This window comes from Planctellipticum variicoloris (genome assembly GCF_030622045.1).
Taxonomy (GTDB): Bacteria; Planctomycetota; Planctomycetia; order Planctomycetales; family Planctomycetaceae; genus Planctellipticum; species Planctellipticum variicoloris.
The window spans coordinates 3,344,948-3,402,618 of record NZ_CP130886.1 but is presented as its reverse complement, the minus strand read 5'-3'; the positions used below and the strand labels follow the sequence as shown (position 1 = coordinate 3,402,618).

General features: G+C 63.3%; 34 protein-coding genes and 1 tRNA gene (2 of these 35 running past the window's edge). 18 read left to right on the top strand and 17 right to left on the bottom strand.

Annotated features, from left to right (window positions below; genetic code table 11):
• Positions 1-6,295, bottom strand: the 5' portion of a protein-coding gene (locus SH412_RS13075; protein WP_336523963.1) for a hypothetical protein. It extends 116 nt beyond the left edge of the window; only the first 6,295 of its 6,411 coding nucleotides appear in the window; its start codon is at positions 6,293-6,295; its stop codon lies beyond the left edge, outside the window.
• Positions 6,296-6,569: 274 nt separating this feature from the next.
• Here SH412_RS13075 and SH412_RS13070 point away from each other — a divergent pair, with 274 nt between their 5' ends.
• Both SH412_RS13070 and SH412_RS13065 read left to right on the top strand, forming a co-directional pair.
• Positions 6,570-7,850 carry a PQQ-binding-like beta-propeller repeat protein gene (locus SH412_RS13070; RefSeq protein ID WP_336523962.1) on the top strand — a complete coding sequence of 427 codons (1,281 nt, stop codon included), beginning with the start codon at positions 6,570-6,572 and terminating at the stop codon, positions 7,848-7,850.
• A 133-nt stretch (positions 7,851-7,983) separates the two neighbouring features.
• A complete protein-coding gene (locus tag SH412_RS13065) occupies positions 7,984-9,750 on the top strand; it encodes a DUF885 domain-containing protein (RefSeq protein WP_336523961.1) in 1,767 nt (588 codons plus the stop codon).
• A 718-nt stretch (positions 9,751-10,468) separates the two neighbouring features.
• Here SH412_RS13065 and SH412_RS13060 read toward each other — a convergent pair.
• The 3 genes from SH412_RS13060 to SH412_RS13050 form a co-directional block, all read right to left on the bottom strand.
• Complete coding sequence (locus SH412_RS13060; RefSeq protein ID WP_336523960.1) at positions 10,469-11,251, bottom strand: SDR family NAD(P)-dependent oxidoreductase; 783 nt, start codon at positions 11,249-11,251, stop codon at positions 10,469-10,471.
• A 257-nt stretch (positions 11,252-11,508) separates the two neighbouring features.
• Positions 11,509-12,003: an ankyrin repeat domain-containing protein gene (locus tag SH412_RS13055; protein ID WP_336523959.1), complete on the bottom strand. Its 495-nt coding sequence runs from the start codon at positions 12,001-12,003 to the stop codon at positions 11,509-11,511.
• Between the two features lie 182 nt (positions 12,004-12,185).
• Entirely contained in the window at positions 12,186-15,686 is a 3,501-nt protein-coding gene (locus tag SH412_RS13050; RefSeq protein ID WP_336523958.1) for a PVC-type heme-binding CxxCH protein, read from the bottom strand.
• Between the two features lie 207 nt (positions 15,687-15,893).
• Between SH412_RS13050 and SH412_RS13045 the strand changes: the two genes are divergently transcribed.
• Together SH412_RS13045 and SH412_RS13040 are read left to right on the top strand one after the other, a co-directional pair.
• Positions 15,894-17,183 (top strand): C45 family autoproteolytic acyltransferase/hydolase, encoded by a 1,290-nt coding sequence (locus tag SH412_RS13045; protein ID WP_336523957.1) that lies wholly within the window; start codon positions 15,894-15,896, stop codon positions 17,181-17,183.
• Positions 17,184-17,420: 237 nt separating this feature from the next.
• A complete protein-coding gene (locus SH412_RS13040) occupies positions 17,421-18,794 on the top strand; it encodes a carbohydrate porin (RefSeq protein WP_336523956.1) in 1,374 nt (457 codons plus the stop codon).
• 26 nt (positions 18,795-18,820) lie between these two features.
• Here SH412_RS13040 and SH412_RS13035 read toward each other — a convergent pair whose 3' ends face one another.
• Positions 18,821-21,058, bottom strand: coding sequence for a serine/threonine protein kinase (locus SH412_RS13035; protein ID WP_336523955.1), 2,238 nt, complete (start codon positions 21,056-21,058; stop codon positions 18,821-18,823).
• Positions 21,059-21,369: 311 nt separating this feature from the next.
• Here SH412_RS13035 and SH412_RS13030 point away from each other — a divergent pair, with 311 nt between their 5' ends.
• Positions 21,370-24,888, top strand: a complete 3,519-nt coding sequence (locus SH412_RS13030) for a UvrD-helicase domain-containing protein (protein WP_336523954.1) — start codon at positions 21,370-21,372, stop codon at positions 24,886-24,888.
• A 210-nt stretch (positions 24,889-25,098) separates the two neighbouring features.
• On the opposite strand, the gene SH412_RS13025 is transcribed toward SH412_RS13030, so the two are convergent.
• The gene (locus SH412_RS13025; RefSeq protein WP_336523953.1) at positions 25,099-25,833 is read right to left on the bottom strand and encodes an energy-coupling factor ABC transporter ATP-binding protein; all 735 of its coding nucleotides are present in this window, start codon (positions 25,831-25,833) and stop codon (positions 25,099-25,101) included.
• A 174-nt stretch (positions 25,834-26,007) separates the two neighbouring features.
• Positions 26,008-27,246 carry a DnaJ domain-containing protein gene (locus tag SH412_RS13020; protein ID WP_336523952.1) on the bottom strand — a complete coding sequence of 413 codons (1,239 nt, stop codon included), beginning with the start codon at positions 27,244-27,246 and terminating at the stop codon, positions 26,008-26,010.
• 274 nt (positions 27,247-27,520) lie between these two features.
• On the opposite strand from SH412_RS13020, the gene SH412_RS13015 reads away from it, so the two are divergent.
• The 3 genes from SH412_RS13015 to SH412_RS13005 all read left to right on the top strand — a co-directional run bounded on the left by SH412_RS13015 (position 27,521) and on the right by SH412_RS13005 (position 30,404).
• The gene (locus SH412_RS13015; protein ID WP_336523951.1) at positions 27,521-27,982 is read left to right on the top strand and encodes a universal stress protein; all 462 of its coding nucleotides are present in this window, start codon (positions 27,521-27,523) and stop codon (positions 27,980-27,982) included.
• Positions 27,983-28,038: 56 nt separating this feature from the next.
• Positions 28,039-29,349 carry a 3-keto-disaccharide hydrolase gene (locus SH412_RS13010; protein WP_336523950.1) on the top strand — a complete coding sequence of 437 codons (1,311 nt, stop codon included), beginning with the start codon at positions 28,039-28,041 and terminating at the stop codon, positions 29,347-29,349.
• 74 nt (positions 29,350-29,423) lie between these two features.
• On the top strand, positions 29,424-30,404 hold the full coding sequence (locus tag SH412_RS13005; protein ID WP_336523949.1) for a threonine ammonia-lyase: 981 nt from the start codon (positions 29,424-29,426) through the stop codon (positions 30,402-30,404).
• A 45-nt stretch (positions 30,405-30,449) separates the two neighbouring features.
• Here SH412_RS13005 and SH412_RS28610 read toward each other — a convergent pair whose 3' ends face one another.
• Positions 30,450-30,692, bottom strand: coding sequence for a DUF2442 domain-containing protein (locus SH412_RS28610; RefSeq protein ID WP_419555783.1), 243 nt, complete (start codon positions 30,690-30,692; stop codon positions 30,450-30,452).
• 96 nt (positions 30,693-30,788) lie between these two features.
• Entirely contained in the window at positions 30,789-31,475 is a 687-nt protein-coding gene (locus SH412_RS13000) for a YiiX/YebB-like N1pC/P60 family cysteine hydrolase (RefSeq protein WP_336523948.1), read from the bottom strand.
• A gap of 386 nt (positions 31,476-31,861) precedes the next feature.
• Here SH412_RS13000 and ppdK point away from each other — a divergent pair, with 386 nt between their 5' ends.
• The 8 genes from ppdK to lysA all read left to right on the top strand — a co-directional run bounded on the left by ppdK (position 31,862) and on the right by lysA (position 45,095).
• Positions 31,862-34,588 carry a pyruvate, phosphate dikinase gene (gene ppdK / locus SH412_RS12995; protein ID WP_336523947.1) on the top strand — a complete coding sequence of 909 codons (2,727 nt, stop codon included), beginning with the start codon at positions 31,862-31,864 and terminating at the stop codon, positions 34,586-34,588.
• A 578-nt stretch (positions 34,589-35,166) separates the two neighbouring features.
• On the top strand, positions 35,167-37,305 hold the full coding sequence (gene fusA, locus SH412_RS12990; protein WP_336523946.1) for an elongation factor G: 2,139 nt from the start codon (positions 35,167-35,169) through the stop codon (positions 37,303-37,305).
• Between the two features lie 132 nt (positions 37,306-37,437).
• Positions 37,438-38,418, top strand: a complete 981-nt coding sequence (locus SH412_RS12985) for a zinc-dependent alcohol dehydrogenase (RefSeq protein WP_336523945.1) — start codon at positions 37,438-37,440, stop codon at positions 38,416-38,418.
• 56 nt (positions 38,419-38,474) lie between these two features.
• Positions 38,475-39,368, top strand: coding sequence for a triphosphoribosyl-dephospho-CoA synthase (locus SH412_RS12980; RefSeq protein ID WP_336523944.1), 894 nt, complete (start codon positions 38,475-38,477; stop codon positions 39,366-39,368).
• A gap of 233 nt (positions 39,369-39,601) precedes the next feature.
• Complete coding sequence (locus tag SH412_RS12975) at positions 39,602-41,443, top strand: SpoIIE family protein phosphatase (protein ID WP_336523943.1); 1,842 nt, start codon at positions 39,602-39,604, stop codon at positions 41,441-41,443.
• A gap of 516 nt (positions 41,444-41,959) precedes the next feature.
• Positions 41,960-42,628 carry a YkgJ family cysteine cluster protein gene (locus tag SH412_RS12970; protein WP_336523942.1) on the top strand — a complete coding sequence of 223 codons (669 nt, stop codon included), beginning with the start codon at positions 41,960-41,962 and terminating at the stop codon, positions 42,626-42,628.
• A 125-nt stretch (positions 42,629-42,753) separates the two neighbouring features.
• The gene (locus tag SH412_RS12965; protein ID WP_336523941.1) at positions 42,754-43,761 is read left to right on the top strand and encodes an aspartate-semialdehyde dehydrogenase; all 1,008 of its coding nucleotides are present in this window, start codon (positions 42,754-42,756) and stop codon (positions 43,759-43,761) included.
• A gap of 59 nt (positions 43,762-43,820) precedes the next feature.
• Positions 43,821-45,095: a diaminopimelate decarboxylase gene (gene lysA, locus SH412_RS12960; RefSeq protein ID WP_336523940.1), complete on the top strand. Its 1,275-nt coding sequence runs from the start codon at positions 43,821-43,823 to the stop codon at positions 45,093-45,095.
• Between the two features lie 48 nt (positions 45,096-45,143).
• On the opposite strand, the gene SH412_RS12955 is transcribed toward lysA, so the two are convergent.
• From SH412_RS12955 to SH412_RS12940, 4 genes are all read right to left on the bottom strand, one after another.
• Positions 45,144-46,391, bottom strand: coding sequence for an EAL and HDOD domain-containing protein (locus SH412_RS12955; RefSeq protein WP_336523939.1), 1,248 nt, complete (start codon positions 46,389-46,391; stop codon positions 45,144-45,146).
• Positions 46,392-46,686: 295 nt separating this feature from the next.
• Entirely contained in the window at positions 46,687-47,055 is a 369-nt protein-coding gene (locus SH412_RS12950; RefSeq protein WP_336523938.1) for an STAS domain-containing protein, read from the bottom strand.
• Between the two features lie 33 nt (positions 47,056-47,088).
• Positions 47,089-48,249 (bottom strand): S1C family serine protease, encoded by a 1,161-nt coding sequence (locus SH412_RS12945; RefSeq protein ID WP_336523937.1) that lies wholly within the window; start codon positions 48,247-48,249, stop codon positions 47,089-47,091.
• 73 nt (positions 48,250-48,322) lie between these two features.
• Entirely contained in the window at positions 48,323-49,120 is a 798-nt protein-coding gene (locus tag SH412_RS12940) for a hypothetical protein (RefSeq protein ID WP_336523936.1), read from the bottom strand.
• A gap of 432 nt (positions 49,121-49,552) precedes the next feature.
• On the opposite strand from SH412_RS12940, the gene SH412_RS12935 reads away from it, so the two are divergent.
• Positions 49,553-49,624 (top strand) — tRNA-Cys (locus SH412_RS12935).
• 107 nt (positions 49,625-49,731) lie between these two features.
• On the opposite strand, the gene SH412_RS12930 is transcribed toward SH412_RS12935, so the two are convergent.
• The 4 genes from SH412_RS12930 to SH412_RS12915 all read right to left on the bottom strand — a co-directional run bounded on the left by SH412_RS12930 (position 49,732) and on the right by SH412_RS12915 (position 57,612).
• Complete coding sequence (locus tag SH412_RS12930) at positions 49,732-54,909, bottom strand: tetratricopeptide repeat protein (RefSeq protein WP_336523935.1); 5,178 nt, start codon at positions 54,907-54,909, stop codon at positions 49,732-49,734.
• Positions 54,910-55,464: 555 nt separating this feature from the next.
• On the bottom strand, positions 55,465-56,358 hold the full coding sequence (locus SH412_RS12925; RefSeq protein WP_336523934.1) for a PEP-CTERM sorting domain-containing protein: 894 nt from the start codon (positions 56,356-56,358) through the stop codon (positions 55,465-55,467).
• Between the two features lie 230 nt (positions 56,359-56,588).
• Positions 56,589-57,050, bottom strand: coding sequence for a hypothetical protein (locus tag SH412_RS12920; protein WP_336523933.1), 462 nt, complete (start codon positions 57,048-57,050; stop codon positions 56,589-56,591).
• Between the two features lie 262 nt (positions 57,051-57,312).
• Positions 57,313-57,612: a hypothetical protein gene (locus SH412_RS12915; protein ID WP_336523932.1), complete on the bottom strand. Its 300-nt coding sequence runs from the start codon at positions 57,610-57,612 to the stop codon at positions 57,313-57,315.
• On the opposite strand from SH412_RS12915, the gene SH412_RS12910 reads away from it, so the two are divergent.
• Positions 57,611-57,671: the 5' portion of a hypothetical protein gene (locus SH412_RS12910; RefSeq protein WP_336518717.1), read on the top strand. Its footprint extends 194 nt past the window's final position; 61 of the gene's 255 nt are visible here — the first part of the coding sequence; it begins with the start codon at positions 57,611-57,613; its stop codon lies beyond the right edge, outside the window. The two genes, SH412_RS12915 and SH412_RS12910, sit on opposite strands and share 2 nt — an antisense overlap.

Below are 57,671 nucleotides of genomic sequence, written 5' to 3'. Positions count from 1 at the left end.
ACCGGCCGCGGAGGTCGGTGTAGCCGTCCTTGTAGAACTTCACCTCACCCCCCGCCGTCTGGGCGTAGACCTTGACGTAGGCCTTCGAGGCCGGTTTGTGGGTCTCGGCGTGCGTTACGCGGACCTGGCCGTAGTTTTCGATGACCTGCACGGTCAGCGAGTTCGAGAAATATGGCTTCGTACGGGTCTGCCCTGCCCCGACGATCTCCACCAGGACGTTGCTGTTCCGCAGGGTTTCCGGCAGATCGATCGCCAGTTTGGCTCCGTCCTTCGGCAGCGCGACGTCGAGCGTCAGGTTCGGCTTGATCGAAGCGACGCCGCTGCCGAACTGCTGCACGAACGGGTTCCGGCTGAAGAGGAGCTCGACGTCCATCTGATAGAAGTGGATCTTCACCGCCGGCAGGTTCTGGTAGCCGAGCTGAATCTTGCGGGCTTCGACGGTGAAGTCGAAACTGGGCTCGGTCGCCGCCAGTCGGGCCTGCTGCTGGTCGCGGTCTTCCGGATCGATCACGCCCGAGGCCTGCCCCGCCGCCTCGTCGAGCTGGGCGACGATCGTCGCGAACGAATTCCGCCAGCGGTCGACCGGATGGGCGGCGTACTTCGCCGCGATGGCCCGGGCCTGTTCGGGATCGTCGCTGAAGAACTTCAGATAGGCGTCGCAGTAGTCGTACTGAAGCTGCTCGGCGATGTTGGCCCGGTTGATGCGGGCAAACGTCGCCAGCGATTCTTCGATCCGGTCCTGTAGCAGCAGGTAATACGTCACCGCCAGCAGTTCCTCGTCGCTGGAGGTCCGGTCGTAGGCCAGTTCCTTGAGGAACCGGTGATACTGTTCGTTGAAGCGGTCGTTGACGATCTGTCGGCGGTCTCCCAGGGCGTGCGTTCGGGCGTTGACGAGGGGCTTGTACTCCAGGAACTCGTAGGTCCGCCGGGCGACCGGATCGATCGTCAGCAGCGTGCTCCGCAATCGGCCGCCGCAGTCATTGACGATGTTGCCCGCATGCTGCAGGAACTCGCGGGCTGCTGCGGGAGCGTTGTGGAGCAGAGCGTACGACCACAGGGTCTGGCTGTAAACGTGTCGCAGCGTCAGCTTCGGCAGGACGGCTTCGAACGCCGCTTTGTCGTGCATCCGCCAGGCGATTCGGTCGAGGTTCAGCTCGTTGATATTATGCTTGTCCAGGAACGTCAGCACGTCATCCAGCGAACCGTACTGCGAGACGTAGTCCCAGGATTCGGTGTCCAGCTTCGTCGGCCGGTTGACCACGTGGAACGTGAACGGAGCGGCAGCGGCGATGAGCTGTTCGTTCTTCGCGACGTGGACCGGGAAGTGGGCGAAGTCGCCCGCGGCCGGGAAGTAGAAGTTGTACTCAAGCGTCTGCGTGTGGAACGGTTCCAGGTTGACGTGGACGGTCTTCGTGGCCTGGCCATTGAGGACCGGCATGGAACCCCGCGGGATCTGCACCAGCACGTTCAGTTTTTGCCGGGCCGATGTCGGATTGGTGATCACCACCTGGCAGCCGTAAACCGTGTGGATCACGAATTCTTCGGTGACGAACTTGTCGACGGTTTCCCCGTTCTCGACCCGCTGGCGGTCGCCGTGCTTGTAGAAGTTCTGGCTGACGAGGACCTTGGTTCCGGCCGCGGGGGCTTCCGCGGGCAGAATCTCTTCGTGGAAGACGACCATCGGTCCGCCCGGCGTGAGCGTCATCTGCGCGCCGTCGAACTTGGTTTCGTGCTGCGGCGCTTCAAACGGCAGATCGAGGACGGCCAGGGCCAGCAGGATTTCCGGGAAGTTCCGGCTGGCTTCGGCCAGGTTCCGCGACAGGAATGGCGCTGCCGGATCGTGTGCCGCGAATTCCTTCCAGAATGCATTGACCGTGACCAGGTCGGCATTCTGCCGGTCGATCGTCAAGTGATGGTAGTTGTTCTCGGCCCATTCGCGGGTCTTGGCCATCTTGCGATAGAGCTGCCGGAGAGCCGGCAGGTCCTTAACGTCGCCAGAATCAAAGAACAAGTGAGTCGCGGCGTTGCCATGGCTATCGACGTCGACGCCATTGACCGCTCCGGAGTACTTTTGAGCGATGCCGGCCCGGCGGCGATCCGACATTCCGTCGCGCGACATGACGCTGAGCTTGGATTTGTCCATTTCCACGCCGAAGCGAGCTACCGACTCGGGGCGGTTGGAACGGCCGCCACCCATGCCGCCCATTACTCCGGAGGATGTCCCGGCAGGCGCAGGCGCCGCGGGAGCCTTCTCGGCACTGTCGGACATCTCGACCAACGCGCCGGCCAGAACCTTGCGTTCCAGTCCTTCGAGTTCGCCCAGCCGCTCCTTCAATCCCAAGGCGTCGTCCAGCTCCAGGGAACTCTGTCCCACGGCGGTCTCGAACAACGAGATGAACCGGTCGGGATTCGGCGGCAGCAGGGCATACAGATCGGCGATGTGCCGGGCGGTCCGAGCCCGGTCGTCGGCGATCCGCCGGGCCAGCAGAATCCGCTCGACGATGTTGAGCTGAGCGTGATTCCACGGCTGGAGATCGGCCGACAGGTCTTCCTCCAGCAGGAACCGGTCCATGAAGGTCTTGTCGCGCTTGTTCGCCAGGTACGGCAGAACGACGGTCTTGAAGAACTCGGGATCTTTCTTGAACAGGAAGAAGCTCAACTCGTGACTGGCGTACTTCGAGTACAGCTCCTGCTTCTCTTCCGGCTTCAGCTTCGGCCAGTTCAGAATGAAGGCAAACTCCGCGAGTTGCGGGTCTTTGCTGAGCGTTGCATAGAGGCCGTAGACCCGCGGCAGACTGTCGAACGACTCGAACTTCGCCGTCGAAAGATCCTTCAGCGTGAAGGGCTGCCCGGCGGTGAGGATCGAAATCTGTTTCTGCCGCGTGAAGTGTCCCTGGGGATCGAGACCGTTGGCCAGACGCAGGTCGAGAAACTCCGGCTCGATTTCCGGCAGCGCCAGCGTGCGGACCGTCGTGTTCAGCGGATCGACGGCGACGAATGTCAGATGCTGGCGATCGCCGAGCGCCGCCCGGGGAATCTCGATCACTCCCGCGTCGTTGGGAATCAGATTGACCAGCACCGCGGATGTGGTCGACAGGAAGTCCAGATCCGCGAAGTGGTCCGCCTGACGGGACTCCTGGGCTTTCTCGGAGGGGTCACGACCGGCCTCCTGCTTCGGCATCGCTCCCCGCGCGCCGAACTCGCCTCCTTCGGCGGCGACCTGCTGACCGGTTTCCGTGTCTCGCACAGCCCACGGATTCAGCAGCAGCGACGGTCGGTCGAGCAGGTTGCCGGGATACTTGGTCGCGTACTTCCGGTCGATAATGTACCGGTATTCGTCGCCGATGTTCCGGCCGGTCAGATAGACTGACTCGGCCGGAATGTTGAGGAACTGATACGGCTCCGCTCCGCGGACCCGGCTCAGATGGCCATAGGCATCATACTCGGGGACGAACCGCACGCCGAAGACGTGCACGCGAGCGAACTTCGACGCATTCGCCAGCTTGAGGGTGACCTTGTCCTTGTCCGGCGTGATCGAGGCGATCTGCAGTGGTTTCAGCCGAGGCGTTTCCAGTTGACGCAGACCGCCGACCGCAAATTCGCCGAGCTGCTCGCCGGCGGTGATCCTGAGTGCAATACGGTTTCCCGTCGACTTCAACAGCAGGTCGTAATCGCCTGCGGGAAGCTTGTCGATCACCAGAAGGCCGTCGCGAAGGGACAAATGGCTGAACCGGTCGACGGCAAATCCGCCGCCGGTGACTTCGAGGAGTGACAACTCGGAACGGACCGGCTCGGCCGCCTTGCCGAGATACGGCAACGTGAGCGGTTCGCCGACCCTGCCGTTGACCGTCTGAGAGTACGTATGCCGGTCGCCGAGCAGCGCCCAGGTGTGGCTGGTCCCTTCCGGACCGTTCACCGTGAAGGACTCAATCCCCTCCAGCAGACCCAGAGCAACCCGCCCGGCGGGATCGGTCTTCAAGACGGTCCCGACCTGGTCTTTGAAGTCGCGATGCTTGAAGCTGAAGACCGCTGGCCGCGAAGTGCGGGCTTCGCCGGTCCGGCCGCGCAGTTCGAGGATGTACTTCCCGTCCGATTTCAGCAGGTGCAGGTCTTCGATCTTTTCCGTCCGGTCGATGCCGTTCAGGGAAAAACTGTCGGCGGCGGCAACGTCGGTCTTCGTGCCGGTGGTGAGCTGCTTGATCTTCGCCGTCAGCGTGAAACTGAGCGACGCCAGCCGCTGCGGCACCTGGAACTCGTGGATTGAGTCCCGATCCTCGAACAACTGGAAGTCGGGGACTTCCGTGGACGACGGCGTGCCGTCGAGGTCGACCGACTGAATCGTCAGTTTCAGCTCTTCCAGTCGCTTCAGGGAGATCGGAGTGCCATTGAGCGACAGACCGGGTCGGACCAGCAGCTTCGCCGTCTTGCGGGTCAGCAGAGACTCGCGGTCGACGTAAAACCCGGCGACGAACTGATAGCTCTCGGGTTCGTGGTTGAAGTGGGCCAGGGCGGAATACGTCGCCCCCTCGGCGCCCGGCACCGGGGCCGTGATGACGATCGGCTGCCGCCCCGGACTGGTGCTGAAGGGGACCGGGATCGAGCCGTCCTCCTGGGCCGGATACTCGTGACCCGCCAGCCAGATCGATGCGTTCTTGATCGGCGCGCCGCTCCCGTCCAGGATCGTAAACGACTGCCCGACGGGTGTCGTGCGGACCAGGTGTTTCAGGCTTCCCTTGCGGATCAGCGCCCGGCTGCTCCGGCCGTTACCGATGAAGTCCACAATGTAAACGCCCGGCTTCGAAAGCTGCGGGAACTCGAACCGCCGCTTGATCCGGCGCAGGGGGGCGTCATTGTACTGATGCGTCTGCTCGACGTTCGCCACCAGTCCGTCGAGATTGATGTCGGTGTCGATCTCCCTGCCGCTGCGGTAGAACGTCTGCGTGTTGATTTCGAAGACCTTCACGATCAGCGTCGAGACGTTCTTGACGTGCAGATCGAGGCTGACGGCGTCGGTCGGGCCGAACTGTGTCTTGTTCGCAAAGTCGAAGTCGAGGTCGATCCGCTCGCGGAGCTGCTTGAACAGTTCGGGAGGCAACTGCGACGCCCACTGCTCGGGATCGCCCAACCCGTAGACGGCCTTCGTCTCGGCGAACATCCGCTTCAGATAGACGTCGTTGACGTAGGTCTCAAACTCGCCAGTCCCGCCGGCTTCGACGAAGAAGTGACTGAGAAAACTGCGAACGAGAGGTTCGTCATTCCCGACCGCGGGCAGCAGCGTCGCGCCGTCGTAGCTGGCGTTCAGATCGCAGCCGAATCGCTTGAACGGCTCAGACTCTTTCATGGCCTTCGAGACATATCCCACGTGTCGGGGGAGCTTCAGATAGGCCAGAAACCGGGATTTGTCGTAGACGCCCCGGCTGCGGTCGAGAACCAGCCGGTGATAGAGAACATGGGCCTTGAGCGAATTGTGCGCGGGCGCCAGCCGGTCGGCGAAGGTCTGCAGGCGGTTGAGAAACCGCTCGACCTGTTGCGGATCGTGCCGCCAGTCGACGTCCGGGTTGGGATGGAGCCGCCGCAGGTACGTCAGGACGTACTGCTGGTGATTGAGCACGTCCGCCTTGAGCGTGGCCAGCTCGTCGAGCTGGGCCTTGAGGAGCTGGTTATGAATTCCCAGCGAGCCGAAGCCGCCGGAGTCCTTGTGATTGAGGTCCGCGACGACCAGTTTCACCAGATTGGGATAGTCTGGCCGGTCCAGCCGGGCGAGGAGCTGTCGCCGCTGATCGGGATTCAGTTCGGTGGCGATCAGCCAGTCGAGCGCGGCCTGTTCGAAACCATTGAGGCTGCCGCCGTGCTGGGCGAAGGCCCGCTCGACGAAATGCTTCCGCGCGATCAGCCCCGGATCGAGCGTCGTCGGCAGATTCGGTTCGGCGTTGAGATCTTCTTTCTGATGCGGGAAATGAATGCCGAACCGGTTCCGCAGATAGGTCAGCGACTCGGCGGGGTTTCGGTCGTAGGTCAGGAGGGCCTTGCGGGTCCGGATCTCCCAGACGCGGGGCGTCTCGTTGTGTCGTTTGACCCAGGGAGTCAGCAGTTCGTCGACTTTGTCGAATTGCTCGGTCTGCAGCAGATGCAGGGAATGCCAGTAGTAGTAATCCTCGGTTCCGGGAATGAGCTGCTTCAGAGCCGCTTCTCGATCCTTCGCGAGGGCGAAGTCCTCGACAAAACCGATTTCACCGGCGCGGAGGGGCGCGACTTCCGCGACGAACAGCATGCTCAACAACAGTAGACGGTTCATAGAGAAGCTCCGGAGGGAGTCGAGCTCGCGAGGTTTGGCGCGGAGAGTGATGGGAAATCATGCCGCATGGCCTGCGTTCAATACGCAGTCAAATGATGAAAAGTTCCCGGAAGGGGGGAGAAAACTCCGAGATCGCTTGATTCCGGATTCATGCGTCGTCGACGCGTGTGTACCATCGCTCCCTCCTGTCTGGTTCTGGTCGCCGCGCTGGCGGTCCGTTACAGTATCCCAGCAGAGTTCGTTGATCCGTTTCAACTCTTCGGCGAGATTCCCGATGCGTGCGTTTGCCTGGGCACTGGCGGCCTGTTTCTGCTCCCTGTCGGCGGCCGGGGCCGATGACAACTGGAACCAGTTCCGCGGTCCCCGCGGCGATGGCACGTCGACCGTGAAGGGGCTGCCGGTCGAATTCTCCGAAGGCTCGAAGGAGATTGTCTGGAAGACGCCCCTTCCCGGCCGCGCCTGGTCCTCGCCCGTCGTCTGGGGGAACCAGATCTGGGTCACCAACGCCCCGGAGTTGCATAACCTGGCCGAGGGGGAAACGAAGCTGGACAAGCCGCTGGAGCTCTCGGCGGTCTGCTTCGACGTCGAAACCGGCAAGATTCTGCACGACATCGTGCTGTTCAAGGTCGATAAGCCGCAGTTCACGCATCTCACCAACAGCTACGGGTCGCCCACTCCCTACATCGAAGAGGGACGCGTCTACATCCACTTCGGCGCGTATGGGACCGCCTGTCTCGATCCGAAAACGGGTCGTCCGCTCTGGGAGCGAACCGATCTGGAGTGCGATCACTTTCGCGGCCCCGGGTCTTCGCCGGTGGTTTACGGCAACCTGCTCTATCTGACGTTCGACGGGTTCGATCAGCAGTACATCATCGCGCTCAACAAAGCGACCGGCGAAACTGTCTGGCGGCGCGATCGCGACGTCGACTTCGGCACGACCGACGGCGATGCCAAGAAAGCCTACTCGACCCCGCTGCTGATCCACGTAGGGGGCCGCGAGCTGCTGATCAGCCCGTTCGCCTCCCACACCATCGCCTACAACCCTCAGACGGGGGAACCCATCTGGACCGTCAAGCATGGCGGAATGAACGCGGCGGGCCGGCCGTTGTATGGCCACGGGCTGGTCTACATCAACACGGCGGACGGACCAAATCCTCTCGTCGCGGTCGCGGCCGATGGGACGGGAGATATCACGGACAAAATCGCCTGGCGCTCGACGAAGTCCGTTCCGAAACGACCATCGTCGCTCCTCCTGGGAGACCTGCTCTTCATGATGAATGACGGCGGCGTGGCGTCGTGCCTCGAAGCCAAGACTGGCAAGGAGCTCTGGACGAAGCGTCTGCCAGGCGAGTACTGGGCTTCGCCGTTGTACGCAGACGGCCTGATTTACTGCTGCTCGCAGAAGGGCGAGATTCCCGTGTTCAAAGCGGCCCGCGAATTCGAGCTGGTCGCCGAGAACAAGCTCGACGACGGTTTCCTGGCTTCACCCGCGGTGGCGGGGAAAGCGCTGATCCTCCGTTCGAAGACCCATCTGTATCGCATCGAGAAGCCGTAGGGCAGGCTCCCGCCTGCCGATCAGCAAGTCGCCATCTGCCAGGTTGTTCCATGCAACGCGGAACGAGCCTGAAGGCCGATCTGGCTGTCGGAACGCCGCGATATCAATGACACTGCGACCCATCGGAACTGAGATGCGCCACTTTGGACTGGGATTGCTCTTTGTCTGTTGCCAGGCCGCACTGCTGCTTGGAGAGGACTCTGCCGTGCTCGATCGCTGGTCCAAGTTGGCCGCCCGCTACATCGACGAGTCCCCTTCCCTTTCGCCGGTCGGCGCCACCGGACTGGGGGATCATCGCTTTGACAGCGAACTGGATGACGTCTCGGCGGTCGGCCGCGAGCGGCAGCGCGAGTTCAGCCAGCGATATCTCGCCGAACTGAAAGCGATCGACAGAAGCCAGCTTTCGCGCGAATCGCAAGTCGATTATCAGATGCTGAAGGATTCGCTGGAAAGTGATCTTTGGCGACTGGACCGGCTGCAGGAATGGGCCTGGAATCCGATCGGCTATACGCAGCTCACAGGCGGTTCCATCTACTCCCTGATGGCTCGCGACTTTGCGCCGGTGGAGCGCCGGCTGGTTTCGGTCGCCGACCGGCTGGAGAAGCTGCCGACGCTGTTTAATCAGATTCGCGGGGCGCTGGTTCCCGCCCGGGTCCCGAAAGTGCATGCGGAGACGGCCAGCAAGCAGAATCGCGGTCTCCTGAGCATTCTCGACAACATGGTCCGCCCGGAACTGGGGAAGCTGGCCGCCGCGGAGCGCGGCCGACTGGAAGCGGCGATGAAGCTGGCGACCGACGAAGTCGAAAAGCACCAGACGTGGCTGGAGCAGGAACTGATTCCGCACGCGGGGGGCGAGTTCCGGCTGGGCCTGCAGCTCTACGAGGAAAAACTGGCGCATGTCCTCGGGGCGGCGCTGACGCGGCAGCAGGTCCGCGAGCGGGCGGAGTTTGAACTGAAACGCGTCCGTGCGGAAATGTATGCCATTGCCCGCAAGGTACAGCGCAAGGCCGATCCCGCTGCGGATCTGCCCCTGGAACCGACGGAAGAGCAGCAGCAGACCGTGATCGTGGCAGCGCTGGAGCGGGCTGCTGCGGCGGTTCCGCCGCGGGACGGCGTGGTCGAGGCCGCGCAGAAGTCCCTGGCGCTGACGACCGACTTCGTCCGCCGGAAGGACCTGGTGACGATTCCCGACGATCCGCTGGAGATCATCGTGATGCCGGAGTTTCAGCGCGGCGTCTCGGTCGCCTATTGCGATTCGCCGGGACCGCTGGAAGTCGGGCAGAAGACGTTCTACGCCGTCGCGCCATTGCCGGCCGACTGGACCGACGAGCAATGCACCTCGTTCCTGCGGGAATACAACTTGCGGTCGATCCACAATCTGACCGTGCATGAAGCGATGCCGGGGCACTTCCTGCAGCTTGCCCATGCCAATCGCAATCCGAGCCGGCTGCGGGCGCTGCTGGGCTCGGGAGTGTTCATCGAAGGCTGGGCCTGTTACACGGAGCAGATGGTTTCGGAAGAGGGATTTCTGGCGGACGATCCGCTGATGCGGCTGGTCACGCTGAAGTGGTACCTGCGGACGATCGCCAACGCCCTGCTGGACCAGGGAGTCCACGTGGACGGGATGAAACGGGAGGCAGCGATGCACCTGATGACGCACGACACGTTTCAGGAAGAGCGCGAGGCGGCGGGGAAATGGACCCGGTCCCAGCTCACCAGCGCCCAACTTGCGACGTATTTCGTGGGCTTTCAGGAGCACCGCGATCTGCGGGACGCAGCGAAAGCGAAGTGGGGAGCTGAGTTTTCGTTGAAGCGGTACCACGACCGCGTGATCGATGCGGGGTCGCCGTCGGTGAAGTTTGTGAAGGCGCTGCTGCTGGGAGAGATGGTGCCGGAGTGAGCGACCGGGGAAATGCATTGCAAATTGAAAAACGCAAAATGCAAAGTGCAAAATGGGCGGAGTAGAGGGCGCGCACGGTGACGTTGTGCGCGGCTCGTTGAGTTCGCTCTGGCATTGAAATCGGATTAGCCGAGTCCAATCGGGATGGGGCCGGTTGTCGAAGTCGGCCCCATCCCTCCTGAACTGGTGTGATCAGGAACGGGCTTTCGCCCGCGCAAACGTATTGGAGACTCGACGTCGAGGTTGTGCGCACGTGAGGTGCGCTCCCCAGTCTCGCCTTGCGGCGGGACCGTCAAGCGGGCCCTGATCAGGCCCGGGTCGAGGGTTCGGCTCTCAGAGCGCCGGCGGCCATGCGCCGACGTGGTACCATTTGCACCGAACCGCCCGACCAGGGGACACGCTCACACTGGTACGGGAGTTGTGCAAGAGCAGATTCGGGGAAATTCAAAAAAATTGTGGAAGATTTCTCGCAGAGGGAACACGAGGGAATAGCGAGTAGGGAATAGCGAATAGCCAGCCAAGCAGAGTCGCGCCCAGGGCTTACGCCGCTGGACGATATTGTTCTGCCCCTGTCGGGGCTCCCGAGGCCCGGGGTGGCGCGGTCTTCCTCTGGCTACTCGCTCTTCCATTCCTCCAGAAATGTCGAAAATCAGTCGAGAGCCAGAACTAAATCATCGCTTTCCAACAACTGACCACTGGCCACGGACAACTGACCATCTCACACAATCCTCGCCTGAAATCCGGCGATCAGCATGCCGGCGTCGATGGCCAGCGTCTGCCCCGTGACGAGATCGCTGCCGGTCAGCAGGCTCAGGATGCCCTCGGCGATGTCCTCCGGATCGCAGACCCGGCCCAGGGGGAGTGAGCCGGCGAATGCGTCGCGGGTTCGTTCGTAATTGGCCCCGAGGCCCCCTTCCAGCCAGCGGCCGGTGATGAAGCCGGGGGCGACGCCGTTGACGCGGATCTGCGGGGCGAAGGTGCGGGCCAGCGAGACGGTGAGGCTGTCGAGGGCGGCTTTCGAGCAGCAGTAGGGGATGGAGCTCCCCTGCCCCAGTTGAGCGGCGACGCTGGAGACGTTGACGATTGCACCGCCGCCGGCCGCCAGCATCGATTCGCGGACGGCCCGGGCGCAGTGAAACGCGCCGACGACATTGACCTGGAACAGCCGCTGCCAGACGTCGTCGGTGACCTTGTCGAGATGGGGGAACGGAATGAATTCCGTCGTCCCGGCGCAGTTCACGAGGACGTCGATCCGGCCGAACGCGGCGGCGACAGTCGAGACCATCTGGCGGACGGCCGCGTCATCGGCGACGTCGGCCTGGAGGGCGATCGCCTTCACGCCGAGCAGCGTGACTTCGCGGGCGGTCTCTTCGGCTTCGGCTTTCGAGCGGGAATAGACGATGGCGACGTGACAGCCGAGGCGGCCGAGGGCGAGCGCGGTGGCCCGGCCGACGCCGGTTCCTCCGCCGGTGATGATGGCGGTTTTGTGCTGGAGTTGCATGGGGCGTCCGATGGCTGGTGGAAGGTAAGCGTCTTCAGTGTGCCACGGCCGTGTCGGCCGTGCGAGTGGTCGGTGGGATGGCCCCTTTGAGAATCCGTCCTGATGTTCGGATGGCGGGGTTGCACGGGTTGCACGTCTTCGTGCTGCCGGTGTAGCGACGCCGCGAGCGGTGAAGGCCAAAGCGTGACGTCAACAGCCTCCCGTCGCTTTACGACCCGGGCCAGTATCAGAATGCGAACCCCGCATTATTGGCAACGCTACGTACGATGTCCTGCAGCGGCCTCCAAGAATGCGGCCATCTCATCCTCACCCTTCTCGCATGCAATGTCCAAGGCAGTTCCGCCTCTCTTGTCTTTGAGAGTGATGTCCGCACCATGTTCCAACAGAACTCGGGCCACATCGATCTGCCCGAGCGCTGCAGCACACATGAGCGGAGTTGATCCCCAAACCGTCGTTGCATCAACTGTCGCACCGTTACCGAGTAAAGCGAGAGCCACTTGAACGTGTCCATTCGTTGCTGCTTCGTGGAGAGCTGTTAGTCCGTATTCCCCGGCTGCGTTAACCGATGCACCACTCCCCAGTAACGATCGCACAATTTCAACAAAGCCTTCACTTGCTGCCGTCGACAGAGGACTACGCCCGTTTGATCCGACAGTATCCAGATCAATTCCGATATTCAGCAAGTCGGCAACGACCGAACTGTCGCCAGCAATAATGCGTGCAATAAATCCGTCGATCGCTTTACTTGTCATCTCGGAAACTCACTGAAGAGAATGAGAGTTGTGTGCCGGAAGTGCATCAAGGTGACCGGTTTGCGGATTTGTGCATCTGTCCGTGTGCCACGGCTGTGTCAGCCGTGCGAGTGGTCAGGCTGTGTGCCAGCGAACACACGGCCGGCACGGCCGTGGCACACGGCGGCGTTGTGACATTGGGGTTATGGCTTCTGCAGCAGCTCAATCTGATCGAACAACGCGGGGCCGTCCATTGTGGTGGGGGCGATGCCCGTGAGCGTGCAGTCGCCGAAGTCCTGCCAGAGGTCGCGGGTGACGACGGTCCAGGTGGTCGGGGCCTCGTCGGCGACGCGGGTGGCCTGCCAGCCGGTCGTGTTGGCGCCGGCGACGTAGCGGAACCTGGGCGAGCCGGCGTCGGGCCATTGGCCGTTGTTGGCGAGTTCGATCAGGACGCCGCGGCTGCCGAGGGATTTCCAGGCGAAGCGGAGGTAGCGGTACTCGCCGGGGCCGGGGTTCTCGCGGATGCGGAACTCCCAGCCGGGAATCCGCGGAGAGTGCCGCTGGAGGGGCGTGACTTTCAGGGCGAGCTGGCCGTTTTGAGCATCGCCGGCGACGAAGACTGCGGCGCCGTTCCCTTCGTTGAGCGACGATGCGATAGCGGGGTTCTCGTCGATGAGGACGGCCCGGCTGGTCGGGGCGCGGAGCCAGGCCAGGACGTGGGCGACGTCTTCCGGGGAGACCGTCTTCGTCAGATCATCGGGCATCAGCGAGACGGCGCTGGAACGGAGTTCTTCGATGTCTTTGGTGAGGACGGTCTGCGTTTTCCCCTGCGGCTGTTTGAGCGTGATGCCGCCCGCGGAATCGGTGGCGAGGACACCGGTCAGCGAGAGTCCGTCTCTGGTGATCACGACGTAGGTCGGGTAGCCGGCGGTGATCGAGCGGCTGGGGAGCAGAATATCCTGGAGCAGGGTTTCCTCGGCCCGCTGGAATTCGGCGCTCAGATCGGGACCGACGGCGACGCCGAGGCCGTGGGCCTGGTGGCAGATGCCGCACTTCTCGCGGAACACCGCTTCGCCGCGGGCGAGGGAGCGTTTCCCCTTGAGGGCGGCGGCGTAGCGGTCGAACAATGCGTCGTCGACCGGAGATGTGGACTCAAGGACTTTGATCGCGCGGGTGCGCAGGCTGGAGTCGGCGTGTTCGGTCAAGGCGACCCGCTGCAGTCCCGACAGGGCCGATGCCGGAAGTTTTTTCTCTTCGAGGGCGGTGACTAGGACCGGCAGGCGGTCGGTGCGCGAGAAGAGCCCTGTCAGAATGGCCTCGCGGACCTGGGGCGTGCTGGCGGGAACCTGGTTGATCAACAGAGCGGTGATTGCTGCATCATTCTCGGCGGAGAGTTCTTCGGCCGCGGCGACGCGCTGCATGGCCGGGAGTTCGAGGTTGCCGAGCGCCGCCGTGGCGCGTGCGATGCGGGCCGATCGTTCGGCGGGACTTTCGAGTTTGAGAATGGCGATCAGATCCCGGGCTGCGGTGCGGAGGTCGTCGTTGGGGCCGGCGGCGAGTTTTTTCATTGCGAGGCGTGCATCATCCGTCAGGTTAAGCGCTGTGACCGTTTTGAATCGGGAGCGGATGCCCTGCAAGCCCGCAAGCTGGATCGTCGGGACGTCGACACTGGCCAGAGCCAGCAGTGCGGCCGATAGCTCTGCGGCATCTTTGCGGGAGGCAATGGCGGCACTGACCGGCGCGACCAGGCGTGCGGCGTGCTCCAATTGGCCCGGCTCCCGCAGCAGCAGTTGCAGAGATGGTCCGCTACGGCCGGACAGGGAACTGAGGAGCGCCGGTTCGAACCAGGGGAGATTTCCATGCTGGCGGGCCAGTCGGACCAGTGTCGGCAGCACGCGTGGATCGGACGATTCGCCGAGCGTCAGGACGAGCTGCAGGATGACCGTGGCGTCCGGATCGCCGGACAGGCCGAGGACGCTGTCGAGGACTCGCGGTTCGCTGCCCAGACAGCGTTCGGCGAAGCGCAAGGCGTGGACGCGGACCGCGGAATGATTGGAGGTCAAGGCAGAAAGGACGACGTCGGACGAGAGCCGATTCAGCCCATCGAGGGTATAGAGCGCATTCAGTGCAGCGGCCGGTTGCTCGGTGGTACTGGCGAGCTTGACGAGTGATGGGGCGATGTCGTCGGCTTGTCGTTCGACGAGCAGCCGGCGGGCGGTGGTCCGCCGCCAGAAGCGCGGGCTGGCGACCTCGTCGGCCAGTTGCGCGGTCGTCAGTCGCGACATGTCCGCCGGCGCCGCGGCCGGCGCGTCGCGATGCGTGAGTCGCCACAAGCGACCGTGGTCTTTGCCGTGCATCAGGCCGTACTGCTGCTGCAGGTAACGGGGGATCGCTGAGTAATCTTCGATGATTTCGCGGTAGAAGTCGGTGATCAACACGCTGCCATCGGGAGCGATGGCCAGCGAGATCGGGTGGAACCAGATATCGCTCGACGAGAGGAATTCCGACTGCTCTTCGCCGGCTGGTCGCGTCAGATGCAGACGGGGGCCGTCTCGCGTGATCACCGCGCGATGGATCAGGTTCTGGGCCGGTTCGCAGGCGAGAACCTGTCCGGCGAGTCCGGGGAGCGCGATGTCCTGGTAGACCAGCGGCGAACAGGCCGACGTGAAGTAACCGTTCGGGGCGGATTCGGCGATGCCGTAGCGGTCGGTGTAGTACTTGGCGAAGCCGGGGTCTTCCGCCCGGCGGGTGCGCCAGGGATGGGGCCGGCTGGTGGGATAGACGCGGTTGTCCGCCGCGGCGTTGACGGTCAGGTCGCGGGCGGCGTAGTCGGGATTGCGGGCCAGGTAGCGCCAGGGGATGGGGGCGACCTGGATGCCGGGGGTGTTGGTCGAGATCACGAAGCGGTCGCCGGATTCGGTGAAGGTGGTGCCGAGGGTGTGCGTCTTGCCGGTGACAGGTTCGATGGCGGAGCCGTCCGCCTTGAAGCGGAAATCGGTGGTCGGGAGCTGGACGGGGGCGGGGAGATGCGGGCCGGTGATCGTGCCGCCCCCCTGCCCTCCGCCGACGTAGATCCAGTTGTCGGGGCCCCATTGGGGGCAGTTCAGTCCCCGTTCGAGCATGCCGACGGCGAAGCCGGTGAAGAGGGTTTCGCGGAAGTCGGCTTTGCCGTCGCCGTCTCGGTCGGCGAGGTACACGATGTCCGGGGCGCAGGCCACGATCACGCCGCCGCGGGCCGGGCAGAGGCCATAGCAGGGAGGGAGACGATCGGCCCAGATCTCGGCGTGGTCCATCTGTCCGTCGCCGTCGGTATCGGTCAGCAGTTTGACGGTGCCGTAAGTTTCTTTCGCCGCCGCCGCCTTGGCGTGTTCATCGGCCTGCACCCGTCGAACGACGCGGTCGAGTTCGCCGGTCTTGTTCAATTCTTCGATGTCGAATTGGCCTTCGAGGTTGTAGCCGTGCAGCTCGCAGACGAAGAGCCGGCCACGTTCGTCCCAGCAGACGCCCGAGGGTTCGTGGATCAATGGCTCGGCGGCGATGAGGTCCAGGCGAAAGCCATCCGGCAGATGGAACTGCTTGGCGCTTTCGGCCGGAGAGAGCGGTTTCGGGGCGTCCTGGGGAGTCGGGATTTCGGCGGCAGCGGATGACTTCAAAGCAAGCAAGAGGCAAGCCCCGGCGGCAAGCGCGAGTTGTCGAAGAGTCATGCGGCGGTCCTCGGCGAAACGGTCTGGCGGCGAACTCGAACAGCATACGGCGGTCGGGAGCGTCCTGCGATCCGTTGTCGGCCGCAGTTTTTAGAATCTGACCGGGCCGATCTTCGATGCTGGACGGCCTGTCCAGAGCGCGGCAAGATGCTGCGGTTCGACCCGTTTTCCCGTCTTCAACGTCTCAACTCTCTGAGGCTCCGCTCCATGTCCCACTTCCTGCATCTGTTCTCCCGAATTGCCGTTCAATGCGCTTTCGCCGGTTCAGCGGTCTGCCTGCTGGCTGCGTCCTCGCACCTGGCGGCGGAAGATAAGCCCGAGACGATTGCCCAGGGGGCGGTCGCCGAGAAGTCGCCCCGGCCGTTTTCGCTGCCGGCGGAGGGAGGCAGCGGTCATCGGACGGTGGTTCGCAATGGCGACGTCGCGTACCCGCTGGTTGTTGTCAGAGGGACGCCGTACCAGATGGGGAAGCAGCTCGGGAGGCTGCTGCGGGGGGAGATCCAGCAGTTTGTGCCGCCGACCGTGGCCGGGTTGAGCCAGCAGATGGGGGTGAAGGTCGAGACTTTCACCGAGGTGTGGGGGCGATCGGCGGCGTTTTCCGACGACCGGGTCGAGCAGGAGCTGGCGGGGCTGGCGGATGGTTCGGGGGTGCCGCTGGCGACGCTGCAGGCGTTCCACGCGATTCCGCTGCTGATGCCATATTCGTGCAGCAGCATTGCGGCGTGGGGGAAGGCGACGGAGGACGGGCATCTGTATCAGACTCGCAATCTGGACTGGAGTCTGGAAGTCGGTGCTCACGAGTTTCCAGTGATCGTGGTCTACATCCCCGACCGGGGAATTCCGCACGTGGTGCCAACGTTTGCCGGGATGATCGGCGCGCATACGGGGATGAACGCCCGCGGGATTGCGCTGTCGGAAATGGGAGACGCGTCGGGGAAGGAAGCGCCGTACCAGGTCCATGCGCCGCACTTCACGGTTTTCTTCCGGACAATGCTGTATGACGGGGACTCCTTGAGCCGGGCGGTGGAGATCTTTCGCGAGCAGCCGCCGACGAAGCGGTATCACTTTGTGTTTGGAGACGGCCAGCAGGATTTGGGGGCGGTCAAGGTGCGGGCGCATGCGCCGGAGGGGGTCGACAAGTGGCTGCAGATCTGGAAGGACAATGATCCCGCGGACGAGTTTGCACCGCAGGTTCTCTCGTGCGTGGTCTACAACGATGAGGGCCGGGGGGCGTTTCCGACGTTGCAGGGCCAGCACGGGAAACTGACCGGCGAGAAGCTGGTGGAACTGGCGAACCGGATTCCCATCAAGGGGGGGAACGTGGAGAACGTGGTCTACGATGCGACCGCTCTGCGGATGTGGGTTTCGTATGCGAAGGGGAAGGAAGAGGCGTACTTGCGGCCGTATGTCTATGTGGACCTCAAGACGATCGACGCGGACGGCGATGGTCACCCGGATTTGAAGGTCGGGGCGCCGGCGGGAACGGTCACTCGCTGAATTTCCTGGTCCGGGAGCCGTTTGCCCGGACGGGTGGTAATTGGTGGCGATTGTAGGGGCTGCGACGCGCGTAACGAATGGGACGCAGCGATTTTGTCGACGGCGACGGTTGTCCCGATTCTCGGTATTGGAACGTCGGAGGCTGCTCCGATCACTGCGTACGGAAGTCCCAGTCCGTGCTGACGACGATGTGTGGTTGTCGCAGGATTCCATGTCTGGGCCAGGGATGTGTCAGGAATGCCTGTGAGTCGCAAGATCGCGTGGTTGGCGGTGTTTTGTCTGGCCGCCGGCCCGTTGGCCGCTCAGGCGCCACCCTCTCCTGCTCCCGCAACTCCTCCCGCTGCGGCGCCGGTTCAACCGCTGCCGCCGGCGGTTGTATTCTCCGAGAACGCCGGGGAGGCGACGAAGCCGGACTGGTACGAGGACCCGGCGGCGCTGTTCGGTTCCAATCAGACGGTGCAGGATCTTTGCGATCTGCGGGAGTGTTATGCGGACAACGGTTTGACGGCCCGGTTCGAGTTGACGCAATTCTACCAGGGGGTGGTCAGCGGCGGACTTGAGCAGAACTCGGCATATGGCTGGAAATTCGACAAATTCGTGACACTGGATGGTGGAAAGGCAGGTCTCTGGGACGGCCTGTTTGTCGATTTTCACGGCGAAGGCCGGCTGGGGGATTCGGTCAACGGGAGCACTGGGGCACTGGCGGCCGTCAATACGCCGATGGTGTTTCCGACGGCAGGCGGCAACATGGCCGCATTGACGGGAGTTGTGATCACTCAGGCGCTGAGCGAGGACTTCGTCGTTTTTGCCGGGAAAGTGAATTCGCTCGACACCTTCAAGGGTGTGTTCTCGGGCGAGCGCGGGATTACCGGCTTCCAGAACCAGGCCTTTGTGTTCAGCCCGTTGCTGGCCCGGGCGATTCCGTACTCGACGCTGGCAGCCGGCGGGGCGATGCTCCGCGACGGAGAGCCGGTGGCGTCATTCACGATCTATGACGCCAATAACACGCCGACTCAGACGGGGTTCGAATCGTTCTTCTCTCGAGGCGCCGTAGTCTTCGGGAATGTCTTTGTTCCGGTGACGATTCTCGGACGCAAAGGCCACCAGGGGGTGATGGGGACATGGAGCAGCAGCAAGTACAGCAGTCTTGAGAGCAGCGGCCACGTCTACTTTCCGGTGCCGGAGGCGACCTTCACGAATCACGAGACCGGCTCCTGGGCGCTGGTGTACCGGTTCGATCAGTATCTTTATGAAGATCCCTGCCGCCCGGGCTGCGGGTGGGGAGTGTTCGGGCTGTTCGGTTTCTCGGATGCGAATCCGAACCCGGTGGCCTGGATCGCCACGGTCGGCGTGGGGGGGACCAGCCCGCTGCCGGGGCGCAGCAGGGATACGTTCGGCGTGGGTTACTACTTTGCCGGCGTCAGCAACATGCTGATCAACAGCCTGCAGCCTGTGACGCCGATCGGTGACGAGGAAGGCGTGGAACTGTTTTATAATGTGGAAGTCGCCAAGTGGTTCCGGGTGACGCCCGACCTGCAGATCCTCAATCCGACGCGTCAGGACGCGGAGACCGCCGTCGTGGCCGGACTGCGGGCGCAGCTTGTGTTCTGAGAGGATTCGCCGAACGTCGCTGATTTCTATGGTCGAAATCCAGGGAACTCGGTCGAACGGCGCGGGGCCTGGCTGGCGCTGAGGCGGCTGTCCGGGGGCGAGGTCAGCGACGGACCCGCGAATTCGAAGGCATCGACCGTCAGCCCGTCGGCGGACACGTCGGTCGATTCCAGGCGTTCGACCGTGTGCTGCACGGGATCGCGGTGAGACACGAGCTCCAGACCTGACGGTAGGAGCGAGCTTTCGCCCGTCCAGACGACCGCCTGGGACCAGTCGTGCCGCAGGCGTTCGGCGGCGAGTTCGATGAGGGCCGGGGTGTCATCGGCCGGGGCGAAAACCGATTCAACGGCGTCGACCTGCAGACGGGCCGCTCCGGACCGCTCGGCGAACTCGCCCCAGAGGCTGATCAGCGGTCCCGAGCCGCGGAGCGTCGACTGCGTCAGGCCGACATGAATCGGCCGGGTGCTGTGGCTCTGGTAGACGACGAGGGCGGCTCCCGCTTCTGTTTTCAAGCAGTTGTCGAACGTAATCTCGCGCGGAGCTTCGCGACAGAACAGGAGCGGTCCCGGGCGGGTGGCGGTGACGTTTTGCAGGACCGCGAGTCCGGCGGTGCGGTCTTGGCGGTCGATCTGCGTCCAGGCGACTGCCGGCACGTCAGGGGGAGGAGTCGGCCGTTCTTCGGCGACTGCGAAGGCGACATCCTGCAGAGTCATGGACTGGGTCCGGATCAGCAGGAGTGCGCGAAGCGGCTTGGCGGATGCAGAAGCTGTGGTCTGCTGAATTGCGACTCCTTCGAGAGCGAACTCGCGCGCGGTGATCTGCCAGGGGCGATCGCCGATCTTGATGACCGGCCGGGCGCCGTGGTCGGCGCGAATTGCCAGCGAGCCGACCTGGGTGATGGTTCGCGGGGAGTACGTTCCCGTGGCGAGCGTCAAGACGCCCTGTGAGTCGGGTTCGGGGAGTTCGAGCAACGTGCGAAGGGGCGCCTTCGGCTGGTCCGGGGAGTGAGTTTCATCTCGGGATGCGGCGAGCGGGGTTTCGATGCCTGCAGTCGTCAAATTCGGGGACCAGAGGCTGAGCAGTTCTCCGCGCCGGTTGGAATCCGAGAGGGTGACGGCCAGTCCCGAGAGGAGGAAGATCGTCGCCGCCGTCCAGGCCCAGCCGCCGAGGCCGCGACTGGCCGGCGTTGAGAGATGGGGAACGGCGCCGTCGAAGAGCTTGCGGAAGGTTCGGAGCCGGGCTCGGCAGTGGAGTCCCGGCCGGCCGAGTTCTTCCAGGAGGGCGGCGGCTCCGGGCGGACGGTCGGCCGGGCGCGGCGCCGTCAGCCGGAGAATCAGGTCGGCCAGCGGATCTGGCGTGTTTGGCGCCCAGTCCCGAACATCCGGGACACGACCGGTCTGGTGGGCCGCCAGCTTGGCCAGCGGATCGGCGATCGGGAATGGCGGCCGGCCGGCCAGGAGCTGCCAGAGCACGCAGCCCAGCGCGTAGAGGTCGGCCGCCGGCGTGATTGCGAGTCCAGTGCCAATCAGCTCCGGGGCGGTGGTGTCGCAGGCCTCGGGGGACTGGATCGCGTGCAATTGGAGTTCGGGGGACAGGGCCGGGCGAATGCCGGCGTCGACCAGGACGGACCGACCCGCGTCCGTCAGACGAATGTTTGAGAGCCGGAGGTCGCCGTGAACGATATTTCGCTGATGGAGAGCCTCCAACCCGGCGAGGAGTTGACGAGCGAAATCAACGACCACGGACGCCGGGAAACGCCCTCGGCGAACCAGGAGTTCGGAGAGAGGGACGCCGGCGACCCAATGGGAGACGAGAATCGCGGCACCGGCGTCGTTCTGGCAGACGGCGGGGCCGACCACATGCGGTTCCGCCAGACCCGACAGGCAATTCGCAAGGAGTTCGAGCCGCTTGAGAGCAGCCTCCGAGTTCTCGGGGGGCAGCGGGATGCGTTTGACGACGCAGCGGTCGCCTTGAGCGCGATTGCGAGCCAGCCAGGTCTGGTTGATCCGGCTGTGGCCGAGCTGGTCGATCAGTATGCAGGGACCGACTTCCAGATCGGCGAGGCGGCCGTCTTCCACCATGCGGGCCTGAAACGGGCTCAGCAGGCCGAGCGTGACGAGGGCGTCGATCCAGACGGAATCGAATGCCGGCAAGTCGCGAGCGAGCTTGCGAACCCGACTCCGCGCGCGACGCCAGTCGGCGGCCCGGCACAATCCCAGTTGTGCGAGCCCGGCGACAAGCGCATCGGACGGCGGTTCGAGCACGGCTCAGGCATCCCTTCCTGGCGAAACGGCGCCGGGCGGAGCCGCCCGACTGTGCGGGAATATCCCATATCGGGAGGGATGGGACAAGGGGGGGGTGAAGTGGTGAGTGATTCGTGGCGAGTGGCGAGGGGCCGGCTGATCGCCCGCAGTTCATCGCGAGTGAATCTGGCGCATGAAGTCTTCTTCCACAGGCCACTGACGGCGGACCACTGACCACCGACGACGTTCCCTTTGTTGGTTGCATGGTCTGCGGCGACTGTCGATGATCGGGGCGACACGCGAACAGGCGGTTCGGGAAGGGATGGCGGGCAATGAGCGGAGGCGGTTCAGGCAGGCCGAAGTTTACGCCGCAGCAGGCGCTGGCGATCACGACACGGGATGTTTCCGTCGGGCTGTCCGCGGGGGCCGGGTGCGGGAAGACGTTTGTCTTGACACAGCGGTTTCTGTCGCAGCTCGAACCGGGGCCGGACGCATGCGACCTTCAGCAGCTTGTCGCGATCACGTTCACCGACAAGGCGGCCCGGGAGATGCGGGACCGGATCCGGGCGGCGTGTCAGCAGCGGCTGGCAGCTTGCACGAGTGACGAGATCGATCACTGGCTGAAGATCCTGCGCGGGCTCGATTCCGCACGGATCAGCACGATTCACTCGTTCTGTACGGGGCTGCTGCGGTCGCACGCGGTCGAGGCGGGGCTGGATCCGCGGTTTTCGCTGCTGGAGCCGTCCCTGGCGGATACGCTGCTTCAGAACGTCGTGCGGGATGTGGTGCACGGACTGCTGGAGCGGGATGACGAGGACGTCTGCCGACTGGTGCTGGTGTTCGGGCTGGAGAAAACGCGGACGCTGCTCGAAGGGCTGACGCAGGACCGGTTCCGGATCGAGTTCAGCCAGTTTGATGACGCTACGCCGGAGTCGATTGCGGAGAACTGGCTGAATCGCTGGCGAACGCAACTGGTGCCGGAACTGGTCGGGCGGCTGCAGGAATCTGCGGGAACGCAGCGGCTGCTGGAACTGCTCCGTCGGCACGAGCCGACTCACGCCACGATGCTGCAGCGGCGGCGGGTGCTGCTGGACTGGCTCGGGAAGCCGCACGCCGAGTGGCCGGACTACGATCAGGGGCTGGGTGAGATTGTCGAGAACGCGCGCGTGCAGGGGGGCGGGACGAAGGCGCACTGGCCGGACGAAGAGATCTACAACGCGGTGAAAGAGGGGCTGACGGCGGTGCGCGACGAGGCCAAGAAGCTGCATGCGCTGCTGGATCCCGGCGTGGAGGATCTGGATCTGGCGGCCGAATTCTGCTGGCGGGGGCTGCGGGTGTTGCGGCAGACGGTAGATGCCTACGAGAAGGCGAAGCAGGATCAGGGGGTTCTGGATTTTGACGACCTGCTGCTGCAGGCGCGAAACCTGTTGCGGAGCGATCCGCACGTCAGCCAGCGGATCGGGGCGGGGATCCGGCTGCTGATGGTGGATGAATTTCAGGACACCGATCCGGTGCAGGCGGAGATTGTCCGGCAGATCTGCGGGGCGGCGCTGATCAGCGGTCGGCTGTTTCTGGTGGGGGATCACAAGCAGTCGATTTACCGCTTCCGGCGGGCCGATCCGGACGTCTTCAAGGCATTGCGGGCGGAGATTCCCCGCAAGGGGCAGTTGCCGCTGAATAAGAATTTCCGCAGCCAGCCGGAGGTGCTGAAGTTCGTCAATCACCTGTTCGCGTCGGCGATGGGGGACCAGTACGAGCCGCTGGAGCCGTTTGACGAAACGCAGCATACGCCGCCCCCGGTCATCGAGTTCCTGTGGGCCACACACGATTCGCCGGACGCTCCTGGCCGGTTTGACGCCGACGGCGATCCGGACGACAGCGCGGCGGGCAAACGCCGACGAGAGGCGGACTGGATCGCGCGGCGGATCCGGGAATTGCTGGATGATCCGACGCCGGTGGTGCGGGACAAGCAGGTCGGCGGAGGATTGCGACGGGTGTCGCCCGGGGACGTGGTGCTGCTGTTTCGCGCGCTGACCAACGTGCAGGAGTACGAAACCGCCCTGCGGCGGTATGGAATCGACTATTACCTGGTGGGGGGCAAAGCGTTCTTCTCCCAGCAGGAAGTCTACGATCTGCTGAATTTGTGCCGGTATCTGAGCGATCCGGACGATGCGATCGGGCTGGTGGGTGTGCTGCGTTCGCCATTCTTCAATCTGAGCGACGATACGCTGCATGTCATGCACCAGCCGGGGCTGGCGTGGCACGATGCGCTGCAGCGGACGCCGCCCGAGTTTCTCCCGGAGGATCAGCGGGGGCGGTGGCTGTTTGCGCGCGACACGCTGGGGGAGCTGCGGGCGCGGAAAGACCATGTTGCGATCTCGGAGCTGCTGCAGTCGGCGATCGACCGGACGGCTTACGACGCAGCGTTGATGCTCGAACATCTGGGTTCGCGCAAGGTGGCGAATCTGCGGAAGCTGATCGACCTGGCGCGGGATTTTGAAGCCTCGGAGCAGTTTACGTTTCAGGATTACGTGCAGCGGCTGCAGTCTTCGGTGCTGCAGGAGACGAGCGAGGAGTTTGCCACGACGCTGCCGGAGACGGGGAACGTCGTCCGGCTGATGAGCGTGCATCAGTCGAAGGGGCTGGAATTTCCGGTCGTCGTCGTGGCGGATATGAATCGCAAAGGAGCCGGAAGGGCCGGCTCGGCAGTCCTACATCCAGAGCTGGGAGCCCTGCTCCGCCTGCCGCCGACGTTCGGCGTCGAGCGGGCCAATCTGGGGCTGGAGATCTACCGGCGGCTGGAAGAGACGGCGGACGATGCGGAAACGCTGCGGGTGATGTACGTTGCAGTCACGCGGGCGGCGGACATCCTGATCTGTTCGGCGGGAATGGAGACGAATCTGAAGCCCGAATCGACGTGGATGAAGACGCTGGCGAGCCGGTTTCATCTCGACACGGGGTTGCCGAAATTCGATGCCCTGCTGGGGGCCTCGGCGGGGAGCACGGCCGATCCGGACGCGATTCCGCTGGTCGTCGTCCACCGGGAACCACCGTCGGCAACGCCCGCCGACAACGGTGCGGGAGGACGAGTTTCTCTGGCCCGACTGGCGGAGACGGTCATCACGGCTGAGCCGGACGAGCCGCCGGATGCGGCGCGAATTTTTCGGCCGGATGCGACCGCGGCCCGGTTCTTTTCGGTGTCGCAACTGGAGGACCTGGTCAGCGGCCACGAGCCGACAGCGGCGGCTGCGGTCGGGGACAGCGAGCGGGACACGTCGACGTGGGATCGGGATCGGGCGACGCTGGTTGGCACACTGTTTCATGCCGTGATGGAAAAGGTCGATCTGCGGCAACCGGAAAGCTGGGCAATCGCTTTGGCAGAGGTTTGCCGGCGAGAAACGAAGACGGTTGCCGAGGAAGACCGGCGGCTGGTGGCGGAGCTTGTGGAAACATGGTGCTCGGCGCCGATCTCCACCGAACTTCAACAGGCGGGGAAACTGTTTCGCGAGCTGGATTTTCTCCTGCCGGTCGCACGGTCCGGGGCGCAGCCGCACGCCGTGGTGGGGCAGATCGACTGCCTGGTGCAGAGTGCGGGGGGGTGGAAGCTGCTGGACTACAAGACTGGCAAGGCCGCCGCGTCAAAGCCTGATGCCGAGATCCTGGCGCCGTATGCGTTTCAGCTTGGGGTCTATGCTCTGGCCGCAGAATCGTGGCTGGGGGAGCCGCTGGCTGAAGTCGGCCTGGTGCTGCTGCGTCCTGCGTACCGCCGCGTGGCGCTGCCATGGGATGACGCGGCCCGGGAAGTCGTCCGTCGGCAACTGCAGGCGGCTGTTGAAGCTGCGGCGCGTTGAACGAGGAATGATTCGGGCTGATTGATCAGAATTGGCAATTCGCGGAGAGTGAAAAGTGAGAATTGAGTCGTGGCAAGTGCGGAATATCGAGCGGTACTACGATTGATACGGGCCACGGAACCATATGTCACTTTACACTACTCACTTCTCAATTCTCACTTTCCGGTATCTTCTCCGATCGCCGCATGAACTCGGCCGCCCCCCTACCCTTCATCGAGACACGTTGTTCGGGCGGAGCCGCCAGGGGACTTCGAGTCCGTGGCGGTCCATGAGGAGCGGATCGGACAGGATGCGCTCGGGGGGGCCGTCGGCCTGAAGTCGGCCGGCGTCGATGACCAGAACGCGGGTGCAGAGATCGAGGACAAAATCCAGATCGTGCGTGGCGATGAGCTGCAGGCCGGGAAAGCTGCGGAGAATTCCCTGTAATTGCCGCCGGGCTCGTGGATCGAGCGACGCCGTCGGCTCGTCGAGCACGAGAACGGACGGTTCGCAGGCGAGGAGCCCCGCCAGGCAGACTCGTTTGCGTTCGCCGACGCTGAGTTGGGCCGGATTGCGCGGGCCGGCGTCCGGCAGGCCGACCGCGGACAGGGACTGGGCTACGCGGCGGCGGACTTCATCGAGGCCGTGGCCGGCGTTGAGCGGACCGAAGGCGACATCGTCCTGGACGGTGGGGCAGAAGAGCTGGTCGTCGGGGTCCTGAAACAGCAGTCCGACCTGGCGGCGAATCAGCGAAAGCTGTGCGGGGACGACGGGGACGCCCGCCACGTAGACGGCGGGTTCCGCAGGGCTTTTGGGCAAGATGGCCGGCAGCAGGCCGTTGAGGTGGAGCAGCAGCGTCGATTTACCGGCGCCGCTGGGTCCGACGAGTGCGACGCGTTCGCCGTGGCCGAGACTGAACGTCATCCCGTCCAGAGCGAGTTGGCCGGTGGGATAGCGGTAGGACAACTGCCGAACTTCCAGTCCGCCGGCTGCCGGTTGTCCGCTGGCCTGTCTGTGCTGCTCACTCAATGTCGCGCGAAGCCCCCTGGCAAGGGATTCTCGCGAGCGGCCGCCGATTTGACAACCCGGTCGCTGTGCCGGCGGAGCCATCCGTGTCTCGCAGACTCGTGACGGTATGCATCACGGAGATCGATGATCCGGCGCGTGCGGCGCGCGGACTGTCAGTCTGACCCAGCGACCGATCAGCCGCGAGTAGACTTCCAGCGACTCACCGGCATTGGAGTCTGTGTCGAGGATGGGAGCCGGGATGCGAATTTCGGCCTGGCCACCAGGGGCCGTCACCGGAGGTACGTACTTGAAAGTTTCGTAGCTGGTGGTTCCGTCGGACGCAGAAGCGACCAGCAGCAGGTCTTCGACTGGCGAGTAGACGTCGTCCGGCGGCAGGACACCCGGGGGGAGTTGGAGGCGAATGCAGACCTCGTAGGGTTGATGAGGGGCCGGGGCCGCCGGCTCGGTCCAGACGACCAGTTCCGGTTCGGGGATCGGCGCGATCAGCGGAACCTCGCGGGACGGCAGGGGCGGCCAGGGCACGACGGCTGCCGCGGCGATGGCGAGAGAGCCGAGCAGAAACGCGGAGAGGCCCGCGAGCCATCCCGACCAGGTTTTCTGAGGCCGGTGGTGGGCATATCCGGCAGGAGGCGTCGCCTGCGGCGAACGGGAGTGGTCGAGGACGACAGGACGGGCCGCTGCGGGCTGTCGCTGTGCGTCGCGGCTGGAGTGAGTCGGGGGAGTGGCCTGCGGCCCGCTCCGATCCCGTTCCAGGGCCAACATCATCTGCCGGGCAAAGCGAGCGGCGGCCTGTTCGTCGCGAAAGGTCAGGCTGACCAGAGCGCGTCGCTGCGGACCATCGGGAACGGTGGCCTCCAGCACGCAGAGCCGGATGTCGTGCGCGTGCGGCTGCGACTCGTGGCTTGCCGCCTCGGGGGACTGCCAGCGGGTTTCGCCGTGAGCGATCCGGAGGATCGTTTCATAGGGATACTCTGTGACCCGCGTGAATACTCCGCCACGGCGCGTGACGAGGACCAGCATGCGATCGAGAATATGCGTTTCGGCCGGGCGGCCGGCGGGCTCGTTCTGTCCGACCATCCGAAGGCGGGGATCGAAGCCCTGGTAGAGGACGCGGTCGTCCACATAGTTCGCCGCGGATCGCGCATGAACCGGCTCCCGCGGTGCGCAGAGGACCGAGTAGGCTTCATTGAGCCGTTTCAGTTTGGCCTCTGCGATCCCCTGCATGTGGGGAGTCCGCGCAAAGCGATCGGGGTGCCAGGCTTGAACTGCGGCCTTGTAGGCGGCGTCGATCTCGGTCTCGGCCGCTTCCGGCGAGATATCGAGAACGGCGAACGCTTCGGAGAGATTCATGGAAGAGCGACCCAGACGACTGCGCGGCGACCGTAGACCTGGAGCCATCCTGCGGAATCGGCGACTCTTCCGTGGACTTCCTACTATGGCAGAGACACCCGGCGGAGTGAAAGTGAAAAACCTTTCGAGTCCGGGGGGAGTCACTGGCCGATTCAGACAGGGCGACTGGACGGGGGCTGGCAGGCCGCAGCGCCGTCACGTAGACGGCGGCCGATGCGAACTCTATTCTGCTGAAGAGAAAGTGGTTTTCCCCCCGCTGTGTGGACCCAGAATCATGACGCAACTGCAGAGAATCCTCTTTGCCACAGACTTGAGCGAGCCGGCGAGCCACGCACAAAAGTACGCGTGCAGTCTGGCCGAGCAATTCAGGGCGGAACTGCATGTCCTGAGCGTCATTCAGGACGTGGCGCTGGTTTCGCCCGATCCGAACGTGCCGTGGGTGATTCCGGCGAGCAGTCTGGAGGAGGTTCAGAAGAGCCTGGAACAGTCGCTGGCGCAAGTTCCGGATCCGGCCTGGTCGGCAGGCAAGTCGGTCGTGCGGGTGATTCGAACGGGGGCGCCCTATGCGGAGATTGTCGAGTACGCGAAAGAGGCAAACATCGATCTGATTGTGATCGGGACCCACGGCCGCTCGGGGATTCTGCATGCCTTGCTGGGAAGCGTGGCGGAAAAAATCGTGAGAAAATCCCCCTGCCCTGTCCTGACGGTGCCGCCCAAAGGGCACGATTTCGTCTGAGGTCGGAAGTCAGTGCCGTTGCGGCGCCATGCCGCAAGCGAATCGGGAGTGTGAGAGTGCGCTGTAAGACGGGCTGGTTGTGTTTGTTCGGGTTGCTGGCCGGGTGCGGCGGGGCGGCCGAGAAGTCGTCCGCACCAGATGCCGCGGAACCGAAGTCCGCAGCAGTCTCGAAGGAATCCGCCCCGGCGGATGACTCGAAGGCCGCTGCTTCCGCTGCCGCGGAACCCGTTCCGGCGCTGGAGATTGACCGGCCGGACGGCGTCAACGTGCTGACGCGGGGAGACCTGGAGGCGGGGTGGATCAAGCTGTTCGACGGGCACACGCTGTTCGGCTGGAAAGCCAACAGCGCGACGCCGTGGCGGGTCGAAGACGGCGTGATCATTGCCGATTCGGGGGACAAAGGGCTGCTGGTGACGACCACGCGGTTCGCGGACTACGAGCTGCAGTGCGATTTCCGCGTGGAGGCGGGAGGGAACAGCGGGATTTTCCTGCGGACGTCCTTCGAGCCGAAAGATCCAGCCATCGACTGCTATGAACTGAACATGTGCGACACGCATCCCGAGTACGGGACGGCGAGTCTGGTCAAACGGGCCAAACCCGAGATGCCAGTGATCGGCGACGGCGAGTGGCACTCGTTCCACGTCCGGGTGGAAGGTCCCGTGGTGATGGTTCAGATGGATGGAAAACCCGTCCTGGAGTATCGGGACGAGACTTCTGCGCCGCTCGCGAGCGGATTCATCGGGCTACAGCGGAATGCAGGAAAAGTCGAGTTTCGCAGCGTCTCTTTGAAGCCGCTGGGGACCGCCGATCTGTTCGACGGGGAGTCGCTGGCGGGCTGGCGGGTCGTGCCGGGATCGAAGAGCGAATTCACCGCCACGGAGGAAGAAATCCGGGTCGTGAACGGGCGGGGATTCCTGGAGACGGAACGGACTGCCGCGAATTTTCTTCTCCAGTTCGAGGCGAAGACCGACGCAGAGAGACTCAATAGCGGAGTGTTCTTCCGGGCTTTGCCGGGAACCGAGGCCGAGCCGTCGAACGGATACGAATTTCAGATCCAGAACGGATTCAAGGAGGGGGACCGCAATTCGCCGGAGGACCACGGCACCGGAGCGATTTTCCGGCGGGTCTCCGCCCGGCGCGTTGTGGCGAATGACAACGAGTGGCTATCGGCCACGCTTGCGGCGGACGGTCCGCACTTTGCGTCGTGGGTCAACGGGATTCAAGTGGTGGACTGGACTGATGACCGAGCGGCCGATCCCAATCCACGGAAGGGGTCGAGTCTCGCGGCGGGACATTTCTCCCTGCAGGGGCATGACCCGACGACGAAGCTGGCGTTCCGAAAGTTGAAGCTGGCGGAATTGCCGTAGGGCCGGCTTTGCCGGCCAAGTTTGTTCGAAGAATCACGATTTGGCCGGCAGAGCCGGCCCTGCACGGAGTGCCCATGTCGAGCCATGCGGAAACTGTCTTTTCGGTGGATCTGATCCTGCAGGCGCAGCGGCAGATCCGGGGACTGGTTCATCGGACCCCGCTGGCGCACTCGGTGACGCTCAGCGAGCATCTGGGCGTACCGGTCTATCTTAAGCTGGAGTGTCTGCAGAAGACCGGCTCCTTCAAACCTCGCGGGGCGTTCTTCAAACTGCTATCGCTTTCGGCGGATGAGAAGGCCGCAGGCGTCGTCGCGGTCAGCGGCGGGAATCATGCCCAGGGGGTGGCGTATGCCGCGCGCCAGCTTGGTCTGCACGCGACGATCTGCATGCCGGCGTCGACGCCGGCCAATTACCTCGACGCCACGCGGGGGTATGGTGCGGAAGTCGTGCTCTGCGAACACATTGCGGCGGCGTTTGCCAGGGCGGAGCAGTTGCGTCAGCAGGGGCTGACGCTGGTTCATCCGTTCGACGATCCGCATGTCGCGGCCGGCCAGGGGACGGTCGGGCTGGAGATTCTGGAAGATCTGCCGGACGCGTCGCGCGTCTACGTCAGTATTGGCGGCGGCGGGCTGATCGCCGGGATGGCGACGGTCATGAAGGCGGCTCATCCGGGGATCCGCATTTTCGGGTGCGAGACCGAAGGGGCCGATGCGATGGCGCAAGCGGTTGCTGCGGGGAAGATCGTCGAACTGGCGCAGATCACGTCGATCGCGCGGACGCTGGGCTCGCCGAAGGTGTGCGATTTTACCTTCGATGCGGTGCGGAAGATGGTGGAGGAAGTGATCGTCGTCAGCGATGCGGCGGCGTTCGCCGGGCTGGAGCAGATTCTGGAGCGGACGAAAATCCTGGTGGAGCCGGCCGCGTCCTGCTGCCTGGCCGCGGCGGAGAAGCATCGCGGGACGTTTGCGCCGGGCGAGAAGGTCGTGCTGCTGATGTGCGGGGGGAACGTGTCGCTGGCGGATGTGTGCGGGTTCCGACAGCGGTTTGGGTGGTGAAGCGGGTATCGGGGATCGGGATTCGGGTATCGCAGAAAGAAGGTGTCAACCGCCGGTCAGCAAGCCCGCCACCGTGAGGTCTTCGTCGATCTGATCACAATGGAGTCCGTGCCCGTGGCGGCTGATTCGAACCGCTCGTCGTTGGTTCTCCGTCGCGTGAAACAGACGTGGAAACCATTCGAGCGGAACAGAAATCACGCGACCATCTTCCAGTGAAACGATCATGTCGTCGTCATCGAATTTGACCTGTCTGGCGCGTGCGCTGCTCGGAACGAATGCTGATCGCATCGATCGCTCTCCAGCGAAAGTCATTCCAGCGACGTCTGGACGTCTGTGGAAACACTTCATCCGAATTGAGAGCGGGTCGTTGCCGAGGTTCGCTCGTCACCGGCAGAGGAACCAGCGGCGCATCTGGACGCACGAGCCGAGAACTCCGGTTTTCGTGCAGCGCCAGCTCCACTGGCACCAGGTTTCGCCGACGGGTTCCGGGACCGGGGCGAGGGCCAGCGAGAATTCGGCGCCGTCGATGTAGAGCCCCGACTGGCGGACTCCCTGCAGCAGGCTGCCGGGCGAGACGCGGGCTGGGTTATTGGCGGTCATCAGACCCGCCGCGATCAGGCATTCGGTGGCGTATTCCGAGCAGTGGACTCCTTCGCACTTTGAGCCCGTGAGGTGATGGCGAATTCCGTACGGACGGCCGAGTTGCTGCTCGAGGGCCTCGCACAGTTTGCCGGCCTGTGGCTCCGAAATCGGCTTGGCGGGGTGGACGGCGAGGAGGTCGCAGGGGGTCTGCAGTGCGACGTACTCGGCGAGAGGCGTTTTGCGGACGCCGGTCCCGTTCATGCTGTCGTAGACCATCGGGCCGGCCGGAGTTTGTGCGACCATGCCGACGTGGGTGAAGCGGCTCGCGGAGAAGCATTTGACGGCGAGGCAGTCCCCCTGACTGAAGAGCAAAGTGCCAGTCTGCACCGCGGGGGCGAGCTGTTCGACGACGGCGGCCTGCGGGACAACAACACGGCTGTCGGGACAGCCGGTGGCTGCGGCGAGGACGAGAGCCCAGATCGGGGACATGGGCGGACTCCTTGAACTGTTGTCGTGAGGGTCCAATTCGGGCGGATGTCACCTGGCGTCTGTCACAACGGTCGGGTGGCGGAACGGGATCAGCGAGAAATCGGCGGGGATTTGCGGAATTCTGCCGGAGTAATTGCGCAGACTGGGGGGACTTTTGCGATTTCGAGCCGGCGGGCCTGAATCCGGCTCACGAAAGTGAGATCCGGCAGTCCTTGAAACTCGTGTGCCGGTTCGCTAAGTTCCTGCCAAATCAACGGGCACGGCTCGGGCGCTGATCGTTCGCGCAGACCCTCGTCGTGTATGGGTTTGCGCCGGAGTTTGACTGGCGCAGTCGATTTTGCTGGCTGGCAGCCGCTCTGGCTGCTGGAGTTACAAGGAAAACTCGCATGGCAACAAAGTACGTCTACTACTTCGGCGACGGCAAGTCAGATGGCAGCGCCAAGCAGCGCGAGCTGCTGGGGGGCAAGGGCGCCAATCTGGCCGAAATGTCCAACATCGGCCTGCCGGTGCCGGCCGGCTTCACCATCACGACCGAAGTCTGCACGTACTACTACGCCAACAATCGCCAGTATCCGCCGGAACTGGCTGCCCAGGTCGACGAGGCGATGGCCAAGGTCGAAAAGACGATGGGGAAGAAGTTCGGCGACAGCAGCGATCCGCTGCTGGTCTCGTGCCGTTCGGGCGCCCGCGACTCGATGCCCGGCATGATGGACACGGTGCTCAACATCGGTCTGAACGATACGACCGTCGAGGCGCTGGCGAAGTCCTCGGGGAACGAACGGTTCGCCTGGGACAGCTATCGCCGGTTCGTGCAGATGTACGGCGACGTCGTGCTCGGCATGAAGCCCGAGAAGAAGACGGACGCCGATCCGTTCGAAGAGCTGCTTGAGAAGAAGAAGCATGCCGCCGGCGTCGAATTCGACAGCGATCTGAGCGTATCGCAGCTCAAGGAACTGGTGGCCGAGTTCAAGGCCGCCATAAAGAGCCGGACGGGGAGCGATTTTCCGAGCGATCCGAAGCAGCAGGTCTGGGGGGCCGTCGGTGCCGTGTTCGGGAGCTGGATGAATGATCGCGCGATGGTTTACCGCCGGACTTACGGCATTCCCCACGAGTGGGGCACGGCCGTGAACGTTCAGGCGATGGTCTTCGGCAACCTGGGTGACGACTGCGCCACCGGCGTGGCCCTGACCCGCGACGGCGCACTGGGCGTGCCGGGATATTGCGGCGACTACTTGATCAACGCTCAGGGTGAAGACGTTGTCGCCGGCATCCGTACGCCGAAGCGGATCGAAGAGACGCTGGCGAAGGAGATGCCGAAGGCTTACGAAGAGCTCGACAGCATCGGCAAGATCCTGGAGAACCACTATAAGGACGTTCAGGACATCGAGTTCACGGTCCAGAAGGGCAAGGTCTGGATGCTCCAGACCCGCAACGCCAAGCGAACTGGCTTCGCCGCCGTCCGGATCGCCGTCGATCTGGTGGACGAGGGCAAGATCACCGAGATCGAAGCGCTGTCGCCGAAGCGGATTCCGGCCGACGACCTGAATCAGCTCCTCCAGCCGGTGTTCGACCTGGCGGGCAAGCAGGCCGCCGTAAAGAACGATCAACTCCTGACCAAGGGGATCAACGCCGGCCCCGGTGCGGCCTACGGCCAGATCTGCTTCCATGCCGACGACGCGGAAAAGAAGTTCCTCGCCAATCCGGCAGTGGAGCTGATTCTCGTCCGTCGCGAGACGACTCCGGAAGATCTCCGCGGCATGAAGGCGGCGAAGGGAATTTTGACGGCGTTCGGCGGGGCCAGCTCGCATGCGGCTCTGGTGAGCCGGCAGATGGGCAAGGTCTGCGTGGTCGGCGCGTCCGAGCTGAACATCGACTACGAAGCGGCGACGCTGAAAGTCGGGAGCAAGCTGCTGAAGGAAGGGGATTACATCAGCCTCGACGGCTTCACTGGCGAAGTCTTTGCCGGCAAGGTGCAGACGAAGCCGAGCGAAGTGATTCAGGTGCTGATCCACAAGACGATGAAGCCGGAGGAATCGCCGGTCTATCAGCGTTTCGCCAAGCTGATGGCGTGGGCCGACAAGCACCGCACGCTGGGGGTGCGGACCAACGCCGACGAGCCGAAGCAGGCGAAAGAAGCCGTTTCATTCGGGGCGGAAGGGATTGGCCTGTGCCGGACCGAGCACATGTTCTTCGATCACGTCGACGAATTCCGCGAGATGATTCTGGCGGACGATCTGCCGACGCGAGAAAGGGCGCTGGTGAAGCTGCTGCCGTTCCAGCGGGGAGACTTCGCCGGGTTGTTCCGGGCGATGGAAGGTCGTCCGGTGACGATCCGACTGCTGGATCCGCCGCTGCACGAGTTCCTGCCTCACGATCATGCGTCGCAATCCCTGCTGGCGGAGAAGATCGGGATTCCGGTCGAGGCGATTACTCGTCGAGTCAGCGAACTGCACGAGTCGAACCCGATGCTGGGTCATCGCGGCTGCCGGCTGGGGATCGTGATGCCGGAGATCACGGCGATGCAGGCGCGGGCGATTTTCGAGGCGGCCTGCGAAGTGAAGAAGGAAGGCATCGACGTCAAGCCGGAAGTGATGATTCCGCTGGTCGGGTATGTCACGGAATTCAAGAACCAGGAGAAGGTCGTCCGGGAACAGGCCGAGAAGGTCTTCGCCGAGACCGGCGTGAAGGTCGACTACCTGGTTGGCACGATGATCGAAGTTCCGCGGGCCTGCGCCGTGGCGGATCAGATCGCCGGGAGCGCCGAGTTCTTCAGCTTCGGCACGAACGACCTGACGCAGACGACCCTGGGGATGAGCCGCGACGACTACGGCGGGTTCATCAACTACTACAAGGAAAACGACATCGTTCCGAACGATCCGTTCCAGGCGATCGATCAGAGCGGCGTCGGTACGCTGATGAGGATGGGTGTTGAGAAGGGACGCAGCCAGCGTTCGAAGCTGAAGATCGGGATCTGCGGCGAACATGGCGGCGAGCCTTCGAGCGTGGTGTTCTGCCACGAGATCGGGCTCGATTACGTGAGCTGCTCGCCGTTCCGCGTGCCGATCGCCCGGCTGGCGGCGGCTCAGGCTGCGGTGGCGGCTCAAAAGAAGTAGAGTTGGTCCCGTCTGCTGCGGGTCGGGGGATGACAGGCAAAACAGAGTCGCCCGGAAGACTTCGCGTCTTCCGGGCGACTTTGATCGGGGCGGGTTCTCGGCTGTTTTGATGGCCGGATCGAGCATCTTTTTGCAAAATTTGCAGAATCTGGCCTTTGCCGGGGGATGGGATGCCGATAGTATCCTTGAAATGCTCGGGAAGACCGTGCATTCAAGGAAGGTGTACACCGGCTTCCCCCGCCTGGTGTGCTGACAGGATGTTCCGTTTCGGAGCCGGTCGGCGTCGAGGCGGCGGGGGTTCTGGAAATGGATCTCCCTCTTAACGGCAGGCGACCAATGGTGATCTGGGAAGTTCCTCCGCCGATGTGAGCTGCGTGGCGTCTCGCTGCGGTCCGCCGGGATCGCTGCCCGCCGCGACGGCAGGCTCCGTCTGTCGCCCGTTCCCGCCCTGCTCCCTCCTCATGATTCTGCTGTTTCGTTTCCGTTCGGCAGATTTCTTCCAGGCGCAGACTGGCCCCGGCTTTTGAGTGGTCGACGGCTGTGCTGCATTGTTCCCTCCGGATTGTGTTACAGGTTCCATGGCAGTCAATCTTTCGCTCTACCGCAATATTGGTGTTTCCGCTCACATCGACTCGGGCAAGACGACCTTGTCGGAGCGTATTCTGTTCTACTGCGGCCGAATCCACAGCATTCACGAAGTGAAGGGCAAGGACGGCGTCGGCGCGGTCATGGACCATATGGAGCTGGAGCGCGAGAAGGGGATTACGATTACCTCGGCCGCCACCCAGGTGACGTGGAAAGACTACACGGTCAACGTGATCGATACGCCGGGTCACGTGGACTTCACGGTGGAAGTGGAGCGCAGCCTGCGCGTGCTGGACGGCGCGATTCTGGTGCTGTGCTCGGTGGGTGGCGTTCAGAGCCAGTCGCTGACGGTGGACCGCCAGATGAAGCGGTACAAAGTGCCCCGGATCGCGTTCATCAACAAGATGGACCGGACGGGAGCGAATCCGGACAAGGTGATCACGCAGATCCGCGAGAAGCTCAACGTCACGCCGGTTCCGCTGCAGATCCCGATGGGTCGCGAGATGGATTTCCAGGGAGTGATCGACCTGATCGAACAGCGCGCCGTGTTCTTCGACGGGGAAGACGGCGAAGTCGTGCGTTACGAGCCGATTCCCGAGCAGTTCCAGGCGAAGGCCGCGGAAGCCCGTCAGGAGATGCTCGAAGCCCTGTCGATGTTCAGCGACGATCTGATGACGGCGCTGCTGGAAGAACAGGAAATTGGCGTCGAGGAGATCCGCAAGGTTGTCCGTCAGGCGACGCTGGCCCATCAGATTACTCCGGTGATGATGGGAAGCGCTTACAAGAACAAGGGCGTGCAGGAGCTGCTCGACGGCGTAACCTATTTCCTGCCGAGCCCCATCGATCGCGAGTTGACCGCCATCGACCTCGACAAGAAGCCGCCGACCGACGGGACGCCGACGGAGCCGAACTGGAACCGCGTGCCACTCGAATCCACCCCGGACAAACCGCTGGTCTGCATGGCGTTTAAGACGGTCGTCGAGCAGTACGGTCAGCTCACGTACACGCGGCTCTACCAGGGCAAGATCGTCAAGGGAGACAGTTACATCAACACCCGTACCGGGAAGCGGATCCGTTTCGGCCGGCTGGTGCGGATGCACTCCAACGAACGTCAGGACGTGGACTCGGCCGAGGCCGGCGACATTATCGCGCTGGTCGGCGTCGACTGTGCGTCGGGCGATACGTTCTGCTCGGAAGGGACGAACTACGCGCTGGAAAGCATCTTCGTGCCGGACGCGGTCATCCGTCTGTCAATCGAGCCCGTCAAGCGCGACGGCGCCGATCGACTGGGGAAGGCGCTGGAGCGCTTCCGCCGGGAAGACCCGACGTTCCGCGTCATGACCGACGAAGAGACCGGTCAGACGCTGATTGCCGGGATGGGCCAGTTGCACCTGGACATCTACGTCGAACGGATCAAGCGCGAGTACGGCGTGGAATGCATCGTCGGTCAGCCGCGGGTTGCATACCGCGAATGCCCGACCCGGTCGGTGGAGTTCAACTATAAGCACAAGAAGCAGACGGGCGGTTCGGGGCAGTTCGCACACGTCGTGGGCGTGATGGAGCCGCTTCCCGAAGACGCCGTGCTGCCGTACGAATTCGTGAACGAAGTCAGCGGCGGTCGGATTCCGAAGGAATACATCGCGCCGGTCGACAAGGGGTTCCAGCGGGCGCTGGTCAAGGGGCCGCTCTGCGAGTGCGAAGTGGTGGGCGTGCGGATGCGTCTGCAGGACGGCAGCTACCACGACGTCGACTCGTCGGAAATGGCATTCGACATCTGCGGCTTCGACGCGATGCGAGAAGTGCTCGGCAAGGCCGACCTCGGATTGCTCGAACCGATCATGAAGCTGGAAGTGGAAGTTCCCGACGAATACCAGGGTGGCGTCACGGGTCACCTGGCCAGCAAGCGGGGCGTGATCAATTCTTCGGATACCGGTTTCGGCATCGCCGTGATCAACGCCGAAGTGCCGCTTTCGAGCATGTTCGACTACGCCAACGAACTGCGGTCGATGACGCAGGGCAAGGGGACGTTCACGATGGAGTTCGCCAAGTACGCCATGCTGCCGCGCGGGCTGCAGGCTGAAGTTGTCGAGAAGCGTCGTAAGGAGAAGGCCGAGCGGGCTGCTGCGAAGTAGTCTCCCGATCGCTTCAGGTTCCAATGACAGCCCCCCGTCGCAGCGACGGGGGGCTGATTTGTTATCGGGTGGAGCGATTCGCTATCTTTCAGGGGCGAACTGAGAGCCTGCCGCCACGAGGGGAGTTGAAGCATGTTGGCCGGAGAGATGTATGCGCCGGGGAAAATCCGGTTGATTGAAGTGCCGGAACCGGTGCTGCCCCCCTCCCCTCCCGCGGGCTGCAGCGGCCAGATCGTGTTTCAGCCCGAGACCACCTGCCTGTGCGGTTCGGATCTGCCCTACTTCGGCGGCAGCGACGAGTGGCCGATCGAAATCGGCCACTCGCTCCACGAGATGATCGGAACCGTGGTGGCGACAAACGGAGACCGGTGGCGGGCCGGGGATCGCGTGCTGGCCGTTCCGGAAATGCAGCAGGGACTCTTCGAGCGGTTCGTGCTGGACGAAGGACGGGCGATCGAGGTTGACCGGCGCGTGCCGGAGGAGCAGGCGCTGATGGCGCAGCCGCTGGGGACGGCGATCTTCGCGCTCAAGAAGCTGCCGAACATGCTCGACCGAACGGTGGCGATCGTCGGCCAGGGGCCGATGGGGCAGCTCATGAACGCCTGCCTGAGGAACTTGGGGGCTCGGGAAGTCGTCGGGATCGATCTGCTGGAGAGCCGGCTCAGGACCAGCCGGCTGATGGGGGCCACCGCGACGATCTGCAACGCGACGGAGTCGCCTGTCGAGACCCTGAAGGAGATCCTCGGGGGCGAGTTGCCGGATGTGGTGATCGAGTGCGTCGGCCACGGACACAGTCCGTTTAATCTGTGCATCGATCTGTGTCGCAGGAATGGCGTGCTGCTGTTCTTTGGCGTGCCCGGTCCGCTGGTGGACGGACTGCGATGGAGAGATCTGTTTTTTAAGAATGTCACGGTGCATACAAGCGTCAATCCGGACTTCCAGCGGGATTTTCCGCTGGCGATGCGCTGGATCGGCGAAGGTCGCATCGATGTCGGCCCGATGATCACGCATCGGTTTCCGCTGGCGCAGATTCAGCAGGCTTTCGAAACGTTCCGGGATAAGGTCGACGGAGCATGCAAGGTGCTGGTCGACTTTCCCGCGAAGCGCGCCTGAGCACGACTCTGCGAGATGCTTCCGCTGCAATCCAGGCGATTGGTTTGAGACTCCGAATGCGAACAGGCGAGCTTGCCCGACGGGTCGAACTGGCGTGTCTGCTGGAAGCGGCGGCGCGGAAGCCGGGCAATGTGCATCCGTGGGCCGCGTTCGACGACTTGGGCTTCGAGGACTTCGTCCGGGCTGCCGAGGCGGTGGCTCCGTTTCTCGCCGGGACTTGCAAGCTCGGTCTCGGCATGGCCATTCTGCTGGCAGTCCGCGCCACGCGGCGATCGGTCGCCACGAACGCCAATCTGGGGATCGTTCTGCTGCTGGCGCCCTTGTGTGCTGTCCCCGAAGGAGTGCGAGCGGAGGATGGAATCGGCGATGTGCTGGGAGCAACGACGATCGAAGACGCGAGCTACGTCTATGCCGCGATTCGGCAGGCGAATCCCGGCGGGCTGGGTACGGCGGGTGAGCAGGACGTGGCCGACGTTCCCACCTGTACGCTGACGGAGGCGATGCGGCTGGCGGCAGACCGCGATCTAGTGGCGCGGCAGTATGCGCAAAACTTTGAAGATGCGTTCTGGCTGGCTGCCCGTTTGGACGTCGCAAGTTTGTCGAACGCCGGGCGGACGTCGACGTGGGACTCCACGATCATCGAGGGATTCCTGCAGATGCTGGTGCGACGGCCCGATACGCTGATCGCGCGGAAGTGCGGGACAGAGGTCGCCGGCGAAGCGTCCCGCCGGGCTGAGTTCGTTCTCACCAGGGGCCGGTCGGGTCAACTGACGGAGAGTCCGGCTTATGCGGACTTCGACGCCTGGTTGCGGGGCGACGGACATCGCCGCAACCCAGGGGCGACGGCGGACCTGATGGCGGCGGCGCTGTTCCTGGTTCTGTGCGAGATCGAGTCGGCCGCGCTGCCGCCGATCGGCCAGATTCTGGGGTGGGCAGGCGTCTCCCGGTAATTCACCCTGCCGGTTCGGCGATTCTGCGCAAGTGGCGTGATCTGTTGCGAAAGATCTTGCGTTCCCGATGCCGGAGCGGTGTTATGGAATTGAACCCTCCTGCCGGAGGGGTGTCTGCCGAGTCGCTCGCTGCAAACACATGGGCCGATCATTGCGACGACATCAGCCACTGGAAGATCGGCGGTCCAGGCAGACTGGACGCCGCTGTTCCAGTCGGTTCGGGAGGCTGGATCATGCGTCGAACCGATGCGGGAGTCGCGTCGAGGACGAAGGCAGAGACGACGGATTCGATGCTCTGTCACTCACCGTTCGCCACGGCTCAGATCGACAAGGGAATGGTGACTGCGGCTAATGACCGGTTCTTGTGGCTGTTCGGATTGTCGGTCGAGGATCCGGCCAATGTGTCGATCGAGACGCTGTTGCCGGAGTGGCGGCAGCTCCTCGCGGGATTAACTTCCGGCGGGGCGGCCTCCGCCGTCAACGAGTTGCTGCAGTGGACTTGCATGTGTCCGCGCGGTCGACCGGCGCAGCAATGTCTGGCGCATCTGTCGATGGATGTCTCCGACGAGAGCATGCTGCTGACAGTGATCGACGCTCCGGAGGATCTCGATACCAGCAACATGTTTCGAGAGATCATCGACAAAACGTCGGCCGTCGTCTACCTGAAGGATCTCGCGGGAAGGTACCAGTTCGTCAATCGGCAGTTCGAAGAGTTGTTTGGAGTCCAGCGGCAATCCGCCGTTGGACTGACCGATTTTGATCTCTTCCCCGACGCGATGGCCCGCGATTTCCGGCTGAACGACGAACAGGTCGCGATGTCCGGATTGCCATTGAATACGGAAGAAGTGGCGCCGCACCCGGACGGCTTGCATACCTATATGTCCGTGAAGTTTCCCTTGCGCGGACCGAACGATTCCGTGGTGGCCGTCGCGGGAATCTCGACGGACATCACGGAACTCGAGCGGGCGAACCGCGAAACGCGCCGGCTTCGCGACGAGCTGCAGCTTGTCCTGGACTCGGTCAAAGACGGCCTGATCGGCGTGGACTGCCGTGGGGCGATCACATTTGCCAATCGTGCCGCTGGCGGGATTTTGCGGGAACCGGCGGCGCGGCTGCTGGGAGGACGGCTGACCAGCTCGTTCGGCAGCCAGGGGTTCAGCGACGCACTGCAGTCCGTGCTCACTGGGGCGGCGAACGGGACGGCCAGCGTCGATCGCGTGTCTCAGGGATTGAACTTGCCGTTGCCCGTCGAATATACGATCGCTGCGCTGGCTGACACGGGACAGGCCACGCGGGCGGTGGTCACGTTTCGGGATCTGTCGGAACGGATGGCTCGCGAGCGAGTCGAGCACGAACTGCTGGCGGCTCACGCGGTACAGAAGTCGCTCTATCCGCACGAAGCACCCCTGTGTCCCGGGTGGGACGTTGCCGGAGCGGCGTTTCCGGCGGCATTGGCCTGCGGCGACTACTACGATTTTCTGTGTTTGCCGGGGAACCGTCTGGCGCTGGTGATCGGCGACGTCAGCGGTCACGGACTGGGGTCGGCGGTTTCGATGGTGGAGACGCGCGCGTACCTGCGGTCGCTGCTGCTGTCGGGGGTGAAGCTCCCGGAAGCGATCGAATGTCTGAATGAGTTTCTGGTCGTCGATCTGCCGGAGGCTTCGTTCGTGACGCTGTTCGTCGCTGTTGTGGATCTTGAAAGTCGGGAGCTGACCTACGTCGGCGCCGGCCATCCGGGGTATTGCCTGCGCGCGGACGGATCGCGTGCGACGTTGCCGAGCACGGCGACGGTGCTGGGATTCTCCACGCGCCTGACGTTTCCCGAATCGGCTCCGTTGAAGCTGTCTTCCGGCGATGTGCTGGTCCTGCCGACGGACGGCATTCAGGAGTGTCTCTCCGAGGACGGGGAGTTTTTCGGCGTCGATCGATTGCTAGGGCTTGTCCAAGCCGACCGTCACCGTCCGTCGGCGGAACTGGCGATTTCGGTCTATCAGGCCTGCCAGCAGTTCGTCGGCGCGCGGCCTCAGCAGGATGACATTTCGCTGGTGGTCGCGCGGGTTCTGGATCAGTCCTGACTGCGTGGCGGTCTGGCGGTCTACCGCAGCAGAAGCTTCTGAGCCAGTCAGGCGGCTGGGACCCGCTCTCCGGTCCGATCAGCCGCGTCACTCCGTTGTGAAGGATGCTGACGGCATTGAGGCAGTCAGCGAGGGGCGCCGCGCATTTTCAGCCCCATCGAGATCTGGCATCAGAAGGGCCGTCGTTGTCACCGTCCTCAACAGGCATTGGAGCGTCGTGTCGTTGGGAATCTGTTCACTCTGTCCGGGCGGGAAGGTGGAATTCCAGCGGAAGGCACCGCAATCGATACCGGCGTCCTCGTGAAACTTGAGGAATTCTTTGGAGGGACGCACAACCCCGGAGACCCGAGGGAGCGGGCTGGGGCTGCGATTTGCACCAGTGCTGGACGCAAAATCGCCGCCGCGCGGCGTGATCGTGGGGCAGGTTTGATTGCCGTCTTTTCCGGTACGAGGGCGGCCTGAAGTTCGCGATCTGGCGATGTGTGCAGTGCCGGCTGACGAATGAGGCCCGCCAGAATGCTGTCCGGATCGTTGCTGCCAGTTCTGGAGACCGCCGCTCCCGCGACACCCTGCGCGGGCTGTTCCGCGAGCTGTTGTCGCGAGTATGCCGTCCCGCTGACGGCCAACGATGTGGCGCGGATTGTGGCCGATCAGTCGCTCGACTTCTGGGATTTCGTCTGTCGCTGGGAAGACCGGGACGGGCTGATTTCCCGCGGGATCGTGCCGCACTTTCGCTTCGAGGACGATCCCGAAAACCGATTCGTGATCGGGCTGAGACCCGTGGAAAGTCGGCAGCTTCCCGGGACGCGGATGTGCCGATTCCTGGACGAGGCGAGCGATTCTCAGGGCTGCGGCAATTCCGCCCGATGTTCCGTTTATGAGTCACGTCCGGTCGTCTGCCGGGTCTTTCCGTTTCGATGGGATTCGAACGGTCGGGTGGCCGTTCAGCCGGGCGTGGAGCGGGGAGCGGAGGAAGTGGCCGGTCGACCGGCTCTCTGCCCGAGTCGCTGGAACCTGACCGACGAGCAAAGTGAGCAGGCTGCAGCGGATCTGGAACAGTGCCGCGAAGAAATGGCAGTCCTCAGGCTTCTGGCGGAGCGCTGGAATCGGCACCCCGGACCCTGGGAGCTGTTCCCGGAATTCCTGCGAATTGTCAGTGCCCGGCTTAACCTGGTCGAGGCCTGAGTCACGTTGAAGCCCTGTTGCGCTTCGTTTGCAGCTCCGAACCACCCCCGCGTATAGTGTGTCGGACTGAGCGGGCGATTCTGCGCCCGAGGTCCGTCTATTCAGCGACAGCGAAGGGGTTTTCCGTGTTTGGAACGATGGCGGTGGTCGGGGCGACGGGAGCTGTGGGCCGCATCATGCTGCGGCTTCTCGAAGAGCGGCCGGAACTGGCGCGCAATTACCGGTTTCTGGCGTCCGCCCGCAGCGCCGGCTCCAAACTCACGTTCAAGGGGCGCGAATACACCATTGAGCTGCTGGAGCCGAAGGCTTTCGCCGGAGTCGACCTGGTCGTCGCCAGTACGCCGGACGAAGTTGCGGCGGAATTCCTGCCGGCCGCGGTCGCCGCAGGGTGCAAGGTGATCGACGAATCCGGGTACTTCCGGATGAAGCCCGACGTGGCGCTGGTGATTCCGGAGATCAACCCGCAGGACGCGCTGAATGCGAAGGGAATCATCGCCAGCCCGAACTGTTCGACAACGCAGATGGCGATGGCACTGAAGCCGCTGCACGACGCGGCCCGGGTCCGACGAGTAGTCGTCAGTACGTATCAGGCGGTCAGCGGCGCCGGACTGCAGGGAACGGAGGATCTGCTGGAGGGGACGCGGTCCCAGCTCAACGGCGACGCCTACGAGTACAAGGCTTTTACCTCCCCGATCGCATTCAACGCGATCCCGCAGATCGGCGGCTTCAAGGAGGGGGGCTACACCAGCGAAGAGCTCAAGATGGTCTATGAGACCCGGAAGATTCTGGGAGACGAGTCCATCCAAGTCTGTCCGACGTGCATCCGGATTCCCGTGGCCAACTGCCACAGCGAAACGATTCTGGTCGAGACGGAACGTCCGGTGAGTGTGGAAGAGGCCCGCCAGCTCTTCTCGAATTTCCCCGGCATCCGGGTCGTCGACGATCAGGTTGCCGGCGGATATCCGATGCCGAGCAACTGCACGGGGAGTGATCTGGTCTTCATCGGCCGGATTCGCAAAGACCTGTCGCACCCCAACGGGCTGGCTTTCTGGTGCGTCAGCGACAATCTCCGCAAAGGCGCCGCCACAAACGCCGTGCAGATTGCCGAACTGCTGGCGAAGCACGCCGGCTGAGCCCCCTCCCTCCCCTGCTCTCTCCCGAGATCGAGCCTTTCTGCGAGAATTGATCCGCCATGCAGCCCTTTGTTTACCGCAACGACGAACTGTACTGCGAAGATGTCCCGGTGTCGCGCCTGGCGGCCGAGTACGGGACGCCGTTGTGGATCTACTCGAAGGCGTTCCTGCGGCATCAACTCGGCCAGATTCAGCAGGCGTTCGCCGCGGCCGAGCCGGTGATCTGCTACTCCGTCAAAGCGAACTCGAATCTCGGCATCCTGCAGGTCATGCACGAGGCCGGGAGCAGCTTCGACGTTGTTTCCGGGGGCGAGCTGTATCGCGTCAAGGCGGCCGGTGCGGATCCGACCAAGGTGGTCTTTGCGGGCGTCGGCAAGACGGACGAGGAGATTCGCTTCGCCCTCGAAAACCGGATTTTGATGTTCGATGTCGAGAGCGAAGCCGAACTGGACGCGATCTCCCGCATCGCCGCCGAGCTGGGCGTCGTGGGGCCGATCGCGCTCCGCCTGAATCCGGATATCGACGCGAAGACGCACGCCAAGACGACGACCGGGAAAAAGGGAAACAAGTTCGGGATGGACATCGAACGGTTTCAGGAGCTGGCGGACAAAGTGCTTCGCGATCCGCATCTGGAGCTGCTCGGCATTCACATGCACCTGGGATCGCCGATTCTCACCACGGAGCCATATGAACTGGCCGGCCGCAAGGCGGTCGAAGTCGTTCAGTCGCTGCGCGCGAAGGGGCACAACATCCGCTGGCTGAATCTTGGCGGAGGCTTCGGGATCAGCTATCGCCAGAACGAAGGGCCGGCGGCGTCGGTCTATGCGGAAGTCATCGTGCCGGCGGCACGGGAGGCGGGCTGCCGGCTGGTTCTCGAACCGGGGCGGTTTGTCGTCGGCAATTCGGCCGTGCTGGTGAGTCGGGTCGTCTTTACGAAGCGAGAAGGGGGCAAACTGTTCGTGATTCAGGACGGGGCCATGAACGATCTGATTCGTCCGGCGATGTACGATTCGTTCCACCGGCTGTGGCCGGTTCGGCCGCAGGTCGCGATGCCGGAAAACGTCGAGGGGGAAATCCCGGGTTGCGAGAAGACCGACGTCGTCGGTCCAATCTGCGAGTCGAGCGATTACTTCGCGAAGGACCGCTGCCTGCCGCCGCTGAAACGCGGGGATCTGCTGGCGACTTTCAGCGCCGGGGCATACGGCATGTCGATGAGCAGCAACTACAATTCCCGGCCGCGCGCTGCGGAGATTCTGGTTGACGGCAGCAGCGTGAAAGTGATCCGCCGCCGCGAAACGTACGCGGATCTCGTGGCCCACGAATTGCCCGAATAGCTGGGCCTTCGTTTTCGACGACGCCGGAAGGCTCCGGATTCGGCTCTCTCAGGGGGACGGAGCCGCGAGAAGGTCGTCGGCCTCAGCCAGAGACTCGACAAACGCCGACAAAACGTCCTGGGCGGACAGATGGCCGCAGGGAGAGACGAGCTTGTCGATCTGCTCATGAGATCGGGCGCACGCGACAATTTCGCCGATCGGGCCGACATGCTCGAGGACGGCCTGCCGGATCGCGTCGGAAACCGAGAGCGTGCCGACCAGCCCGGAGAGCGGGACGCGAAAAATGGCATCCAGGCCTGAAACCAGACCGGCCGTGAAGGATTCGCTGGGATCGACCGTTCGCAGCTTTCGCGCCAGCCGTTCGCAGAGCAGCGCCCGGCGGACCGCTGTCGCGACGACTTCCGACTGCCTGGCTTCGAGGCCGCTGAGGACCAGCAGCATGGCGAGCGTTCTCACGCCGCTCAGCCCGATCAGCGTAATGGCCTGCCGGAGCGAATCGATATTCCGGCGCAGACCGAACTTGGAAGAATTGATGTACCGCAGCAGCTTGTAGCTGAGACTGCCGTCGGACTTGAAGATCTGCTCGACGGCGTCGATCGAGACCTTCGGATCCGACAGCCTGGAAAGGAGCTGCAGGACGGCGGCCTGGCCGGTATTGAGCTGCCGTCCTGCGACCATCTTGGGCCGGCAGAAGAAGTATCCTTGAAAAAAGTCGAAGCCGAGCGCGTGGCAGTGGTCGAAGTCTTCCTCCGTTTCGACCTTCTCTGCCAGGACCTGCACTGAATAGCGCCGAAACTGCTCCAGGTGGCGCCCCCACTCCGAGCGGGGCGCCAGCGGGAGCTCCATCTTGACGATTGTCGCCAGGCTCAGGAGCGGCACCAGCTTTGGTTCAAAGAGGACGTCGTCGAGCGCGATGGTGTAGCCGTGCCGGCGCAGCTCTTTCACGCCCAGGATCAACTCGTCGTCAATTTCGACGTTTTCCAGAATCTCCAGGACGAGCTGATCGGGACTGGCTGGCAGGGGATACTTTCCGACGAGAAACTCGCGCGGCAGATTCACGAATGCCTTTCGGTCGCCGACGAGATCGTTCAGACCGACCGACACAAACGCATTCAGCAGCAATTGCGCCGTCGCTTCGATGGGGTTCGAGATCTTGGCCGCGTTGGCCGAATTGCTGCGGAATAGAAGCTCGTAGGCGACGACTCGCAGCGAACGATCAAAGATGGGCTGTCGCGCCAGATAGATATCGACGGCAGCAGCGTCGGACGGGCTGGAAGATTTGGAGTCGACCGACATTTCGCCCTGTCGTTGATGAGCACAAGAAGGGGCTCGCTCCCGAAAACGAGTCGTCGCCGTGCTTGTACATCGTCACTACTGATTCGTCGAGAGCAGGAAATCCGTGGCTTACAAAGTCACAGGAAATGTAGTCGCCCGTGAATGAGCGAGAACACGTAATTCGCCATTGCTCGTGCGGAGAGGCGCAACGCGGGAGCTCGTTCGACCGGCAGGCATGAATGTTCGACGGGTGTCGGAAAATCTGTGACGGGTGTTGCAGTCATCACACACAATGTCGCGGATCGGGAACTTGATCCTATACCGACGCGCAGGCCGCTATCGCCGCCTCGCGCGTCGGAACGATCGGCCAGAGACGGTCGAGGTGCGTGACTTCCAGAACTTCGCGGCAATACTCCTGCACGCCGCAGAGGACCAGCCGACCCTTCTGGCCCTGGTTCAATCGATTCCAGGCGCGAAACAGAGCTTCGATGAACGACGATCCGAAGAATTCGACATGCGACAGGTCGAGGACCAGTCGGCCGGCGGTGCTGCTTTCTGCGGCGGCGACGAGACCGCGGCTGATATCGGCGATTACGGGTTCGTCGAGGTGCTTGAGGCGTGCCGGAAACTCCACGATGGTGATGTCTCCATCATGGCTCACCTGCACGAGGGATTCTTCCGTCATGACTGTCTGCACCTTACTGGAAAAAGGCTTGTGCTACTGGTCCGATCGATCGACATCGGCCTGAAGCGTTACGGCGACCCTGATCTCCCGGCCGGCGCGACCGACCGTCAGCGAAACCTCCGCCCCGACCTGCTGCTTTTCAAAGACCTTCAGAAGCTCGTTCTTGTCGTGAGTCGGCACGTCGTTGACGCGCAGAATCACATCGCCGATATGAATGCCGCGCCGGTCCGCATACGTCGGGGCCAGTCCGACGGCAGAAGCCGTCGATCCCGGGGCGACCTGCCGGATAAGCACTCCCTCGGACACTCCCAGTCGACGCGCGACCCAGTCTTCGAGGAAGTCGCAGCCAATTCCCGGCCGCACGATCTTACCATGCTCGATGAGCTGCGGCACGTAGTGATTGACCGTATCGACGGGAACCGCGAAGCCGATTCCGGAGTATCGGCCGGACGTACTGTAGATTGCCGTGTTGACTCCGATCATCAAGCCGGCACTGTCGAGCAGGGGGCCGCCGGAATTCCCCGGATTGATGGCCGCGTCCGTCTGAATGACCCCTTCGATGGACCTGCCGCCGTGCGAGGGGATTTCGCGTCCCAGACCGCTGATCACTCCGGTCGTCAAGGTCTGGTCCAGCCCGAATGGATTGCCGATGGCAAAAGTCTTCTGGCCGACCTGCAGATTCTGCGAGGTGCCGATGGCAATCGGAGCGAGCTTGTCCGCCGGTGCGTCGATTTTCAGAACCGCCAGGTCTTTGTCAGCGGCATAGCCGACGAGTCGGGCGTCCCAGGTGGAGCTGTCCGTCAGCGCAACGCGCGCGCCCTGAGCCTCCTTGATGACGTGGAAATTGGTGACGATGTGACCCTGAGCGTCCCAGATGAAACCGCTGCCCGTTCCTTCGGGAATTTCGACCGCCTTGAAGCCGAACAGATCCTGCTGAACTGCGACCGTGGTGATATGGACCACGCTGGGTGACGCCGCCCGGAAGATTTCAATGGTCGATATTTCGTCTGCCGCCAAGTCGCCGCGCGGCGTGATCTCGCGGGGCGTTGCGACGACATGCCGCTGGAACAGGCCGGACGACTGAGCGAGAATCGCGGCGACCGACAGCAGGAGCAGCACCACCAGCCAGACGTTGACTCCCTCCGGCGGAATCGAGCGTCGATGGCGCAGTGCAGGGTCGAGTTCGAGACTCACGACCGGGGTTCCTTGGCGGCTGACACGACTCATCCACCGGTGGCCCCTGAAAGAGGCCGTCGCTTTCCTCAGTTTACTCCAGTCCGTCCAGTTTGTCGCGGAGTGCCACGAACGCCGCCAGAAATCGCTTGCGGGTCTTGCCGCCGACCGAGTCGAATCGCTGCAGAAATTCGTCAGTCATGAGGCTGCTGCAGCGTTCCAGGGCCGATGTCATCCGCTTGACGATCTGTTCGGTCGATGGTTGCTCCTGGGCCTGACGGCTGGACGCATCGGCCGAACGCGGGGGCGTCACTGCGCCATCGTGAAACGGAGCGTACTCGGGGCTTTCGCCAATGTCCCGGGCGACCGACGCTGCAGGCATGGCGAGCTGCGTCTCAGCGTCGGCATCAAACGGCGCGCGGCTCGATTCCGCTCCACCGGCCCTGGCGTCCGCCGGCTGCGGCATTCGAACGAGCGTTGGATCGTCCACGAGCGCGCTGAAGAACTCTTCGTCCGACGGAGCGGTCAGATCCTCGCCGCGCTGCGCCCGGCGCCAGGCCTTCATTTCGGAGACCGTGGCGCCGATGTCCTGCGCCCATTGCAGGCACTCGGCCGCGTCGTCCCAGTTGAGCGAGGTGTAAAAATGCGACCACTTCAGGTCGGCGTAGTTCGCATAAACATCGGAAAATGTTTCCCAGACGCGGCGACGCTGGTATACCTGATCGGGGCTCAAGCCCACGAGCTGTCCGAAGTCGCCGTCCGTTCGTCCGCGGGCGAAGCGCCGAGTCCAGAGTGCAGCGCATTCGCCGACTTCCCAGTTGCAATGGCTGATCGCCATTTGCGCGCGCGAAATCAAGTCCTGTTCGGTATCAGCGGGGGCGACGCCAGCCATCGGCATTCCTTGGGAATTCGCGGAGCTTCCGCGCAACAGAGCAGGTCCGGACTCCGCCGATCGGTTCCCTTCCTGGGAGAGAGCATCCTACTGCTCGACGCGAGTTCGCTCTACTGACGTCGCCCGTCGTGCTGTCGCCTCTGCTGGAGAATCGCGCCGCCACCGATATTTGATAATCGCAACCGTTAAAGTAGTCCGGGGTTACGCCATCTCCCCAATTTCTCTCAGTCGGTTGACCGAACCATTCTCAGTCATTAGCATCCCTCTCGTCGGTTGCAGGTCCTGCTGAACCGGTCGAAAACTCGGTCGATCCGATTCAACCGGCGGGGGGCAGTCATCCGATACAACCCTCGTCGGTCGACGTCGGAAGCCTTGGGGTTGCCTGGTTCGCCTTGTAACTCGAAACTGGTCTGCTGGCGGCTCGACAACAGTGGCTCCGTAGCCAAGTGGCTAAGGCAGTGGATTGCAAATCCACCATCCCCGGTTCGAATCCGGGCGGAGCCTCTTTTTGGCGGACTTCGAATCTGCCCGATGTGAAAAAGCCCCCGCTCTCCTCAGTGGAGAGCGGGGGCTTTTCTGTTCAATGGCGCTGGCCTCGATAGAACACTTGCCTATTTCTTTGCGGCGGCATCGAGATCGCGCAGCATTTCCTCCGTCGGAGCCCGGTCGAGCGGCAGCAGATCGTCGAGCTTGAACCCGTTACGACGCGCCAGATCGAGGGCCTGCCGGGCTTCGGGGAAGCGTTTGAGCTTCCAGAGGCATTCCGCCAGCCGCAGGTGAATTCCCGCCGGGGCGCGGGGTTTTGCCAACGGCGCGATTACCGCCAGCGCCTCCGCAAACTGCCCTTTCGCCAGATAGACCAGCGAGCGGGTATCGACCAGGTCCGGCACTGCGCCTTCGATGGCGATCGCTTCGTTGATCGATTTCTCGGCGGTGTCGAGATCTTCTCCCCGTCGGGCGAGCACGTAGGCCAGATTATTGAGCGCAGCGACGTCTTTCGGATTCTCCGCAACGGCCCGGCGAAACGCGGCGATTGCTCCGTCCGGTTCACCGAGAACGGTCGTCAGCTCGGCCAGCGCGATTTCCATAACCTGTCGATCCGGGGAGTCCGGTTTCGTCGCTTCCTCTGTAATTCGTGCTTGCCACGGTTTAAAGATCTCTCGCCGATCGGACGGAACCATGCGGGCTGCCTGAATCACGACTGCGCACACACCGAGTTTGGGGAGCGTTTGCCAGCTCTGCTCGCACAGCTTGAGTGCTTCTTCGATCCGGTCGTGGCGGACGAGGAAGCGGGCGAGTTGAATTGGCGCCGTCGGGCGCGGCGACTTGGCGACGTACTCTCGATACAATGCCTCAGCGGTGGGCAGTTTCAACTCCTCAAACAGAGCTGCGGCCTGCAGGATCACTTCAAACCGCAGATCTTCCAGCAGCGGTTCCATCGGACCTTGCAGCAGGCTCTTGACCGCATCGTCGCGACGTCCCGCCTGATAGAGGCGAATGGCATCGGCGAGCGCGGCCGAGAGTGCGGCGCTGCTGCGAACCCGCAGATCCCGCTGCAGCCAGTAGAGCAGTTCCGCCAGATTTTCCTGGTCGAGGGCGTCCCGCACGGGATTGTTTGAGGTCCCTTCGACTCGCTGCTTCAGGAACTGCGAGACCAGCGCGGCCGCCTCGTCAACTTTGCCGTCGGCCGCAAGGACGCGAGCATGAATCAGTGCGGTTCGCCAGGAGCCGGGCTCCTGGCGGCGCAGCAGGTCGAGCTGGTTCCTGGCCTCGTCGAGCGTCGTGCCGTCCCTTCCAGCCGAGCGGGCCAGCATGACAATGTAGGCCGCTCGCCCTCGGGCGAATTCGTTATTCGCCGCCAGCAGGTTGCGGAATTCGGCCAGTGCTCCGGCGCGGTCTCCGCCTGCCGCGAGCAGTTCTGCCAGTTGAAGCTGTTCTTCGGCCGTGAGGCCGCCCTGTTTCTGCAGTTCCCGCAGCAGATCGACGCGGCTGGCCTGGGATTCGACGCTGGGCAGCCGTTCCAGCAATTGCAGTTGCAGCCTCAGGTTCTCCGCCGACTTGTCGGCCCCCTGCTCGCGCGCGGTGCGGAGCAGCTCCAGCGAACGCAGCGTATCGTCATAGTTGCCGCCTACGGCCACCGTCAGAGCCTGTCGGCGACGCGCCCAGCGACGGACTTCGTCCGGCACCGCCCGCGTCGGCAACAGCAACTGACTGAGCAGTTCGCCAGCCCGGACGGTCGAGCCGATCCGCACGTAGTGCTCCGCCGCGATCATCAGCATGCTGGTGTCGTCGCCAGCGTTGGCGGCGGATTGAAGAGCTTCTTCATAGGCTTTGGAGGCCGCGGTCAAGTGCTGCTGCCGGCGCTCGGCGTCTGCTGCAGCCAGCAGCTCGTACATCACGCCGCGGGTCAATGACGCCGTCGGTTGCGGCTCGTTCGGAAGCCTGGCGGCCGAATCGGCAATGGTCTGTTCGGCGGCAGCCCAGTTCTTGGTCTGAGCGTAATAGTCGACGAGTTTGACCCAGCCAGCCGGTTCCGCTGGTGCGAGTTCCGTCGTCACCTTCTTCAGCAGGGTTTCCGTCTCTGGCCCGAGGTCGCCGGTAGACATCTTGGCGACTGCCAGCGTGTAGTTGTCACGGAAGCTGCTGGAGTCCCGAGCCAGTTTCGAGAGCAGTTCCATCGCTCGATCATTCTGCCGATTTCTGAGCGCGAGTTCCGACGCGAGCCGCGCCACGTCGCCGGTGATCAGGCTGGCGTTCTGGTCGCCCACGCTCTGCAGAAACTGATTCGCTTCGTCGAATCCCTGCCGGCCACGGTCTCTCAGCAACTGTCCGATTCGAAGGACGACGACCGGAGTCCGGTCGCCCAGCGCAAACGCCTGCTGGTAGCGCTCCAGCGCACGGACGGAATCGCTCTGAAGCTCCGCCAGAATCCCCTGCGCCCGGGGAATTGCCGACCAGTAGGGCCGCAATTTTGCGGCAGCGGTGAGTAAGACTTCAGCGGCCTTGAGATTCTTCGGTCGCGCGGCGTCGTCACCTGGATGCTCCAGCAGCCGCATGGCCTGCAGGTAACCGACATTCCCGGCAGAGGTCCCTTCCAGTTCCTTGATGCTCGCCAGCAGCTTTTCCCAGGCCGGTTCATCCATTGAGCCGCCCGGCTGGCCTGCTGCGGCCAGCATCAACTGGGCGATCTGCAGTCTTGGTTCAAGATTTTCAGGCTGGAGTCGGGAGAGCTCCTCCCAGAACGGCCGGGCGGACTGCGGAGTAGTCGTACGATCGGCCAGTTGGGCCAGGCCGGTCAGCAGTCGAATCCGCTGCGGCTGCGTCAGTCCGGTTCGTTCGCGGGCGATGACGGCCAACCGGTCGCCAGCTTCGCCCGGAAATCGCTGAATCTGCAGACGAGCGTCGGCCAGATCGAGCTCCACGTCGGCGCCGAGATCTTCGCGGGCCGCGGCGAGCAACGACTCCGCCAGCACCAGCCGCTCCGGCTCCGGCAGGTCGAACCGCCCCGAGGCGAAATTGACTTCAGCCACGCGGACTCCCAAGTCCTTGGGGAAGGCCTCCCGCGCCATCTTCAGAGACTGTTCGGCTTCCAGCAGTTTCTGCTGCACCTCGGCCGGATTCTCGATTCCCTGATCGTCAGCCAGCGCTTTGGCCGTTGCTCCCTGCAGGCGTCGCAGTTCCGCCGCCAGCAGAATGGCCCGGACCGTCGTCGGCTTGCGTTCGAGCAAGTATTGGAGCAGGGGCTCGGCACGATCCCATTTGCGTTGCGCCGGCGCCAGGTTGGCGTTGCGGACGATGCGCAGCTCCAGCAGACGCTCGCCGGCACCGGGCAGGACCACGGCCGGAACATACTCGTCAATCGCCTCGTCCAGTCGGCCGACGGCCAGCAGGCTCTCGGCCATCGCCCGGCGGCCTTCGAGCCAGAGCGGATCGAGCTCCACCTGATTCCGCAGCACATCGAGCTGGGCGTCCGGGTTGCCGGTCCGACCCTGGCAGTCGGCCACCAGGAGCGTCACTTGCCGCACCAGCCCCGGCACCGACTTGATCTGCTCCAGCAACTTGACGCCGATCTTTCTGGCGTCGGCGAATTGCTGTTCGAACATCAGGCGGCGGACCTCGAGATAGTCGAGCAGCACCTTGCCGCCGCCGGCCCTCTCAAGCGCCGCGGTCTCGGACTTCAAACTCGCCTGCAGGTCGGCTTGGGCCGCCGGGTCGGCGAGCGCCAGTTGCGAAAGAATCAGGTTGGTCAGGCCGAACCGGGCCTGCACTTCGATCGACTGGAGATCGACATTGTTGGAAGGGACCGTCCAGTTTTCGTCGACCTCGGCTGTCGCGGGTTTTTCTGCACTGCGGGACTTCACCAGATCGGCAATCCCGGCTTTCAACTTGGCTTCAGCCGACTGCAGTTGCTGGAGCTGGGCGGCCTTGTCGGCGTTCTGATCAAGATCCTGCAGGTCGAGCTCCACGCCGGACAGCAGGAACCGGACATCCGGCGGAGTGAGATCCAGGCCGGCGGCAACCGTCTTGCGGGCCAGTTCGCGTGTCGCGGCGAGTTCGTCCGGGGCATACAGGGCGACGACCGCGGCCTTGGCGGAATAGAGGTTCGAGAGCGCCAGCAAAACGTCGGTCTGCCGGGGCGCGGCGTCTGGTCGGGACTGCAGTTCCTGCAACAGACGTTCGGCGCGATCGATCCGCGTCAGTTGATCGCCGCGGACGAACCGGGCCTTCAACTCCTCGCGAGTCACGATTCCATCGTCGTTCAGGTCGGCGAGTGCAGGCAGGTCGGGGGACCAGCGATCGGGACCCTCCAATTGGCCGTTCAAATATTTGGTGGCGCCGCCGATTTCGAATACGGCGCGGACCAGGACTTCCGCTTCCTCCGGAGGGAGCGGGAGGCGGTCGGATTTCTGCTCCAGCGCGGAGAGAAACCGCGCGGCGGCCAGCGTGCTGTCAACTCCGGGCGCCGCGGCCCGCATCGCCTGCAGGACGGCTGCTGCGGCCGTGACGCCGTTGACCACGCGGGAGTCCTCGCGCGGCTTGAGAATTTGCGCGAGATCCTGCCAGGCTGGGCCGTCCGGCTGGGTCTTGGTCGTGAGTGCCACCATCTGATCCGGATGCGTCGTCCAAAGCTCGGCGAGGCCCAGATAGGCCACGACCTGTTGCGGCCATTCCCGGATGGAGGTGAGAAACGCGGCCTGGCTGTCGGGGTATTTTCCTTCGCGATAAAGACAGACGCCTGTCAGGTAGGCCAGTTCCGCGGCGGGTTTGCCGGGTTTGACCTCTTCCTGCAGCAGCTTCAAGTGGCTGCGCGCATCGGTGGAACGGTCCATCCGCATCAGAATCGTGACCAGCTTGTGCCGGATCTCCCGCTGCGCAGGGTCCAGCCGGAGCGATTCTTCGTACGTGCGGAAGAGACGATCGATCTGGGGGCCGCTCTCGGGCTGCTCGGCAACGAGTGCGCCGATGCGGTTGAGGGCCTCCAGTCGGCGTCCCTGGGTGGCCTTCTCGTTCTGGCCGATGCCGCGCCCGAACTCGAGGTACTGGGTGTAATACTGCAGCGCCTCGCTGGCCTTCCCCTGCTCTTCGGCCTTGCGGGCCTGAACCAGATACATCTCGACGTTGTGCCGCACAAAATGGCGGCGGGCGAACCAGGCGCCCCCCCCGAGAACTGCCAGCAGTACGAACGTCCCGAGAAGCAGCCGCATGTTGATCTGCGGCACGACGTCCAGATGATCCGGATGTTCCGGCTGAGCATTCGCGGGTGAAACAGGCGGCGGCACAGTAGTCACAGGCGAGGCATCCTGAGCAGATGGCGGTACAACTCGCGCCGCCAAGAGACGACGGAGCGGTGGTCAGACGCACCAATTATGGCTTAGAGAAACCACGGTTTGCCACGGGCTGCTGCGGAAAAAGCGCAGGAGTGATGAAAACCCCTGTGAGGCCAGCGACGGAAGGGACTGCACAGACAGAAATGTCCGCACCACCCGAAGAAGCGGAGTTCGGAGGGGCGCAGGCCGGTCGGATTCCATTCTCGGGTGGGCAAGACATCCCTTTTTGGCAGACATCGACATTCAAGAAGCGATCCGGGTGGCACGCCCAGAGGCTTTGCGATGGGCGTGTCTTGTCTTGGCCAGCGTCGAAAACCACGCCCATCGAAGACTCTGGGCGTGCCACCCCCCCGTTGGCCGAGAAACACCGTCCCTGGCCCATCAGGCATGAATCGATGTCGCGCAGTGCGTCAGCTCTGGGCGACACATCGCATCAACCCCACACCCAACAAAAACAAAGAGCGGGCGGCTCCAGGGAACCGCCCGCTCAAACTGCATCAGATCAACTCAGACCGACTAGGCAGCCTGCTTGGCCTGCCGACGGCGACGAATTGCCCCAACCGCCATGCCGATGCCGGCAAAACCGGCGAGGGCGAGGGAGGTGGGTTCTGGAACGAGCGGTTGAACGCTTGACTGAACAGAGAATACTTGGCCGTTGAGTACGTTACCCGAATTCAACGTAATGTCAGTCATGATCAGCATCTGTGTCAAGTTGTATCCAGTTGCCGGAATAGTCGCGCCGACCTGCCAGCTTGGAGTGATTGTTTGCGAGGCCACCAGCGACACCGAATTTGTCACTAGAGCGGGCAAGACCGGACTTCCGTCTGGCTTAATATAAATTTCCGCGTGAGCCATTCCGGATGTTACCGGGTTGGACGTGCTGCCGTTGGTGGAGGTTAGAGAGGCGACTGCTGTTAATCCGGATCCAGTCGGGACCGTGAATAGAGACATTGGCTGAAGATCCAGCAATGCCGACTCGGCATTGGTCAATAGAAATCCGGTGTTTTCAAACATGACACTGTTGGCCGTGTCGAAAATGCCACCAGTCATTTGATCTACCACTGCCATTGTGACTGTTAGTCCTTTGACAGTGGAAACCCCAACACGTGAGTAGAGAGTCAACGATGTTGTGATTGAGCCAACCTGAGCCACGCCAGGCCAATTGGTGGAAATCAAGTTCAATGAACCACCACTGTAGCCATCAGTATTAAACAGCCAGTTGTCAGACCTTAATAGCGACCCGGTGCTTGGCAAAGCGATTGTACCGCCGCTCCCGCCTGGAGATGAGGATCCGATATAGTAAGTAGCCGTATTCGTACCGTCTGAGATCGAAACTCGGAACGCGGCCTCGGATACATTTGAGAATGCCATGGCAACCATCGCCACAGCCAGAATCATCAACTTCTTCATTTGCCCGCCCTTCGAGAAATTTAACCGGCAGAAATCCTGCCGATTGTTTCGCTTGTTCCGTGTCACCCGACCATTCCACCTTGGAAAGCCGGGCGGAGTGCCAGAGATCCTAAAGTCACCTCAACCCTGTCGCCAGCCGAAAAATCTCCATTTTCCGCAAACCCCCGAAAACATCCCAGATTTCCTGAAGCTCAGGGGGAGATTGGGGCGGCATACAGCGCAAGCGTGACCTAGGGCGGGCGACACTGGCCGGAACGGGGGGCGGGAGGAACGGCAAGATGCTGGCCGTGATGCAGCCAGGCCGTCAACGTGGGGAGCGGCAACTCGGGAGTCCCGAGACAGGCCGCCGCAGGGACCGACGAGGGGCCGGAATCCGTCGAGTTGGATCCGGCCGCCATGCCAGTCGTCTCGGTCACGCCCGGTTCCTCGGGCGGATCGGACGGTTCTTGATTTTGATCGGCGGGAACCGACGGCAATGCGCTGGAACCTCGCGATTCCCAGTCGGTCGTGGCGTCTACTGGACCGCCATCAATCGCAAGCAGGCTCGGGTCGGGTTCCACCAGCTTCGCATGGATGAACGACGCCTGCACGTTGCCGGAAAACAACCACAGACCACACGCCGCGGTGCAGCAAAGCCACACCGCCCTGCGCAGGGCTCTCGTTGCTTCGGACGTGGTCGACACTTCGTACATGCAGTTACGGCCCGCAATGCTGAGAAATCACAGTTCCGGCGACCTGTCACACGATGGGCGTCGTGACGAGAGGTCCTCGTTCTGCAACCGGCAAGAAGCACAATCCGGACCGGACTTCGCTTCCTGACCCAGCGGCGTCGATTCTACGAGGCAGCCGGCGGTCCGCAAGCCTCATTTTTGCTGGAATCGGCAAAGATGGAGAAAACCCCTAGATTCGCAAAACGGTCCAAGGTGAAATCCGGTCCGCGGGAGGCGAAATGAGCTAAGGGGCAGGTTGGGTGGCACGCCCAGAGGCCTTGCGATGGGCGTGTCTTTGGTTGGAAAGCCTCGAAAACCACGCCGATTCCTCGTTCCCAGGCTCTGCCTGGGAATGCGTCTTTGGACGCTCTGCGTCCTCTTTATCTTCCTCTTCATCTTCCTCTTCGTCCACTTCATCGTCGTCGCCCACAGACGCGAGGCAGAGCCTGGGCTGCGCGAAATCCGTCGTTTTCAGGGGCAATTGGCCTCGGCGAATCGTCGCGTTTTTGTTCCACTGGGCTTTTTGTTCAAGGAGGAACGTCATGACCTGCGAAACCAGCGAAACAGCCGTCGCCCGGTATTCGTCGCCGGCGGGCAAGTTGG

Coding starts and splice junctions, on each gene's coding strand:
- SH412_RS13070 (WP_336523962.1), top strand. CDS start 6,570: ATGCGTGCGTTTGCCTGGGCACTGGCGGCCTGTTTCTGCTCCCTGTCG.
- SH412_RS12950 (WP_336523938.1), bottom strand. CDS start 47,055: ATGACGGAAGAATCCCTCGTGCAGGTGAGCCATGATGGAGACATCACC.
- SH412_RS12920 (WP_336523933.1), bottom strand. CDS start 57,050: ATGTACGAAGTGTCGACCACGTCCGAAGCAACGAGAGCCCTGCGCAGG.
- SH412_RS13055 (WP_336523959.1), bottom strand. CDS start 12,003: ATGACAAGTAAAGCGATCGACGGATTTATTGCACGCATTATTGCTGGC.
- SH412_RS12980 (WP_336523944.1), top strand. CDS start 38,475: ATGCGAACAGGCGAGCTTGCCCGACGGGTCGAACTGGCGTGTCTGCTG.
- SH412_RS12970 (WP_336523942.1), top strand. CDS start 41,960: ATGCTGTCCGGATCGTTGCTGCCAGTTCTGGAGACCGCCGCTCCCGCG.
- SH412_RS13005 (WP_336523949.1), top strand. CDS start 29,424: ATGTCGAGCCATGCGGAAACTGTCTTTTCGGTGGATCTGATCCTGCAG.
- SH412_RS13065 (WP_336523961.1), top strand. CDS start 7,984: ATGCGCCACTTTGGACTGGGATTGCTCTTTGTCTGTTGCCAGGCCGCA.
- SH412_RS13060 (WP_336523960.1), bottom strand. CDS start 11,251: ATGCAACTCCAGCACAAAACCGCCATCATCACCGGCGGAGGAACCGGC.
- fusA (WP_336523946.1), top strand. CDS start 35,167: ATGGCAGTCAATCTTTCGCTCTACCGCAATATTGGTGTTTCCGCTCAC.
- SH412_RS13040 (WP_336523956.1), top strand. CDS start 17,421: ATGCCTGTGAGTCGCAAGATCGCGTGGTTGGCGGTGTTTTGTCTGGCC.
- SH412_RS28610 (WP_419555783.1), bottom strand. CDS start 30,692: ATGCGATCAGCATTCGTTCCGAGCAGCGCACGCGCCAGACAGGTCAAA.
- ppdK (WP_336523947.1), top strand. CDS start 31,862: ATGGCAACAAAGTACGTCTACTACTTCGGCGACGGCAAGTCAGATGGC.
- SH412_RS12925 (WP_336523934.1), bottom strand. CDS start 56,358: ATGAAGAAGTTGATGATTCTGGCTGTGGCGATGGTTGCCATGGCATTC.
- SH412_RS12955 (WP_336523939.1), bottom strand. CDS start 46,391: ATGTCGGTCGACTCCAAATCTTCCAGCCCGTCCGACGCTGCTGCCGTC.
- SH412_RS12975 (WP_336523943.1), top strand. CDS start 39,602: ATGCGTCGAACCGATGCGGGAGTCGCGTCGAGGACGAAGGCAGAGACG.
- SH412_RS13045 (WP_336523957.1), top strand. CDS start 15,894: ATGTCCCACTTCCTGCATCTGTTCTCCCGAATTGCCGTTCAATGCGCT.
- SH412_RS13050 (WP_336523958.1), bottom strand. CDS start 15,686: ATGACTCTTCGACAACTCGCGCTTGCCGCCGGGGCTTGCCTCTTGCTT.
- SH412_RS12985 (WP_336523945.1), top strand. CDS start 37,438: ATGTTGGCCGGAGAGATGTATGCGCCGGGGAAAATCCGGTTGATTGAA.
- SH412_RS13020 (WP_336523952.1), bottom strand. CDS start 27,246: ATGAATCTCTCCGAAGCGTTCGCCGTTCTCGATATCTCGCCGGAAGCG.
- lysA (WP_336523940.1), top strand. CDS start 43,821: ATGCAGCCCTTTGTTTACCGCAACGACGAACTGTACTGCGAAGATGTC.
- SH412_RS12940 (WP_336523936.1), bottom strand. CDS start 49,120: ATGGCTGGCGTCGCCCCCGCTGATACCGAACAGGACTTGATTTCGCGC.
- SH412_RS13015 (WP_336523951.1), top strand. CDS start 27,521: ATGACGCAACTGCAGAGAATCCTCTTTGCCACAGACTTGAGCGAGCCG.
- SH412_RS13000 (WP_336523948.1), bottom strand. CDS start 31,475: ATGTCCCCGATCTGGGCTCTCGTCCTCGCCGCAGCCACCGGCTGTCCC.
- SH412_RS13030 (WP_336523954.1), top strand. CDS start 21,370: ATGAGCGGAGGCGGTTCAGGCAGGCCGAAGTTTACGCCGCAGCAGGCG.
- SH412_RS12915 (WP_336523932.1), bottom strand. CDS start 57,612: ATGACGTTCCTCCTTGAACAAAAAGCCCAGTGGAACAAAAACGCGACG.